General features: G+C 66.1%; 53 protein-coding genes and 1 tRNA gene. 11 read left to right on the plus strand and 43 right to left on the minus strand.

What is annotated here, in order from left to right; translation table 11 throughout:
- Nucleotides 1-353: 353 nt before the first annotated feature.
- The 3 genes from glgB to H9638_RS12790 are packed head-to-tail and all read right to left on the minus strand — an operon-like array spanning nt 354 to nt 7,959.
- On the minus strand, nt 354-4,142 hold the full coding sequence (gene glgB, locus H9638_RS12780) for a 1,4-alpha-glucan branching protein GlgB (RefSeq protein WP_191747931.1): 3,789 nt from the start codon (nt 4,140-4,142) through the stop codon (nt 354-356).
- A complete protein-coding gene (gene treS, locus H9638_RS12785; protein WP_191747933.1) occupies nt 4,139-5,908 on the minus strand; it encodes a maltose alpha-D-glucosyltransferase in 1,770 nt (589 codons plus the stop codon). The genes glgB and treS overlap by 4 nt, the downstream gene beginning before the upstream one ends.
- A complete protein-coding gene (locus H9638_RS12790) occupies nt 5,908-7,959 on the minus strand; it encodes an alpha-1,4-glucan--maltose-1-phosphate maltosyltransferase (RefSeq protein ID WP_191747935.1) in 2,052 nt (683 codons plus the stop codon). Before H9638_RS12790 ends, treS begins: the two co-directional genes overlap by 1 nt.
- Nucleotides 7,960-8,159: 200 nt before the next feature.
- Here H9638_RS12790 and glgP point away from each other — a divergent pair, with 200 nt between their 5' ends.
- On the plus strand, nt 8,160-10,784 hold the full coding sequence (gene glgP / locus H9638_RS12795; RefSeq protein ID WP_191747937.1) for an alpha-glucan family phosphorylase: 2,625 nt from the start codon (nt 8,160-8,162) through the stop codon (nt 10,782-10,784).
- A gap of 48 nt (nt 10,785-10,832) precedes the next feature.
- Here glgP and glgX read toward each other — a convergent pair whose 3' ends face one another.
- The 6 genes from glgX to H9638_RS12825 form a co-directional block, all read right to left on the minus strand.
- The gene (gene glgX / locus H9638_RS12800; protein WP_191747939.1) at nt 10,833-12,941 is read right to left on the minus strand and encodes a glycogen debranching protein GlgX; all 2,109 of its coding nucleotides are present in this window, start codon (nt 12,939-12,941) and stop codon (nt 10,833-10,835) included.
- 25 nt (nt 12,942-12,966) lie between these two features.
- A complete protein-coding gene (gene rlmB, locus H9638_RS12805) occupies nt 12,967-13,953 on the minus strand; it encodes a 23S rRNA (guanosine(2251)-2'-O)-methyltransferase RlmB (protein WP_191747941.1) in 987 nt (328 codons plus the stop codon).
- 99 nt (nt 13,954-14,052) lie between these two features.
- Nucleotides 14,053-15,495 (minus strand): cysteine--tRNA ligase, encoded by a 1,443-nt coding sequence (gene cysS / locus H9638_RS12810; RefSeq protein WP_191747943.1) that lies wholly within the window; start codon nt 15,493-15,495, stop codon nt 14,053-14,055.
- Nucleotides 15,496-15,538: 43 nt separating this feature from the next.
- Entirely contained in the window at nt 15,539-16,036 is a 498-nt protein-coding gene (gene ispF, locus H9638_RS12815) for a 2-C-methyl-D-erythritol 2,4-cyclodiphosphate synthase (protein WP_191747945.1), read from the minus strand.
- Nucleotides 16,037-16,040: 4 nt separating this feature from the next.
- Nucleotides 16,041-16,805, minus strand: a complete 765-nt coding sequence (gene ispD / locus H9638_RS12820; RefSeq protein WP_191747947.1) for a 2-C-methyl-D-erythritol 4-phosphate cytidylyltransferase — start codon at nt 16,803-16,805, stop codon at nt 16,041-16,043.
- A 98-nt stretch (nt 16,806-16,903) separates the two neighbouring features.
- Nucleotides 16,904-17,386, minus strand: a complete 483-nt coding sequence (locus H9638_RS12825) for a CarD family transcriptional regulator (protein ID WP_066300159.1) — start codon at nt 17,384-17,386, stop codon at nt 16,904-16,906.
- Between the two features lie 241 nt (nt 17,387-17,627).
- Here H9638_RS12825 and H9638_RS12830 point away from each other — a divergent pair, with 241 nt between their 5' ends.
- Complete coding sequence (locus H9638_RS12830; protein WP_191747949.1) at nt 17,628-18,209, plus strand: hypothetical protein; 582 nt, start codon at nt 17,628-17,630, stop codon at nt 18,207-18,209.
- Nucleotides 18,210-18,368: 159 nt separating this feature from the next.
- Here the strand turns inward: H9638_RS12830 and H9638_RS12835 are convergent, their stop codons facing one another.
- Nucleotides 18,369-19,049 carry a response regulator transcription factor gene (locus tag H9638_RS12835; RefSeq protein WP_066300155.1) on the minus strand — a complete coding sequence of 227 codons (681 nt, stop codon included), beginning with the start codon at nt 19,047-19,049 and terminating at the stop codon, nt 18,369-18,371.
- Between the two features lie 4 nt (nt 19,050-19,053).
- Nucleotides 19,054-20,247: a sensor histidine kinase gene (locus H9638_RS12840; protein ID WP_318241875.1), complete on the minus strand. Its 1,194-nt coding sequence runs from the start codon at nt 20,245-20,247 to the stop codon at nt 19,054-19,056.
- Nucleotides 20,248-20,422: 175 nt separating this feature from the next.
- On the opposite strand from H9638_RS12840, the gene phoU reads away from it, so the two are divergent.
- Nucleotides 20,423-21,085: a phosphate signaling complex protein PhoU gene (phoU, locus tag H9638_RS12845; RefSeq protein ID WP_191747952.1), complete on the plus strand. Its 663-nt coding sequence runs from the start codon at nt 20,423-20,425 to the stop codon at nt 21,083-21,085.
- A gap of 84 nt (nt 21,086-21,169) precedes the next feature.
- Here phoU and H9638_RS12850 read toward each other — a convergent pair whose 3' ends face one another.
- Nucleotides 21,170-21,925, minus strand: coding sequence for a phosphoglyceromutase (locus tag H9638_RS12850; protein ID WP_191747954.1), 756 nt, complete (start codon nt 21,923-21,925; stop codon nt 21,170-21,172).
- A 172-nt stretch (nt 21,926-22,097) separates the two neighbouring features.
- Here H9638_RS12850 and H9638_RS12855 point away from each other — a divergent pair, with 172 nt between their 5' ends.
- The gene (locus H9638_RS12855; RefSeq protein WP_225217402.1) at nt 22,098-22,862 is read left to right on the plus strand and encodes a class I SAM-dependent methyltransferase; all 765 of its coding nucleotides are present in this window, start codon (nt 22,098-22,100) and stop codon (nt 22,860-22,862) included.
- 34 nt (nt 22,863-22,896) lie between these two features.
- On the opposite strand, the gene H9638_RS12860 is transcribed toward H9638_RS12855, so the two are convergent.
- Together H9638_RS12860 and H9638_RS12865 are read right to left on the minus strand one after the other, a co-directional pair.
- Complete coding sequence (locus tag H9638_RS12860) at nt 22,897-23,220, minus strand: DUF2516 family protein (protein ID WP_191747958.1); 324 nt, start codon at nt 23,218-23,220, stop codon at nt 22,897-22,899.
- Between the two features lie 9 nt (nt 23,221-23,229).
- Entirely contained in the window at nt 23,230-24,384 is a 1,155-nt protein-coding gene (locus tag H9638_RS12865; RefSeq protein WP_191747960.1) for a trans-sulfuration enzyme family protein, read from the minus strand.
- A gap of 143 nt (nt 24,385-24,527) precedes the next feature.
- Here H9638_RS12865 and tmk point away from each other — a divergent pair, with 143 nt between their 5' ends.
- The 4 genes from tmk to H9638_RS12885 all read left to right on the plus strand — a co-directional run bounded on the left by tmk (nt 24,528) and on the right by H9638_RS12885 (nt 28,181).
- Nucleotides 24,528-25,163: a dTMP kinase gene (gene tmk / locus H9638_RS12870; RefSeq protein WP_191748290.1), complete on the plus strand. Its 636-nt coding sequence runs from the start codon at nt 24,528-24,530 to the stop codon at nt 25,161-25,163.
- The gene (locus H9638_RS12875; RefSeq protein ID WP_191747962.1) at nt 25,160-26,302 is read left to right on the plus strand and encodes a DNA polymerase III subunit delta'; all 1,143 of its coding nucleotides are present in this window, start codon (nt 25,160-25,162) and stop codon (nt 26,300-26,302) included. The genes tmk and H9638_RS12875 overlap by 4 nt, the downstream gene beginning before the upstream one ends.
- Nucleotides 26,303-26,352: 50 nt before the next feature.
- The gene (locus H9638_RS12880; RefSeq protein ID WP_191747964.1) at nt 26,353-27,924 is read left to right on the plus strand and encodes an alpha/beta hydrolase; all 1,572 of its coding nucleotides are present in this window, start codon (nt 26,353-26,355) and stop codon (nt 27,922-27,924) included.
- 184 nt (nt 27,925-28,108) lie between these two features.
- Nucleotides 28,109-28,181 (plus strand) — tRNA-Thr (locus H9638_RS12885).
- A 312-nt stretch (nt 28,182-28,493) separates the two neighbouring features.
- Here the strand turns inward: H9638_RS12885 and H9638_RS12890 are convergent.
- Complete coding sequence (locus H9638_RS12890; protein WP_191747966.1) at nt 28,494-29,363, minus strand: alpha/beta fold hydrolase; 870 nt, start codon at nt 29,361-29,363, stop codon at nt 28,494-28,496.
- 211 nt (nt 29,364-29,574) lie between these two features.
- On the opposite strand from H9638_RS12890, the gene H9638_RS12895 reads away from it, so the two are divergent.
- Both H9638_RS12895 and H9638_RS12900 read left to right on the plus strand, forming a co-directional pair.
- A complete protein-coding gene (locus H9638_RS12895; RefSeq protein ID WP_191747968.1) occupies nt 29,575-31,032 on the plus strand; it encodes an aldehyde dehydrogenase family protein in 1,458 nt (485 codons plus the stop codon).
- A gap of 223 nt (nt 31,033-31,255) precedes the next feature.
- Nucleotides 31,256-31,603 carry a hypothetical protein gene (locus H9638_RS12900; protein WP_191747970.1) on the plus strand — a complete coding sequence of 116 codons (348 nt, stop codon included), beginning with the start codon at nt 31,256-31,258 and terminating at the stop codon, nt 31,601-31,603.
- A gap of 186 nt (nt 31,604-31,789) precedes the next feature.
- Here H9638_RS12900 and csrA read toward each other — a convergent pair whose 3' ends face one another.
- From csrA to H9638_RS13025, 25 genes are all read right to left on the minus strand, one after another.
- A complete protein-coding gene (csrA, locus tag H9638_RS12905) occupies nt 31,790-32,035 on the minus strand; it encodes a carbon storage regulator CsrA (RefSeq protein ID WP_191747972.1) in 246 nt (81 codons plus the stop codon).
- A gap of 64 nt (nt 32,036-32,099) precedes the next feature.
- A complete protein-coding gene (locus H9638_RS12910) occupies nt 32,100-33,077 on the minus strand; it encodes a hypothetical protein (RefSeq protein ID WP_191747974.1) in 978 nt (325 codons plus the stop codon).
- Nucleotides 33,052-35,106 (minus strand): flagellar biosynthesis protein FlhA, encoded by a 2,055-nt coding sequence (locus H9638_RS12915; protein ID WP_191747976.1) that lies wholly within the window; start codon nt 35,104-35,106, stop codon nt 33,052-33,054. Before H9638_RS12915 ends, H9638_RS12910 begins: the two co-directional genes overlap by 26 nt.
- Complete coding sequence (locus H9638_RS12920; protein ID WP_191747978.1) at nt 35,103-36,236, minus strand: EscU/YscU/HrcU family type III secretion system export apparatus switch protein; 1,134 nt, start codon at nt 36,234-36,236, stop codon at nt 35,103-35,105. Before H9638_RS12920 ends, H9638_RS12915 begins: the two co-directional genes overlap by 4 nt.
- A complete protein-coding gene (locus tag H9638_RS12925; protein WP_191747980.1) occupies nt 36,237-36,995 on the minus strand; it encodes a flagellar biosynthetic protein FliR in 759 nt (252 codons plus the stop codon).
- A 1-nt stretch (nt 36,996) separates the two neighbouring features.
- Nucleotides 36,997-37,272 carry a flagellar biosynthesis protein FliQ gene (gene fliQ, locus H9638_RS12930; protein ID WP_066300113.1) on the minus strand — a complete coding sequence of 92 codons (276 nt, stop codon included), beginning with the start codon at nt 37,270-37,272 and terminating at the stop codon, nt 36,997-36,999.
- Nucleotides 37,272-38,096 carry a flagellar type III secretion system pore protein FliP gene (gene fliP / locus H9638_RS12935; RefSeq protein WP_191748291.1) on the minus strand — a complete coding sequence of 275 codons (825 nt, stop codon included), beginning with the start codon at nt 38,094-38,096 and terminating at the stop codon, nt 37,272-37,274. Before fliP ends, fliQ begins: the two co-directional genes overlap by 1 nt.
- Before the next feature lie 62 nt (nt 38,097-38,158).
- Nucleotides 38,159-38,629: a FliO/MopB family protein gene (locus tag H9638_RS12940; RefSeq protein WP_191747982.1), complete on the minus strand. Its 471-nt coding sequence runs from the start codon at nt 38,627-38,629 to the stop codon at nt 38,159-38,161.
- On the minus strand, nt 38,630-39,328 hold the full coding sequence (fliN, locus tag H9638_RS12945; RefSeq protein WP_191747984.1) for a flagellar motor switch protein FliN: 699 nt from the start codon (nt 39,326-39,328) through the stop codon (nt 38,630-38,632).
- The gene (locus H9638_RS12950; RefSeq protein ID WP_318241876.1) at nt 39,325-40,233 is read right to left on the minus strand and encodes a flagellar motor switch protein FliM; all 909 of its coding nucleotides are present in this window, start codon (nt 40,231-40,233) and stop codon (nt 39,325-39,327) included. The genes fliN and H9638_RS12950 overlap by 4 nt, the downstream gene beginning before the upstream one ends.
- Nucleotides 40,234-40,265: 32 nt before the next feature.
- Nucleotides 40,266-41,138 (minus strand): OmpA/MotB family protein, encoded by an 873-nt coding sequence (locus H9638_RS12955; RefSeq protein WP_191747986.1) that lies wholly within the window; start codon nt 41,136-41,138, stop codon nt 40,266-40,268.
- Nucleotides 41,135-41,920, minus strand: a complete 786-nt coding sequence (locus H9638_RS12960) for a motility protein A (protein WP_191747988.1) — start codon at nt 41,918-41,920, stop codon at nt 41,135-41,137. Before H9638_RS12960 ends, H9638_RS12955 begins: the two co-directional genes overlap by 4 nt.
- Nucleotides 41,920-42,237, minus strand: a complete 318-nt coding sequence (locus H9638_RS12965; protein ID WP_191747990.1) for a flagellar FlbD family protein — start codon at nt 42,235-42,237, stop codon at nt 41,920-41,922. The genes H9638_RS12960 and H9638_RS12965 overlap by 1 nt, the downstream gene beginning before the upstream one ends.
- Before the next feature lie 197 nt (nt 42,238-42,434).
- Nucleotides 42,435-43,631 (minus strand): flagellar hook protein FlgE, encoded by a 1,197-nt coding sequence (locus H9638_RS12970; RefSeq protein WP_191747992.1) that lies wholly within the window; start codon nt 43,629-43,631, stop codon nt 42,435-42,437.
- A gap of 98 nt (nt 43,632-43,729) precedes the next feature.
- On the minus strand, nt 43,730-44,233 hold the full coding sequence (locus H9638_RS12975; RefSeq protein ID WP_191747994.1) for a flagellar hook capping FlgD N-terminal domain-containing protein: 504 nt from the start codon (nt 44,231-44,233) through the stop codon (nt 43,730-43,732).
- Nucleotides 44,234-44,248: 15 nt separating this feature from the next.
- Nucleotides 44,249-45,685 carry a flagellar hook-length control protein FliK gene (locus tag H9638_RS12980; RefSeq protein WP_191747996.1) on the minus strand — a complete coding sequence of 479 codons (1,437 nt, stop codon included), beginning with the start codon at nt 45,683-45,685 and terminating at the stop codon, nt 44,249-44,251.
- Nucleotides 45,682-46,350, minus strand: a complete 669-nt coding sequence (locus H9638_RS12985) for a C40 family peptidase (RefSeq protein WP_191747998.1) — start codon at nt 46,348-46,350, stop codon at nt 45,682-45,684. Before H9638_RS12985 ends, H9638_RS12980 begins: the two co-directional genes overlap by 4 nt.
- Nucleotides 46,347-46,787, minus strand: a complete 441-nt coding sequence (locus tag H9638_RS12990; protein WP_191748001.1) for a flagellar FliJ family protein — start codon at nt 46,785-46,787, stop codon at nt 46,347-46,349. Before H9638_RS12990 ends, H9638_RS12985 begins: the two co-directional genes overlap by 4 nt.
- The gene (locus tag H9638_RS12995) at nt 46,784-48,214 is read right to left on the minus strand and encodes a FliI/YscN family ATPase (protein ID WP_191748003.1); all 1,431 of its coding nucleotides are present in this window, start codon (nt 48,212-48,214) and stop codon (nt 46,784-46,786) included. Before H9638_RS12995 ends, H9638_RS12990 begins: the two co-directional genes overlap by 4 nt.
- Nucleotides 48,211-48,828: a FliH/SctL family protein gene (locus H9638_RS13000; RefSeq protein WP_191748005.1), complete on the minus strand. Its 618-nt coding sequence runs from the start codon at nt 48,826-48,828 to the stop codon at nt 48,211-48,213. Before H9638_RS13000 ends, H9638_RS12995 begins: the two co-directional genes overlap by 4 nt.
- The gene (fliG, locus tag H9638_RS13005) at nt 48,818-49,948 is read right to left on the minus strand and encodes a flagellar motor switch protein FliG (RefSeq protein WP_404799667.1); all 1,131 of its coding nucleotides are present in this window, start codon (nt 49,946-49,948) and stop codon (nt 48,818-48,820) included. Before fliG ends, H9638_RS13000 begins: the two co-directional genes overlap by 11 nt.
- Nucleotides 49,945-51,552, minus strand: a complete 1,608-nt coding sequence (fliF, locus tag H9638_RS13010; protein WP_225217404.1) for a flagellar basal-body MS-ring/collar protein FliF — start codon at nt 51,550-51,552, stop codon at nt 49,945-49,947. The genes fliG and fliF overlap by 4 nt, the downstream gene beginning before the upstream one ends.
- Nucleotides 51,552-51,860 (minus strand): flagellar hook-basal body complex protein FliE, encoded by a 309-nt coding sequence (fliE, locus tag H9638_RS13015; protein WP_191748007.1) that lies wholly within the window; start codon nt 51,858-51,860, stop codon nt 51,552-51,554. Before fliE ends, fliF begins: the two co-directional genes overlap by 1 nt.
- Nucleotides 51,860-52,252 carry a flagellar basal body rod protein FlgC gene (locus tag H9638_RS13020; RefSeq protein ID WP_191748009.1) on the minus strand — a complete coding sequence of 131 codons (393 nt, stop codon included), beginning with the start codon at nt 52,250-52,252 and terminating at the stop codon, nt 51,860-51,862. Before H9638_RS13020 ends, fliE begins: the two co-directional genes overlap by 1 nt.
- Nucleotides 52,252-52,596, minus strand: a complete 345-nt coding sequence (locus H9638_RS13025) for a flagellar basal body rod protein FlgB (protein WP_191748011.1) — start codon at nt 52,594-52,596, stop codon at nt 52,252-52,254. Before H9638_RS13025 ends, H9638_RS13020 begins: the two co-directional genes overlap by 1 nt.
- A gap of 270 nt (nt 52,597-52,866) precedes the next feature.
- Between H9638_RS13025 and H9638_RS13030 the strand changes: the two genes are divergently transcribed.
- Complete coding sequence (locus tag H9638_RS13030) at nt 52,867-55,257, plus strand: ATP-binding cassette domain-containing protein (RefSeq protein ID WP_191748013.1); 2,391 nt, start codon at nt 52,867-52,869, stop codon at nt 55,255-55,257.
- Nucleotides 55,258-55,336: 79 nt separating this feature from the next.
- Here H9638_RS13030 and H9638_RS13035 read toward each other — a convergent pair whose 3' ends face one another.
- From H9638_RS13035 to fliD, 3 genes are read right to left on the minus strand one after another with little or no spacing between them, the layout of a single operon-like run.
- Nucleotides 55,337-55,672: a hypothetical protein gene (locus H9638_RS13035; protein ID WP_191748015.1), complete on the minus strand. Its 336-nt coding sequence runs from the start codon at nt 55,670-55,672 to the stop codon at nt 55,337-55,339.
- A 4-nt stretch (nt 55,673-55,676) separates the two neighbouring features.
- Nucleotides 55,677-56,111, minus strand: a complete 435-nt coding sequence (gene fliS, locus H9638_RS13040) for a flagellar export chaperone FliS (protein WP_318241877.1) — start codon at nt 56,109-56,111, stop codon at nt 55,677-55,679.
- Between the two features lie 2 nt (nt 56,112-56,113).
- A complete protein-coding gene (fliD, locus tag H9638_RS13045; protein ID WP_191748017.1) occupies nt 56,114-57,454 on the minus strand; it encodes a flagellar filament capping protein FliD in 1,341 nt (446 codons plus the stop codon).
- Nucleotides 57,455-57,463: the final 9 nt, after the last annotated feature.

Below are 57,463 nucleotides of genomic sequence, written 5' to 3' on the forward strand. Positions count from 1 at the left end.
GGCGGGACAGCCAATTCAACCAATCAAAATAATTGGTATCAATAAACTTGGCACACTATTGAGTTCTCAAACAACAGGTACTTCCGGCACCGGGAGGGCTGATATTCCGTGGAATCTTTGCTCTCCGTCGCTCCGGAGCAACTTTTCTATCTTAGTACCGCTGGCCCGTCGGTGTCAAACCGGCGTTTCTGGCCTGCGGCGCGCTTCTCGATCTCTCGTTCTGCGCGGATATCAACTATAGCACTGTTTTGGCGGGGTCAAAACCGGCCGTCGGAACCACCCGTCAGAACCCGCCGGGACAGCCCTAGCCGGTCCGCAGGAAAGGCCTTCCCTGCGGACCGGTTTCCCGGCCCCTACTGCTTGGGCGTCAGGTACAGCACACCGAGCGGCGGCAACCGGAGCTCAGCGGAGGCCGGCTGGCCTTCGAACGCACCTTCGGCCGCCGTCACCGCTCCCAGATTGCCGACACCGGATCCGCCGAACTCCGCGGCATCCGTATTCAGCCGCTCCTCCCATTCCCCGGCCCACGGCAGGCCAACCCGGAACTGCTCGTGGGGAGCGCCGGCGAAGTTGGCGATGCACACCAGCGGATTTCCCTGATGGTCCCACCGGATAAAGGACAGGACGTTGCGGGCGCCGTCGTTCTCATTGATCCACTGGAACCCGGCCGGCTCGTTGTCCCGGTCATAGAGTGCGGGGGTCTGCCGGTAGATACCGTTCAGTTCCCGCACCAGCAGCTGCACGCCTCGGTGCTGGGGAGTCTCGGTGAGATACCAGTCCAGCCCGTACTGTTCGGACCACTCGGCTTCCTGGCCAAACTCTGTTCCCATAAACAGGAGCTGCTTGCCGGGATGCGCCCATTGGAAGGCCAGGTAGGCACGCACATTTGCCAGCTGCTGCCACCGGTCCCCCGGCATTTTGCGCAGCAGTGATCCTTTTCCATGCACTACTTCGTCATGGCTGATGGGCAGCAGGAAGTTCTCGGTAAAGGCGTACACCAGCGAGAAGGTGAGCTTGGAGTGGTGGTACATCCGGTTGATCGGGTCCTCGGACATGTACTCGAGGGTGTCGTTCATCCAGCCCATGTTCCATTTCAGGCCGAAACCGAGCCCGCCGGTGCTGGTTGGTGAGGTAACACCGGGGAAGGCCGTGGATTCCTCGGCGATCATGACGATGCCGGGCACCCGGCGGTACGCCGTGGCGTTGACCTCCTGCAGGAACGAAATCGCTTCGAGGTTCTCCCTTCCGCCGAAGGCGTTGGGCCGCCATTGATCGGCCGGCCGGGAGTAGTCCAGGTACAGCATGGAGGCGACGGCATCCACGCGCAGGCCGTCAATGTGGAATTCCTCCAGCCAGTAGATGGCGTTGGCCACCAGGAAGTTGCGCACTTCCCTGCGCCCGTAGTCGAAGATCAGCGTTCCCCAGTCGGGCTGCTCGCCGCGCATCGGGTCCGGGTGCTCGTACAGCGGCTGCCCGTCGAAGTTCGCGAGCGCCCAGGAGTCCTTCGGAAAGTGGCCCGGGACCCAGTCGAGGATGACACCGATCCCGGCCTGGTGCAGGGTGTCGACCAGATAGCGGAAGTCATCCGGGTGCCCGAACCGGGCGGTCGGAGCGAAGTAGCTGGTGATCTGGTAGCCCCAGGACCCGCCGAAGGGATGCTCGGCCACCGGCATGAACTCCACGTGGGTGAATCCCTGCCAGGTGACATACTCCGCCAGCTGCTTCGCCAGCTCCCGGTAGTCCAGGCCCAGCCGCCATGAGCCGAGGTGCACCTCATAGACGCTCATCGGTGAGTTGTGCGGGTCCCGCTGCGCGCGTGCCTGCATCCAGTCCTGGTCCTCGAAGCGGTACGTGGACTCAACAACCCGGGAACCGGTTAGCGGCGGTGCTTCCGTCCCCTTGGCCAGCGGATCGGCCTTTTCCCGCCACACCCCGTCCTGGCCGAGGATCTCGAACTTGTAGCGCGCACCCGGCTCCACATCGGGGATGAAGATCTCCCACACCCCGGAGCTGCCCAGCGACCGCATCGCATGGATCCGCCCGTCCCATCCGTTGAAATCGCCTTCGACACGGACGGCCTGCGCGTTCGGTGCCCACACGGCGAAACTGACACCGTCCACCTCGCCGAGGACGGACTTGTAGTGGTGCGGATTGGCGCCGAGCACGGTCCACAGCTTCTCGTGCCTTCCCTCGCCGATCAGATGCAGGTCAATTTCGCCCAGGCTCGGCAGGAACCGGTACGGATCATCCACTGTGGTTGGGGGAAGCCCCTCGTACTCCACCTCGAGCCGGTAGTCCGGGACCTGGCCCGGCGCGGGGGCCTGCGTAGTACCTGCCCAGATGCCGTTGTACTCGTGGTGCAGGGGCACCCGGCCCTCCGGCGTCACGGCGGTCACTTCGCGGGCCAGCGGACGCAGGGCGCGGATGGTCACCGTGCCGTGGTCGTCCAGGTGCGCACCCAGGACGGCGTGCGGCTGGTAGTAGGTCCCGTGTGAAACGGCAGCCAGAACATGCTCCGGAACGGGCAGCGGATCCTTGGCGCCAGCTGAAGCTGCCGGCCCGGCGGCGGCGTCACTGCGCGCAGGCGTCCCCTGCGCTGCGCCCGCGGACAGCGTGGAACCCGCGGCGTCGTCGGGCTTTGCGGGCTTGGGCTTTGGCTTGGAAAATTCGTTCACGGGGCTCTCTTCCTGAGAATTCATCGGATCCTGCTGCAACCGGAGTTCTGTGAGCACCTCGCGGGCCGCTGCGGCCGGCACCTCAATCCAGGCGGGGCGGTTGCGGATCTCGTACACGACTTCGTACAGGGCCTTGTCCAGCCACAGGGCGCGGAACAGCGGATCCGCGCGGTTGATCTGCGTTCCGGTTTCTTTCTCGTACCCGCGGAGAAACGCATCGGCGGCAGCCTGCGCCCAGTGTTCGGCCTGGGCGCGGCGCCCGTCAAGGTCGGGTGCCTGCTCGGGACCGGCACCAGCTGTTCCGATGACCGCCACGGCCGCGGCATAGTCTATGGAGCGAAGCATGCCGACGACGTCGCGCAGCGCGACATCGGGAACGCTGCGTTCCGCGGCTGGGCGCAGCGGCTCACCTTCGAAGTCCAGCACGGTCCAGCCGCGGCCCTCCGAATGCAGGACCTGGCCCAGATGGTAGTCGGCGTGAATGCGCTGCAGGTTCGGCAGCACCTGCAAATCCGCGACGGTGTCCAGAAGCTGCTCAAGGGTGTCGTCGAAGGGGCCAACATAGCTGCGCGCTTCCTCCCACTCCCACCGGATGCGGCGGACGAGCGAGGCGATGAACTCCTCACGTTCCGCCGGCGGTGGCTGCCTGGCGCCAAAAGCCGCTTCAAGCTGGGAATGGATCCGGCCGGTGACGGCTCCCAGTTCTTCGGCTTCGGCGGTGAAGTCCCGGCCGGCGACGGCGGCAGAGGAGGCGGTCCGCCAGGCATCCTCGCTGTTTGGGACAAATTCGCGCAGGACGCTGACGTCTCCGCTGACCCATGCGTCTGTCCCGGCGTCGTACACATCTGCCCAGCTCCCGGTGAGCCAGCCCAGTGTCGCTGGCACATCCTGGGAACCGCCTGCGGTCAGTTTGGCACTGACCAGGACATCCGGACTTTCACCGGCGGCCAGGACCCGGTAGAACTTCACGATTACGGGTACCTCGCCCGTCATGGCGATCACCGAGGTGTTGGACTGTTCGCCCCTTAGGACCTGGATAGGCAGCGGCTCGGTGAAGGCATCCCAGTCCGCGAAGCCGCCCAGGGCGTAACCATGGGTCCGGCCGTCAATCGAGTTGGCCTGCGAGCGCATCGTCTCCAGCCAGGCGGTAACGAAAACCGGATCCGCGGTCCCGTCGTAGAGCCACACCTGGCCTTCGCCCGGGAGTTCCGCAGAACCCATCAGGGCCGTTTCCAGGTCCGGATCCGGAACGGCACGGGTCGTGACAGGAACACTGATCACGTCCACCCGGCGGCCGGATTCGACGGCGACGAAGTGCACCTGGAGCTCGACGGCGCCCTCGGGATCCTCCAGCTGGATACCGCCTACCCGTTTCAGGACCACATCCCGTCCCTTGGCCGGGAACCATCGCTGCCGGGGCAGCCAGGCAGTCAGAAGTTCGGGCAGGGACGGAATGGTTTCGCTCATCTCGACGTGGCCTCCGGGGCGAGTATCAACGGGATTGCTTCGGTCTGCGGTGAACTGGTGTTGGACTTCGGCGAGCGCAGCCGCAGCCAGAAGAAGTCGTGGCTGCCCAAGGTCAGCGTGAGCGATCCATCTTCCCCGAACGCCGGGAAGGGGGTTCCACCGAACGCGTCCCGCAGCCCGCGGTTCGCGAATTCCGGCACGCTTACCGTCGCCGCCACCGGATGCTGGGAGAGGTTGAAGATGCAGAACATGGTCTCCCCCACCTCGCCCTCCGGGTTGTCCTCGGGCAGTTCGCGCAGGAACGCCAGGACGGCTTCGCTGTCGGTTGGAACGTTGCGGTAGGACCCCATGCCGAAGGAAGGATGGGTCTTCCGGACCATGATCATCTGCCGCATCCAGTGCAGCAGCGAACTGGAACTGGCCAGCTGCGCTTCCACGTTCACGTGGTTGTAGTGGTAAACCAGCGACTGCACCACCGGCAGGTACACCTTGCCGGGATCGGCGGTGGAGAAACCGGCGTTGCGGTCCGGGTTCCACTGCATGGGTGTTCGTGAAGCGTCACGGTCTTCCAGCCAGATGTTGTCGCCCATGCCGATTTCGTCCCCGTAGTAGAGGAACGGGCTTCCCGGCAGGGACAGCAGCAGCGCGTGGATCAGTTCGATCTCCGAGCGCGAGTTGTCCAGCAGGGGCGCGAGCCGGCGCCGGATGCCGATGTTGGCCTGCATCCGGGAATCCGGGGCGTACCAGCCCAGCATGGCCTGGCGCTCCTCGTTGGTGACCATCTCCAGGGTCAATTCGTCGTGGTTCCGCAGGAAAGTTCCCCACTGCCCGCCCTGCGGGATCTCCGGGGTCTCCTCCATGGTCTGCACGATCGGTGCTGCCTTCTGGTCACGCAGCGCGTAGAACAGCCGGGGCATGATCGGGAAGTGGAAGCACATGTGGCACTCGGGCCCGGTTTCATCCCCGAAGTACTCCACCACCTCGTGCGGCATCTGGTTCGCCTCGGCCACGATCACCCGGCCGGGATAGTTCTCGTCCACCATGGTGCGCAGGTCCTTCAGGAACCGGTGCGTGGCGGGAAGGTTCTCGCAGTTGGTGCCGTCTTCCTCGAAGAGATAGGGAATGGCATCCGCGCGGAACCCGTCGATCCCCTGGTCCAGCCAGAAGCGGACGACGTCGAACACTGCCTCGACAACTTTGGGATTCTCAAAGTTCAAGTCCGGCTGGTGGCTGAAGAAGCGGTGCCAGAAGAACTGGCGCCGGACCGGGTCAAAGGCCCAGTTGGACTCTTCGGTATCCACGAAGATGATCCGGGCGTCTTGATACTTCTGATCGGTGTCGGACCAGACGTAGAAATCCCCGTACGGACCATCCGGGTCATTCCGTGACTCCTCGAACCACGGATGCTTGTCCGAGGTGTGGTTCAGCGGCAGGTCGATAATGACCCGCAGTCCGCGTGCATGGGCCTCCGAGACCAGCCGTTTGAAGTCGCTGATGGTGCCGAATTCGTTCAGCACGTCGTAGTAGTCGGAGATGTCATATCCGCCGTCGCGCAGCGGGGACTTGAAGAACGGAGGCAGCCAGAGGCAGTCGATGCCGAGCCATTGGAGGTAGTCGAGCTGGTCGATCAGGCCGGTGAAATCCCCGCTTCCGTCTCCGTTGGAGTCCCGGAATCCGCGTACCAGGACCTCGTAGAAGACAGCTTTGCGGTACCAGTTCGGATCGTTGGTGAGGCCGGGTGCATGCAGCTGGAACGGATTTACCATTAGCGCCCCCTCCGTACCGAGAGGATATGCGCCGGTTCATAGTGGGCATCCAGGCGGACGTAGTTGTACTGGCCCCACCGCCAGCTGGCACCGCTGATCAGATCGTCAACCCAGAACGTTCCGTCCTCGTTGAAGTCCTGCGGGTCCAGTTCCAGTGCCTCAAGGTCCAGGGTCACTGTGGATTCCCGCGCGCTGTGGGGATCGGTATTCACGACGATGATGAGTGTGTCCTTACTGCTTGGATCGGATAGCCGGACCTGTTTGTGCTTGGAGTAAACCACCGTCGCCTCGTCGGTGCTCGAGTGGACCGTCAGGTTCTGGAGATCTCCCAGGGCCGGGTGCGACCGGCGGATCTGGTTGAGCCTGGTGACGTACGGGGCCAGGCTCCTGTCCGCTGCTTCGGCGGCGGCGAAGTCCCGCTGTTTGTACTCGAACTTCTCGTTGTCCAGGTACTCCTCAGCGCCGGGCCGGGCGACATGTTCGTAGAGCTCGAACCCGGCGTACATGCCCCACAGCGGGCTGGCGGTCGAGGCCAGCACGGCCCGGATCTTGAAGGCGGGCGGGCCGCCGTACTGCAAAAATTCGGTCAGGATATCCGGGGTGTTCACAAAGAAGTTCGGCCGGAAGAAGGCGGCCGTTTCCTGCGAGACCTCCGTGAAGTACTCCTCGAGCTCAGCGCGGGTGTTCCGCCACGTGAAGTAGGTGTAGGACTGCTGGAACCCCGCCATGCCAAGTGCGTGCATCATCGGTGGACGGGTAAACGCCTCAGCCAGGAAAACGACGTCGGGATGCTGGCGGTTCACCGTGGTGATCAGCCACTCCCAGAAGCGCAGCGGCTTGGTATGCGGATTGTCGACCCGGAAAATCTTCACCCCGTGGCTGATCCACATCAGCACGATCCGCAGGATTTCCGCGGAGAGGCCCTCGTAGTCGTTATCGAAGTTCAGCGGATAAATATCCTGGTATTTCTTCGGCGGATTCTCTGCGTAGGCAATCGTCCCGTCGACACGGGTGGTAAACCACTCGGGATGCTCAGTGACCCAGGGATGATCCGGCGACGCCTGCAGCGCCAGGTCGATCGCGACGTCGAGCCCCAGCCCGGCCGCCGTGTGGACAAAGTGGTCGAAGTCCTCGAAGGTGCCCAAATCCGGGTGCAGGGCGTCGTGCCCTCCCTCCGCCGCCCCGATGGCCCAGGGTGAGCCGGGGTCCTGCGGGCCGGCAACCAGGGTGTTGTTCGGGCCTTTGCGGTGCGTGGTGCCGATCGGGTGGACCGGAGGCAGGTAGATGACGTCGAAGCCCATGGCAGCGACCCGGTCCAGGCTGCGGGCGGCGGTACGGAAGGTCCCGGAGGTCCAGGATGCCGTTGCCGGGTCGAAGACCGCACCTTCTGACCGGGGGAAGAACTCGTACCACGCGCCGCGTCCGGCCCGGTCCCGTTCCACCTTGACCGGGAACCGCGGTGAGGAGGTCACGAGGTCCCGGATCGGTTCGCGGTCCAGCACTCCGATCAGTTCAGCCTTGCCGGCAGCGGCCAGCCGCGCGTGGGGATCAACGGCGGTGTCGCCCAGCACCCGGGCCGTGCCGCGGAGGACATCCGCGTCCGCCTCGCTCCGGCCCTCCGCCGCGGCGGTGAACAGGGCAGCGCCTTCGGCGAGCATCAGCTCGACGTCGACTCCCGCAGCGATCTTCACCTCGGCGTTGTGGTGCCAGGTTCCATAGAGGTCCGCCCACCCCTCGACCGCGAACGTATAGTCCCCTGTGGCTTCCGGGCGGAGCAGCCCCTTCCACCGGTCCAGGCCCTGTCCCACCGGCTGCATGCGGTGGCGCTGGACCTCCTGCCCGGACGGGTCATAGAGCACTGCCGTGACCCCGACCAGGTCATGGCCCTCCCGGAAGACCGTGGCCCCGATCACGAGGTCCTCTCCCGGGACGGCTTTGGCTGCAAATCGGCCGCACTCGATCACCGGGGACACGTTAACGATCGGAATCCGGCCAAACCGGAGTTCCGTGACGGGCTGGACATCAGATGACAACGCGCTGGAAGTGGTCACAGACTAGACGTTAGCGACAATCAGGGCAGATTGCTAAGGGCACGTACCTTTTGCTGCATCGTCACTGGTCAGAGCGCCGCGGCAAATGTTCCCGCAGGTGAGCGGCGGGTCCACGGATCCAGGTAAATTCCGTGTTGCGTTTATCCGCATTCTTTGTGATTTGCGGCACTCCCGGCGCCATCTGCGCTAGCCTAACGGGGGTGAAGGCAATCCGAAGGTTTACCGTCCGTACTGTCCTCCCCGAGACGATAGCGCCGCTGGCCAGACTGGCCAGCAACCTGCGCTGGAGCTGGCACGAGCCCACCCGGAAACTCTTCCAGGACCTGGATCCGGAGACCTGGGATGCCAGCGGGCACGATCCCGTCCGGACCCTCGGCTCGGTCAGCCGGCAGACGCTGGAACGCATCTCCGCAGACACCGCCCTGGTCGACCGCATCCGCGAACTCGATGAGAATCTGGAGCACTACCTCACTGCACCACACTGGTACCAGTCACTTGGTGAGGACGCGCCCCGGCTCATCGCCTATTTCTCGCCGGAATACGGCATCAGCGCCGTCCTTCCCCAGTATTCCGGCGGGTTGGGCATTCTTGCCGGAGACCATCTCAAGTCTGCCTCCGACCTGGGTGTCCCGCTGGTGGGGGTTGGCCTGTTCTATCAGGCGGGCTACTTCAAGCAGTCCCTCTCCCGGGACGGCTGGCAGCAGGAAACCTATCCGCTCCTGGACCCCAACGGGCTGCCGCTGACACTGCTGCGTGAAGAGGACGGAACCCCCGCGCGCATCAGCCTGCCCCTGCCCAATGGCAGGCACCTGATGGCACAGATCTGGCGTGCCGACGTCGGCCGCGTGCCGCTGCTGCTGCTGGATGCCGACGTCCGGGGCAATGACGACGCCGCCCGCGGTATCACCGACAGGCTTTACGGCGGCGGGGGCGACCACCGCCTGCAGCAGGAACTGCTGCTGGGAATGGGCGGGGTCAAGGCACTGCGCGTCTTTGAGCGGCTGACCGGGGCACCGGCACCCGAGGTTTTCCACACCAATGAGGGCCATGCGGGCTTCCTCGGCGTGGAGCGTATCCGGGAACTGATGGACACCGGGATGAACTGGGACGAAGCCCTCACCGCTGCCCGGGCATCAACCATTTTTACTACCCACACCCCGGTCCCGGCGGGAATCGACCGCTTCGATGTCTCTGTGGTGCGCCATTTCCTCGGCGCCGGGCTGGCGCAGTCGGTGCCCACCAACAAGGTGATTGCCCTCGGAGCGGAGGATTACGAGGGCGGGGACCCCAACATGTTCAACATGGCCGTGATGGGGCTGCGCCTGGCCCAGCGCGCGAACGGCGTCGCCAAACTCCACGGGCAGGTGTCCCGGGAAATGTTCTCCGGCCTCTGGCCCGGCTTCGATGTCTCCGAGGTGCCGATCACCTCGGTCACCAACGGCGTGCACGTGCCCACCTGGGTCGATCCGGAGGTCACAGCCCTGGCGCGGCAGCAGCTGGGCGTCGCGGCGGTCCACGACCGGGACTGGGCACGCGCCTATGAAGTCAGCGACGAAGCGCTCTGGGACCTGCGGCGCAGGATGCGCAGCAACCTGATCGACGACGTCCGGCGGCGGGTGCGCTCCGCGTGGCGCAAGCGCGGGGCCTCCGATGCCCAGCTCGGATGGACCGACGATGTGCTGGACCCGGACATTCTGACCATCGGTTTTGCCCGCCGGGTCCCGACCTATAAGCGGCTGACCCTCATGCTGCGGGATCCGGCCCGGCTCAAGGCGCTCCTGCTGCACCCGACCCATCCGGTCCAGGTGATCGTGGCGGGCAAATCGCATCCTGCAGATGAGATGGGCAAGCGCATGATCCAGGACCTGGTGCAGTTCACGGACGATCCGGAGGTCCGGCACCGGATTGTCTTCCTGCCCAACTACGACATTGCTATGGCCCGCACCCTGTTCCCCGGCTGCGACGTCTGGCTGAACAACCCCATCCGGCCCCTGGAGGCGTCCGGCACCTCGGGCATGAAATCCGCGATCAACGGCGGACTGAACGTCTCGATTATGGACGGCTGGTGGGACGAGATGTACGACGGCGCCAACGGCTGGGCGATCCCCTCGGCGAATCCCCGGGAAGGCACGCAGACCAGGGAGGTGCACACTGCTGACCAGCGGGACGACATCGAGGCCGCTGCCCTGTATGACCTGCTGGAGAACACCGTCACCCCGCTCTTTTACGGCGCGGAGCTGCCCGGCGCTGCGGGAGCGGCGGGACCTTCCGAAGCTCCGGCGGACTCGCTGCCGCGCCAGTGGCTGGAAATGGTCAAGCACACACTGGCCGAACTGGGCCCGGAGGTTTCCGCCTCGCGGATGCTGCGCGACTACGTCAACCTGCTCTACCGTCCGGCTTCCCAGTCCGGCCGTGCCGCCGCTGCCAATCAGTACCAGGCAGCCAAGGAACTTGCCGCATGGATCCAGAAGGTGCGCGACGGCTGGTCCGGTGTCTCGGTCGAACATGTGGATTCACTCGGGATCAGCGATGCGCCGCAGATCGGCGACAGCCTCAACATCCAGGCCTATGTGAACCTGGGGTCGCTGAAGCCGGCGGACGTGGCGGTGGAAGTCGCCTACGGGAAGGTCTCCGAAACGGACCGGCTCAGCGACTACCAGTTCCAGGATCTGTCCGTCAGTGAGGACCTCGGCTCGGGCAGGTATTTGTATTCGGGCAGTATCCGCATTGAGCAGGCGGGACCGTTCGGCTATACGGTGCGGGTCCTGCCGGAGCACCCCGGCCTGGCCTCGAAAGCTGAACTGGGGCTGGTGGTGAACGCCTGACCGGCTTTCCGGCGCTACACTGCACCGGCTGGATGGCCGGTCGATTGACTAGGCGCGGTAAACGCTGATCGAGTCCGCCGCGACACGGTCCGTCTCGCCCCGGGCCAGCCGCGCACCGGTGCGGCGGCCGTCCGGGTCGGCTGTGGTCGCCAGCAGCTCGTACAGCCGGCCTTCTGCGGTGTCGACACCGGTTGCGTGCAGCGTGTCCCGGTCTGGCAGGACCACCTCCGCCGGCTCGTTCTGGCCGTTGATAACCACCAGACCGGCGCGTTCGCTTTTTGCCGAGCCGAGCAGCAGCTGAAGCACCCGGCAGCCGGGATCGTGCCAGTCAGCTGCTGTCATGGGCTCCCCCGTGGCGCTGAACCACAGCAGGAACGCATCGCGGGAGTCGGCGGGGAAGGCATAGGGCTGCATCGCCAGGAACTCGCGGCGGATGCGCAGCAGCCTCCGCGTGGTTTCCAGCATGCGCCGCGCGCCGTCGTCGAAGTCCCAGGACAGCCAGCTGATCCGGTTGTCCTGGCAGTAGGAGTTGTTGTTTCCATGCTGGCTTCGGCCGATTTCGTCGCCCGCGGTGATCATGGGAACCCCGACTGAGAACAGCAGGGTGGCCATCAGGTTCCGTGCCGTCTGCGCCCTGCGCGCCTGGATGGCGGGGTCATCGGAGGGCCCTTCGATGCCGTGGTTCCAGCTGCGGTTGTGGTTGGAGCCATCCCGGTTGTCCTCGCCGTTGGCTTCGTTGTGCTTGTGGTTGTAGGCGGTGAGGTCCGCCATGGTGAACCCGTCGTGGGCCGTCACCAGGTTCAGGGATGACAGGGGGGTGCGGTCGGAGCGGGCGAAGAGCTCCGCGGAACCGGCCAGCGCACCGCCCAGCCGTGCCAGGGAACCGGCCGGCTCCCCGGCGGCCAGGGCAGCCTGGTCCACCAGCCAGAAGTCCCGGACCGTGTCGCGGAAATGGTCATTCCAGTCTGCCCAGCCCGGTGGAAAGTTCCCCGTCTGCCAGCCGTCGGGCCCCAGGTCCCACGGTTCGGCGATCAGTTTGATGCCCTGCATCACGGGATCGGCGGCCAGTGCGACCAGCAGCGGGTGCCGGCGGTCGAAACGGTTCTCGGCGTCGCGGGCCAGCGTCGGAGCCAGGTCGAACCGGAAGCCGTCCACGTGGAACTCACTGACCCAGTACCGCAGGGAGTCCAGCGCCAGCTGGATCACCCGGGGTTCGCTGAAGTCCAGGGTGTTTCCGCACCCGGTGGTATCCAGGTAACGGCCGTCAGGGCTGTGCCGGTAGTACACCTCGTCCCCGAGCCCGCGCCAGCAGAGGGCCGGTTCGTCCTGCGCGCCTTCCGCCGTGTGGTTGTACACGACGTCGAGGATCACTTCGAGGCCTGCCTGGTGCAGGGCCTTGACCATGGCCTTGACTTCGTCCTGCACTGTTTGGGGGCCGGCCGCCTGCGCTGCGGCGGTGGCGTACCCGGCATGCGGGCTGAAGAACCCGAGAGTGTTGTAGCCCCAGTAGTTACTCAGCCCGAGGTCCTGCAGATGCGGTTCATCGATGTGGAAGTGCACAGGAAGCAGCTCCACCGCGGTGATGCCGAGCTCCAGAAGGTAACGGATGACTGCCGGGTGTCCCATCCCGGCATAGGTTCCGCGCAGCGCCTCCGGGAGATCGGGGTGGAGCATGGTCATTCCGCGGACGTGCGTTTCATAAACGACCGTGTCCCGCCAAGGGATATGCGGGTGCTGGTCGCTGCCCCAATCGAATACCTGCTCAGTGGCGACGGAGAAGTAGAGCGGCTGCCCGGTGTGGCCGTAGGTGGTGCCGATGCCCCTGCCGTAGGGGTCCAGCAGCAGTTGGAACGCGCCCGGATCCGCGGGCAGCGGCGCTCCGTGCGGCCAGAATCCATAGCGGACCCCGGGCAGAAAACCGTCCACCCTGCCGTGGTGGATCCCCGCAGAGCGGCGTTCCAGGAGGGCAGCGGTCCACCGGTCCGGCGCCGTCTCAAACCAGACGTCCACCGCGTCCAGGCCGGGAGCGTACACCGACACGTTGACGGCCCCCGGCACCTCCGGGACGCCGGCAACGCTGCTGTGCACACCCAGCGGAAAGGCCCGGGAGACTCGCTCGGACGGGGTCAGCCTGCCCGACGTGACGACGTGTGCCATGCTGCCTCCCGGGGTTCCGTTCGGCTTAGGCGGAACGCTGGCGTGATACTTCGTAGAGTGTAATCCCCACTGCCATGGAGGCGTTCAGTGATTCCATGGCGGAGTCGATGGGGATGGAGACGATCTGGTCGCAGTTTTCCCGGACGAGCCGGGAAAGCCCCTTGCCTTCAGAACCGACAACGATGCAGACAGGTTCCTTGGCCAGGGCGAGGTTCGGGAGGGAAACGTCCCCGTCACCATCGAGGCCCAGGACGAAGATGCCCATTTTCTTGAAGGTCTTCAGCGTGTTGTTCAGGTTGCTGGCGCGTGCCACCGGCACGCGGACAGCTGCTCCGGCGCTGGTTTTCCAAGCCGAGGCGGTCACGCCGACGGAGCGCCGCTCCGGAACGATGACGCCGTGGGCGCTGAAGGCCGAGGCGGAACGGATGATGGCACCGAGGTTACGCGGATCGGTGATGCCGTCCAGCGCCACGAACAGGGGGGCGTTTTTGATGTGCCCCTTCTTCCAGGCTGCGAGGGTTTCCTCGGCCAGGTCCATCGGATCGGCGTATTCGTACGGCGGGATCTGCAGGACCAGCCCCTGGTGCACGGCCTCGTTGGTCATGCGGTCCAGCTCGGGCTTGTGGGTTTCCATGACGGGCAGCCCGCGCTCGGTGGCCATTTTCAGGGACTCCCGGACCCGGTCGTCCATGTCGATCCGCACGGCCACGTGCAGGGCCTTGGCCGGAATGCCGGCGCGCAGCGCCTCAACGACGGAGTTACGTCCGGTGACTACCTCCTCGGCAACCTTGCCCCGGGCCGGTGCGTTGCGGCCGCCGGCGCGCTGACCGCCGTGCTTGGCGGCAGAGCGCTCGGAAAGCTGCTTGTTCTTGTAGGCCTTGTGGTAGGGGCGGTCCTCGGCCTTCGGCGTCGGGCCCTTGCCTTCAAGAGCCTTGCGTCCGAGGCCTCCGGTGCCCTGGCTGGGGCCCTTTTTGGCTTTGCGCATTGCGCCGGGTCGTCCGTTATTGGCCATGGGTTACACCTTAAGTAGAAGAAAGCACTACTTCTAGTTTACGCGGACTGCTCCCCGGCCGCGTTCCATGCCCAACGTACGCAGCCGGGAACCGGCAGCCTAGCCCGCGTCGAGGGACCAGAGCGCGCCGTCGGGTGTGTCCTCAACCACCACTCCGGCCGCCGCCAGCGCGTCCCTGATGGCATCGGCACGTGCCCAGTCCTTGGCGCTGCGGGCTTCGCTGCGTTCCCGCAGCCGGTCCTGGATCAGGCTGTCCAGTGCCTGGTGCTCAGGCCCGGCCGCCGTGGATCCGGTCTGCACTGCGTCCAGGCCGAGGACAGCCGTCATGGCGCGGACCTGGGTCAGGGCGGTCCGGACGGTTTCGAGGTCCGACGCCGCCAGGGCTGTGTTGCCGGTACGCACAGTTTCGTGCAGCACGGCCAGGGCCTGCGGAACGTTCAGGTCGTCGTCCATGGCTGCGCCGAAGGCTTCCGGAAGGTCTGCCGGCGTGCCGTGCACGCCGTCGCCCAGTTTGGCTGCGGCCTTGGCGATGAACCCGTCGATCCGCTCCACCGCGGCAGCAGCTTCCTGCAGCGAGGTGGGCCGGTAATCCAGCACGGACCGGTAGTGGGCCTGGCCCAGGTAGTACCGGACGACCCGCGGGGATGCCTCGGCGAGCATCTGCTCCGGGCTGATCGTGTTGCCGATCGACTTGGACATCTTCTCGCCTTCGAAGGTGACCATGCCGTTGTGCATCCAAAAGTTCGCGAAACCGTCTCCGGCTGCCTGCGATTGTGCCATTTCGTTTTCGTGGTGCGGGAACCGCAGGTCCAGTCCGCCGCCGTGGATGTCGAAACGCGGGCCGAGGTATTTCGTCACCATCGCGGAGCATTCCAGGTGCCAGCCCGGCCGGCCGCGGCCCCAGGGGCTGTCCCAGGCGGCTGTCTCGGGGTCGGTGTCCTTGTGGCCCTTCCACAGCGCGAAGTCCCGCGGATCCCGTTTGCCCCGGGGATCGGCGTCGGGCGCTGCCTGCATGTCGTCGATGTTCTGCCGGGTCAGCGAGCCGTAGGAAGGCCAGGAACGCACGTCGAAGTAGACGTCCCCGGAGTCATCCAGGGCGGGGTACGCGTGGCCGGCGTCGATGAGGCGCTGGATGAGCGTGTGCATCTCCGGGATGTGTCCGGTGGCGCGGGGTTCATAGGTGGGCCGCTGCACGCCCAGGGTGTCGTAGGCGCGGGAGAATTCCTGCTCGTAACGGTAGGCCAGGGCCCACCACGGTTCGTCCGGAACTACCCCGGGAGCCGGCTCGGCACCAGCGGATGCCGCAGCCTTGGCCAGGATTTTGTCATCGATGTCGGTGACGTTGCGGACAGTCGTGACCCGGAAGCCGCGGGCCTGGAGCCAGCGGGTGAGCTGATCGAAGGCAATCGCGGAGCGGATGTGCCCCACATGCGGGAGGCCCTGCACGGTGGCACCGCAGTAGTACAGGCTGACCTGCCCCGGAACCAGCGGTTCAAAGTTCCGGACCTGCGCGGTTGCTGTGTCATAGAATCTCAGGCTCACTGCTCTAGGCTACCGCCTGCCGCTCACTGCACCGGCAGCTTCGTTACGCCTGGTCCGCGGCGACGACGGCCGTCGCCACTGCGGCGAGGCCTTCCCCGCGTCCGGTGAAGCCAAGCCCATCGGTGGTGGTGGCAGAAACGCTCACCGGCGCTCCCGCGGCCGCGCTGAGTACGGCTTCAGCTTCGGCGCGACGCGGGCTGAATTTGGGCCGGTTCCCGATCAGCTGCACTGAAATGTTCCCGATCCGGAACCCTGCCGCGCGCACCAGCCGCGCCGCTTCGGCGAGGAGAACAGTGCCGGCCGCTCCGGCGTACTCAGGCCGGCTGGTGCCGAAGTGGGTGCCAAGGTCTCCAATGCCGGCAGCGGAAAACAGGGCGTCCGCGGCGGCGTGGGCCACCACATCGCCGTCTGAATGCCCGGCCAGGCCGCGCTCATTCTCCCAGTGCAGGCCCGCCACCCACAGGGGCCGGGGCGAATCACCGGGGGCGAAGGCGTGGACGTCTGTCCCGATGCCGGTGCGGGGAAGGGAAACGGATCCCATGGGGTTAGTCCTCCTGCATGCTGGTGCCTTTGGACAGCACAGCTTCAGCGAGCAGCAGGTCCAGCGGCGTGGTGATTTTCAGGGACATATCGGAGCCTTCGACCACGTGCACGGTGGCTCCAAGGCTCTCGGCCAGCATCGCGTCGTCCGTGATCGCCGCCGCCTGCTGCTCATCAAAGTCCGCCGCGGCAGCATGCGCCCGGCGCAGCAACCCGGCGTCGAACCCCTGCGGTGTCTGCACGGCCCGCAGGGAGGAACGGTCCGGGGTTCCGGTGACGCGGAAGGGCGCCAACGCTGCCTCGCCGCCGTCGGTGGGCGCCACCGACTTGACCGTGTCCACCACGGGAACCGCCGGGATCACGGCCTCCGCACCCGCTGCCAAAGCGGAGGCGACCCGGTGAAAAACCTGCGCCGGGGCCAGAGCCCGGGCCGCGTCATGCACCAGAACGGCGTGGAGGTCCTCTGGAAGGACGTTCAGTGCCGCACGGACGGAGTCGGAACGGGTGGCACCGCCGTCAACGACGGTGATGGGACAGCCCAGACGCATGGCGGTGCACAGGGCCCGAAGGGCAGCGTCGCCAGCAGGCACCGCGACGCTGATGTGGGATGCGACGCCGGAGGCGTCCACGCCGCGGAGGGCGTGCGCCAGGAGCATCTCGCCGGCCAGGGGAACCTGCGCCTTCGGCATGCCGTAGCCGAGGCGCTGGCCGGAACCGCCGGCAACCAGGATGATGCCCACGCGGTGGGGGCCGGGAATGGATTCAGACACAGCCCAAGCCTAGTGGCCTCACGTCCCACGAGGCGCCGCAAGGGCCGTTAAACCACGATTGCCGCCCCCGATGGGAGCGGCAATCGTCTACCGGGTGCTTAGCTGGCCAGAACTTCGTCCAGTACAGCAGCGGCCTGGTCTTCGTCTGTCTTTTCGGCCAGGGCCAGCTCCGAAATGAGAATCTGGCGGGCCTTCGCAAGCATGCGCTTCTCGCCTGCGGAAAGGCCGCGGTCGTGGTCGCGGCGCCACAGGTCGCGGACAACCTCGGCTACCTTGACGACGTCGCCCGAGGCGAGCTTTTCCAGATTTGCCTTGTATCGGCGGGACCAGTTTGTGGGCTCTTCAGTCAGTTCGGCGCGGAGGACATCGAAAACATGCTCGAGGCCTTCCTTGCCCACGACATCGCGCACCCCAACGAGGTCAACGTTTTCAGCCGGTACTTCAATGGTCAGATCACCCTGTGCCACCTTGAGCTTGAGATACATCTTCTCTTCGCCCTTGATGGTCCGCATCTTGATCTCTTCGATCTTCGCGGCACCGTGGTGAGGATAAACAACTGTTTCGCCAACCTCAAAAACCATGTGGACTTTCCCCTTTCCCGGACTTCAGTTTAGCATGCAAGCGACACGCCGAGAAGAGTTTGCGCAGGTCAGCGGCACAGGTCCCAAAACTGAGTAGTATTCGGCCTTGCACACGTGCCGTCCTGAGTAGTTTCCGCGGGCACCCAATGTCTCTAAATCCATGTTTTACGGGGAATGCCGATAGGCTATGGAGCAAACGTTCCCCCGGTCCCCCGACCGCCACACTTCAGGAGTTTGTGCTGTGAGATTCACACCCAAGAACCGGACGCGGACCGCTGCCGCCGCCGGTGTTATCGCGCTGTCGCTGCTGGGCGCCACCGGCTGCAGTGCCGTGAACGATCAGGCAACCACCCTGGAGTACTCCCCGTCCGACGGCATCGTCCAGGACCTCGGCGACCTGCAGCTGCGGAACATCGTGCTGGTCAGCGACGGCGACGGCGACCCCGGACGCCTGCTGGGCACCGTGGCCAACACTTCCTCCGAACCCATCAACCTTGAACTGTCGATTGGCGGATCGGATCTCTCCTGGAACATCCCGGCCGGCGGCAAGGTCATCTACGACGATGCCCCGCAGTCCGAGGTGCTCGTCGCGTCCGTCAACGTAATTCCCGGCACCGGTATCCGCGCTGAAGCCACGGCCGCTTCCGAGACCGCAACCCTGAACATTCCGGTCGTCGACGGCCAGGTCTCCTATTACCAGGACTACCTGCCCACGGCGGAGGCAACTCCCACCAGCGAAGCAACCGAGGAGGCGGCCGGCGAAGCCACCGCACCCGCTGCTGGTGAGGCCACCGGAGCTCCCACCGGCACTGCCGCTCCGTAACGGAGCCACGAAACAAAAACAGAGAATGGAGCCCCTCCGGTTTACCCGGAGGGGCTCCATTCTCTGTTAAAGGACACCCTGTTCAACGATGCCCTGCGGCGGCCGGCCCATGGAGTCCCGCCTGCTGGCAGCCTTCGTCCTTAGGCCGCGCCGCCGGCCTCAGGCCTCGAACTTGTAGCCGAGCCCGCGGACGGTCACCAGGTGCCGGGGTGCTGAGGGATCGGGCTCAAGCTTCGCCCGCAGGCGTTTGACGTGCACGTCCAGGGTCTTCGTGTCCCCCACGTAGTCCGCGCCCCAGACCCGCTCGATCAGCTGGCCGCGGGTCATCACCCGGCCGGAGTTCCGCAGCAGCATTTCCAGCAGTTCGAACTCCTTCAGCGGCATGGATACGGCCTGGCCGTCCACACTCACCACATGCCGTTCAACGTCCATGCGGACCGGCCCGGCCTGCACCGTCGCCGCGTTGAAGTCTCCGGCGTCGCTCCGGCGTCGCAGGACAGCCCGGACCCGGGCCAGAAGCTCGCGGGACGAGTACGGTTTCGTCACGTAGTCGTCGGCCCCCAGTTCCAGGCCGACCACCTTGTCTATCTCGGCGTCGCGGGCGGTCAGCATGATGATCGGCACGTCCGAGCGCTGGCGCAGCTGCCGGCAGACTTCCGTCCCGGACAGGCCCGGGAGCATCAGGTCCAGCAGCACCAGGTCGGCACCGGAGCGGTCAAACTCCACAACGGCGTCTATGCCGTTGTCCACGACGGCGACGTCGAACCCCTCGCGTTCGAGCAGGTAGGACAGCGGGTCGCTAAAGGACTCTTCGTCCTCGACAATCAGGATCCTGCTCAAGCACTTACTCCTTGTTGGCCGGCGCCGGTGCGCCGGTGGTTTGTGACGGCATTTCCGCCTGTTCATCTGTTTCGGCGGTGTCCATCTCCGGAAGCCGCACGGTAAAGGTTGATCCCTGGCCGGGCTGGGACCACAGGCTGATTTCTCCGCCGTGGTTGGAGACAACGTGCTTCACGATGCTCAGTCCCAGGCCGTTGCCGCCGGTATTGCGCGAACGGGCCGAGTCGAGCCGGTAGAAGCGCTCGAACACCCGTTCCTGGTCCTCGGCCGGAATGCCGGGCCCCCGGTCGGTGACCGTTATCTGGGCAAGGCCGTCGCGGGACCGGATCCCGACCCCCACTTGGCTGCCCTCGGGGGAATAGCGGATCGCGTTGTCGATCAGGTTGCGGAAGGCCGTGGTCAGCATGGGGCCGTCTGCGTAGACGGGGTTCTCCGCCGTACCGCCCACCACCAGGGTGATGTTCCGGTTTTCTGCCGGGAGACGGTTGGCCTCCACGGCATGGGCGACGAGTTCATTGATGTCCACCGGCTCGGCATGATCAACCATGTCCGCGCCCTGCAGCCGGGACAGTTCGATAATGTCCTGCACCAGCGCGGCAAGCCGGACGGCTTCCTTGTTCATCCGCTTGGCGAAGCGCCGCACGGCTTCCTCGTCCGCTGCGGCGCCGTCGATCGCCTCTGCCAGCAGTGAGATGGCACCAACCGGCGTCTTCAGTTCATGCGAAACGTTGGCAACAAAGTCGTTGCGCATCTCCTCGGTACGGGTGGCTTCCGTGCGGTCGTCGGCCAGGATCAGGATGTACTCCTCCGCAATCGGCGCCACCCGCAGCTGGAGTATCAGGCTGCTCTGACCCAGCACGCCCCGGTGCAGTTCAACGAACTTATCCTCGATCACTCCGTCCCGGCGGACCCGGGCGGTCAGCGCGAGCACCTCTTCCTGCATGAGGGTGTGCCCGCGGACCAGCCCGAAGGCATAGGCTCCGGGGCTGGCCCGGACCACGCCGTCTATCCCGTCCACCACGATGTACGCCCGGCCGAGGACGCCAAGGATCTCGGCTGCCCCTTCGGAAAGCGCGGGCTCGTCCACCTCCGCCAAGTCACGGCGGTGCCGCTGGCTGGACATATAGGCGACAACGCCGAAGACGCCAACGGCCAGGCCAAGGACGCCTGACAGCAGGCCCAGAAGTACAGGATTCACAGTCCCTAGCTTAGGCGGACGGAATGGCGCCGGACTGCCCTCCGGTGGCATTCACCCAAGCGTTAAACTAACGTTCACTTCAAGGGGGCCGTTCGTTCACCGGTTACTGGCACCATTGACGGAGCCGTACCGGCTGGCGGCCGGCTGTATAAATGTTCATCGAAAGGACGCATCAGTGCGCAAGGTTTTCCAAGCCGAGCTTCACCAGATCGGAGAGGAGCTGACCCAGATTTCCCAGCTCGTCACCGAGGCAATGAAGAAGGCCACTCTGGCGTTCGAGACCGCAGATACCGAGCTCGCCCAGGACGTGATCGCCGCCGACGCACGCATTGACTTCCTGCAGAACGATCTCGACGAGCGGGCCATCGATATTCTGGCACTGCAGGGACCTGTGGCCAGCGACCTGCGGATGATCGTCGGTTCCCTGCGGATGAGCGCCTCGCTCGAACGCATGGGCGACTTGGCCCGCCACATCGCCCAGCTGGCCCGCCTGCGCTACCCGGCCAACGTGGTTCCCGATTCCATGGTCGAGACTTTCAAGGAGATGGCCCGCCTGGACATTGCGATCTCGGAACTCCTGACCGAGCTCCTGGAGACCCGCAACCTGGAACTCAGCAAGGACATCTACGCGCACAACACGCGGATCAACGAGCTCCACGTAAGCGTGTTTAAGGCCGTGGCCTCCCCGGAGTGGAACAACTCCGCCGTCACCACCGTGGACCTGACGCTGGCCAGCCGCTACTTCGAGCGGTTCGCCGACCACGGTGTATCGGTCACCCGCAAGGTCAACTACCTCGTGACCGGCGAGTGGCAGCCGATCTCTGAGAGCCCGCTCTAATCTGCTAACTCCGGCCGGCCCAGCTGGCAGATAGACAGAAGGCGCTCCTCCCGCGATGGGAGGAGCGCCTTCTGCATGGAAAAGTTATTTCTTCTGCTTGCCCTGGTTCGCCACGGCCTGGATGGACGCCGCTGCGGCCTCCGGATCCAGATAGGTGCCACCAGCCTTGACCGGCACCAGGTTCTCGTCGAGTTCGTACACCAGCGGGATACCGGTGGGAATGTTCACGGCGGCGATGTCGGCGTCGGAAATCCCGTCAAGGTGCTTAACCAAAGCACGGAGCGAATTACCGTGCGCGGCGATCATCACCGTCTTCCCGGCCTTGATGTCCTGCGTGATCTCCGTTTCCCAGTAGGGCAGGAAGCGTTCCAGGACATCCTTGAGGCACTCGGTCCGCGGCAGCTCATCCGCGCTGAGGTCCGCGTAGCGCGGATCGTGCGCCTGGGAGAAGTCGCTGTCATCCGGCAGGGGCGGCGGCGGGGTGTCGTAGGAACGGCGCCAGAGCATGAACTGGTCCTCGCCGTACTCGGCCAGGGTCTGTGCCTTGTCCTTGCCCTGGAGAGCACCGTAGTGCCGTTCGTTCAGGCGCCAGCTGCGCTTGACATCGATCCAAATGCGGTCCGCCGCGCCCAGGGCGATGTTGGCCGTGTTGATGGCCCGCTGCAGCCTGGAGGTATAGAGGACGTCCGGCAGAATGCCGTTCTCCACCAGCAGCTCCCCGCCGCGGAGCGCTTCCGCCCGGCCCAGGTCCGTGAGGTCTACATCCACCCAGCCGGTGAAGAGGTTCTTTTCATTCCATTCACTCTGCCCGTGGCGCAGAAGGATCACTTTGTAGGTCATAAATTCATCGTATCGGAGAGGACTGGCGGCGGGCAGGGCGGCGGCGTAACCAAGGCCGGGCAAAGGGCGGGGCTGCCGCCCGGCAGCACGGCACCCGCTCCCCCGGTCAGGACCACACCCTCCCGGCCAGTAATATTGTTTGGTGCAAATTCCCCTCAAACCCGTTGGAAATATGACCCGGGGCACTACAAACCCCAATCGCTTACGCCGGGTGGACCGCTGGCTGGCCGGGCCCGAAGCGTGGCGGCTGCGCCGGGCGGCTGACCCGCTCGTCATCGACCTCGGCTATGGGGCTGCACCGACGACGGCGGTAGAACTGCACCACCGGATGGGCAGTGTGCGGCGGGACGTTAACGTGGTCGGGATTGAAATCGACCCCCACCGGGTCCTGGCGGCCAAGCCGCTCGAGCGCTCTGGGCTGAGCTTCCGCCAGGGCGGATTCGAACTGCCTGTCGACGGACGGCGTCCGGTGATGGTGCGGGCCTTCAACGTGCTGCGCCAGTACAGCGAAGCCGAGTACGGCGCCCACTGGGACATGGTCCGCAGCCGTCTCGCAGACGGTGGGATTTTTGTTGACGGCACGTGTGACGAGATTGGCCGGCGTTCCACGTGGGTGGTTCTGGATCCGGCGGGCCCGGTCTCCCTGAGCATCTCGCTTCGGTTCGGTGCGTTCGAGCGGCCGTCCGACGTTGCCGAGCGCCTGCCAAAGGCCCTGATCCACCGCAATGTTCCCGGGGAACGGGTGCACGCCTTCCTGCAGGCAATGGATACGGCCTGGCTGGGCGCAGCGCCGATGGCTTCCTATGGCAACCGGCAGCGTTGGATCTCCATGTGCCGGATTCTGCGCAGCCAGGGCTGGCCGCTGCTGACCGGCCCGGACCGGTGGCGGCTGGGCGAAATCACGGTCGCCTGGAACGCCGTCGAACCAGGGTCCTAGCGTCAGCGGGTCCCAGCGGCAGGCCGCCGGGCGGCTACCAGGAACCGTAGGTTCCGCCGCGTCCCTTGGACTCGTTCAGGGCCGGCCGGACGTCCGCCAGGTAGACCGACGCCGCAACCACGGCTGCCAGCTCAAAGAGGAGCAGGGCCAGCGGGCCGAACAGCAGCACCGAGAGCAGACCCACCGCGGCGGCACCGCCGGTGAGGCCCATCCAGAACCCCTTGGTCCGCTTGTAGGCGCGCTCGAAATCCGCGGGCTTGCGCCGGGCGCAGTCCGCGAAGGCCCACAGCTCAATTCCCAGGGCCACGAGGCCCAGCACCAGGTAGAGCAGGTTCTGCAGCTGGAAGACTTGTATCACTCGGCCAGCCTACCGTGCCAGCGCCTGCTCAAGGTCGTTCCAGAGGTCTTCAACGTTTTCGATTCCCACGGACAGCCGCAGCAGGTTCTCCGGAACAGATACCGGTTCAGCCGGCTGCCGCCTCCGCCGCTCGATCAGTGATTCGACTCCGCCCAGTGAGGTGGCCGGCAACCAGAGCCCCACCTTTTCGGTTACGGCGTCCGCAGCTGCAGCGCCGCCGGCGACCTCGATGCAGAGGATCGAGCCGAAGCCGTTCATCTGCCCGGCTGCCCTGGCATGCCCGGGATCTCCGGGCAGTCCCGGGTAGCGGACGTTTTCCACGGCTGGATGCTGCTGCAGCCGCCCTGCCAGGTCCATCGCCGTCGCCATGGACCGTTCCACCCGCAGCGCCAGCGTACGCAGGCCGCGCAGGGCCAGCCACACCTCGAACGGACCGCCCACTGCACCGTGCAGCGAACGGTAGGTCAGCAGCTGGGCGCGCAGCTCCGGATCGGAGGTAACCGCTGCGCCGAGGACGACGTCGGAATGGCCGGAAAGGTACTTGGTCACCGAATGGACGACGACGTCGGCACCCAGGTCCAGGGGCCGGGTCACGAGGGGCGTGGAGAAGGTGTTATCTGCGACCACGATGGCTCCGGCAGCGTGGGCCGCCGCGCTCAGCGCCTCAATATCGGCGACTTCCAGCATCGGGTTGGTGGGGCTTTCCAGCCAGAGCATCGCAGCCCCGTCGAGCGCTTCGATAACCTCGGCAGTGTTCGCGATGTCCACTGTGCGGACGCTGATCCGGCCGTTCTGCGCATCTCCGGCGGCCAGCAGGAGCGAACCCTGATAGCTGTGCCGGGGCATCACCAGGGTTCCGCCGGTGGGGATCAGGGACAGCGCGGCGATGACTGCTGCCAGCCCGGAGGAGTAGACCAGCGCCGGCAGCTCAGCGTTCTCGAGAGCTCCCAGGGCCTCCTCGAACGGTTCCCACGTGGGGTTGGAGTACCTGCCGTAGATCCGGTCCCCGTCCCGGGTTTCCCCGGTTCCGTGAAACGTCGAGGTAAGGACGATCGGCGGGTTGACCGCCGAATCCGGGGTGCGTTCCGGGCGCCCGGCGGACACCACAAGGGTTTCAGCGGACAGGTTCGCCGCATGGCGTTTCGGCTCGGTGGCTGTGCTCATGGGATTCAGCCTAGACCCGCCGGACGCGGCGCCACCGAACGTTTCGCTATGCTCCGTCATGTTTCACGCCCGCCGGCCGCCGCCCGGCTGCCGGCGGCCGGCACGGCGTTCCCAGCGTGACTAGGTAGGCTATGCGGGTGAGTATTTCGAAACCTTCCGCCGGCCTCTTTATTGCCTTTGAAGGCGGCGACGGCGCCGGTAAGTCGACGCAGGCTTCGCTGCTCACGGAGGCCCTGGAACGGGACGGACGGCGGGTTGTCCGGACCCGCGAGCCCGGCGGGACTCCTGTGGGCGAGAAGCTGCGGGGACTCGTCCTGGAACATGGCCACGGGGAAATCGATCCCCGCACCGAAGCCCTCATCTTTGCCGCATCCCGCGCGGCCCACGTCCAGCAGGTGATCCGGCCTGCACTGGAACGCGGCGACGTCGTGGTCTGTGACCGCTACATCGATTCCTCCGTTGCCTACCAGGGTGCCGGACGTGCACTGGGTACGGACACCGTCCGAGGGATCAACGAATGGGCCACGGAGGGCCTGGTCCCGGATCTCACGGTGCTGCTGGACGTGGATCCCGGCGCGGGCAGGAGCCGCCGCACCGCTGCCGCTGACGCCGAGGACCGGCTGGAATCCGAACCCGACGAATTCCACGGCAGTATCCGGACCGCATTCCTGACGCTGGCCGGGGAATCCCCTGAACGGTATCTGGTGCTGGACGCAGGTCTCCCGGTGCCCGTTCTGGCGGAGAAAATCCTGGCCCGGATCGGCGGGCTGCTGCCGTGAGCGTCTGGGATGACCTCCAGGGACAGGCCCCGGTAGTCGAGCAGCTGCGCCGCGCGGCTGCCGAAGATCGTCCGACCCATGCCTGGCTGTTCACCGGCCCGCCCGGATCGGGCCGGTCGAATGCCGCCAGGGCCTTTGCCGCCGCCCTGCTGTGCGAAGTTGAGGACCCCTCCGCGCGCGGCTGCGGGCAATGCCGGGCCTGCCGCACCGCCTTGGCCGGTTCCCATGCCGACGTCTCCTCCGTCACCACGGAAAAGGTCACGATCAGCATTGACGAGGCCCGGGAACTGGTGAAAAAGGCGCAGGACAAGCCCTCCACCGGACGCTGGCGGGTGCTGATCGTCGAAGACGCCGACAGGATGCAGGAACGCAGCACCAATGTGCTCCTCAAGGCGATTGAGGAACCGCCGCCGCGGACCATCTGGCTGCTGTGCGCGCCCAGCCCGGGCGATGTGCTGGTGACCATCCGGTCCCGGTGCCGTCCCGTGGGCCTGCGGCTCCCTCCGGCGGCCGACGTCGCTGAACTCCTGGTCCGCCGCGACGGGATCGACCCCACCGTCGCCGAAGAAGTGGCCCGGGCCGCCCAAAGCCACGTTGGTGTGGCCAAGCGCCTGGCCACCGACGAAGGTGCCAGGGCCCGGCGGGAGAAGATCGTGCGCCTTCCCCTGTCCCTGCGCAGCGTATCGGGTGCCATGAAGGTGGCGGCGGATCTGGTGGCCCTGGCCGAGGCGGAGGCTGCCAGTTCCTTCGAACAGCGCAATGCCGAGGAGAAGGCGGCGCTGCTGGCCTCCCTCGGCGCCCCGGAGACGGGAACCCTGCCGCCGGCCATGCGCAGCCAGGTTAAACGGCTTGAAGATGACCAGCTGCGCCGGGCCAAGCGCTCCAAGAATGACTACTTCGACCGGGCGCTGACAGATCTGCTGTCCTTCTACCGCGACGTCCTGGTACTTCAGCTGGGCTCCGGGACGGACCTGGTCAACGAGGCGCTCCGCCCCGAACTTGAGGCGTTCGCTGCCCGCGCCACGGCAGAGGTTACCCTGGCGCGCATGGACGAAATCAATGCCGTCCGCCGCCGCCTGGTCACCACCAATGTGGCCCCGCTGCTGGCTATTGAAGCGATGGCGGTCAGCCTTTTGTGATTCCACCCCGCCACAGCACCAGACCCCCTACGGACTCAGGAGCCGCACCCATGCCCCCAGTACGACGCCGTCCCCGGACTTCCGTCCGCACCCTGCGCCGCGCCGCGGCAGCCGCCGGTGCCGCCGCCGTCGTACTGGCTTCCCTGGTTGCCTGCACACCGGATAATTCCCAGGGCCCGGAAGAGGGCACGCAGTCCGCGGCGCCGGAAGTCATCGGTGACGTTCCGGCGGAGCTTGAGCCGTTCTACACGCAGGAGGTGGTGTGGGAGCCATGCGAGGAGGAATTCCTCTGCGCCAGCGTTGAAGTGCCCATGGACTACGCGGATCCCGGCGGCGCCAGCATAGGGCTCGAAGTGATCCTGGCCGAAGCCGGCGGCACGCCCGAAGGAACCATCCTGCTCAACCCCGGCGGACCCGGCGGCTCGGGATATGACACGGTTCTCGAATCCCTGGAGGGGGTCACCACCGACAGGCTGCGCGGCAGCTTCAACGTGCTGGGCTTCGATCCGCGCGGTGTGGGCCGTTCCAGCCCGGTGGACTGCCTGAGCGATGAAGAGCTCGATGAAGCACGTGCTGAAACCATCGATCCGTCCACCGACGCCGGTTTCGAGGAAGCCCGGGAAAGCGCCCGCGCCTATGCCGAGCAGTGCGCCACGGAAACCGGTGAGCTGCTTGGCTTCGTGGACACCGAGAGTGCGGCGCGGGACATGGACATCCTGCGCGCCGTCGCCAATGATCCGAAACTGAACTATCTGGGCTTCTCCTATGGCACCTTCCTGGGCGCGACTTACGCAGAGCTGTTCCCGGGGAACGTCGGCCGGATGGTGCTGGATGGCGGCATTGATCCCTCCGCCAGCAACGAGGAGATCACCCTGGACCAGGCCCGCGCCTTCGAAACGGCCATCCGGTCCTACGTCGAAGACTGCCAGTCCTCCTCCAACTGCCCGCTGGACGGCAGCGTCGACGACGGCGTGCAGACCATCCGCAGCCTCATCGCCTCCGTCGAAGCGAGCCCCCTGACCGCAGCGGACGGCCGGCTGGTGAACGCCTCCACGTTCGTGAGCGGATTCATCCTCCCCCTGTACAACGACGCTAACTGGCCGGCGCTGACCCAGGCCCTCAGCGCGGCGCTGCGCGGAGACCCCACGATCATGCTGATGCTGGCTGATCTGGGCGCCGAACGGAACGAGGACGGCACGTACGCCTCCAATTCCTCCGAGGTGTTCAGCGCAGTGAACTGCCTTGACTACCCCATGGAAACGGACCGCGCGGCCATGGCCGGTGATGCCGCCGAGCTGGAGGAAGCCTCCCCGACTTTGGGCCGGTTCCTCGCTTACGGCGGGCTGACCTGCGAGGCGTGGCCGCATGCTCCGGTGAACGAACCGCACCCGATCGCTGCAGAGGGGGCTGCGCCCCTGCTGGTCATCGGCACCACCGGCGACCCGGCCACCCCGTACGAGTGGTCACAGGCCCTGGCAGACCAGCTGGACTCGGCAGTGCTCCTCACCTGGGAGGCTGAGGGCCACACCGCGTATGGCCGCGGAAACCAGTGCATCGCGGATGCGGTGGATGACTACTTCATCGACGGGACGGTGCCCCAGGACGGACTGGTCTGTTCCTAGCCTTCTTCGGGTCCCAGCATTCTTCGGGCTCCAGCACTCTTCGGCACCGAAAATCTCCGGTCCCGGGCGGTCCGGTGCCACTGGGAAGCATGCGCCTCCCAGTGGCGCTTTTGACCCGGGTGCTCCCGCCGTATAAAGTTATTCCTTGTGGATTCTGGCCGGTAGCCCGGTGCAGAGGAAGCCCGCCTCCTTAGCTCAGTTGGTAGAGCGTCTCACTCGTAATGAGAAGGTCGCCAGTTCGATTCTGGCAGGAGGCTCCCTATCGAAGCCCCCGGAGCCAATGGTTCCGGGGGCTTCGCTGCAGCAGGAGCCCGGCAATACTTGGGAGCAATCATCACCACCCTCACCACCGCCGTCCGGAGGCGCCCCGAATCCGTTCGGGCAGCCGGGTACTGCCTGCACATCTTTTTCGGGGTAAGCATCCTGCTGTTGGTCGGCGATCCGGTGGCCGGGATCATCGCCGTCATGCCCGTGGTTTTTGGGCTCATCGGCATTTTCCGCCAGCTGCGGAGCGCAGTCCTCACCCGCCGTGCCGCCGCTGGCCGTTCCGGGAAAGCCGGGGCTGCCGGCTACCTTCCGTCCAGCACCTGGCGCAGCACCTCGGCAAACGCGCCCGGGTCTCCCGCACCAGGTCCGGATTCCGGGCCCAGGAACCCGCCGTGTCCGCCGGGAAACGTCACCGGCAGTGTTCCCAGCCGATCAGCTGTCACTGCAGCGGCGCGTGCCGCCATTGTGCCGCCTGAAGCCTCACCCACCCCCACGACGATGCTTGCCGGACCATCACGGAGCCCTTCGAAGTCCGGCTGAAAGGTTGTGCAGGTCAGCAGGTTCCGGCCGAACAGCGGGTCATTACGGGCGCCGTCGTCCGTTTCCGGTAAGCCCGGTTCCTGCCGCCCGGACGCGGCCAGGAATGCGGCATCCGCCGGAAACTCCCCCTGCCACCCGGCGTAGGCCATGAACCGTGCCATGGCGGGTCCCTGGCCGCTCTCTGCGTAGGTCCGCAGGATCTCGTTGATGCCCGCAAGGGCAGCATCCCGGTCCGGAAGGATCTGTGCCAGCGGCGGTTCATGCACCACGAGGACACTGACCAAGTCCCCGGCCAGGCGCGCGAAAGCCAGCGCGTTCACCGCTCCCCCGCTGCTGGCAAACATGTCCACCGGGGTGCCCCCAAGCTCCATGACCAGGGCCTGCAGGTCCCGGGCATGCTGCTCCGGCGAGGACTCGAGACTTTCCGTCTCGCTCCGCCCTGTCCCCCGCGGGTCAAAAGTGACGGTGGTCCGGTCCGGAAACCGGTCGGCCAACGCCGCGAAGCCGCTGGCGTCCATGGGTGAACCAAACAGCAGCAGCGGCGGTGACGGGCTTCTTTTGACCTCCGCGAGATCGTAGAAGATGCGGGCGTCCGGAACCTCCAGGACACGGACGGCAGAGCGCTGGCTCATGGTGCTGCTCTCTTTAGTTCATCGGCAGTATTTTCCGGCTTTACGGGCCGCCGGCCCAGCCCCCCGGCTGGAGCCAGCCAACCGTCAGAGCGCGGTTTTGTCAACGCCTGGGCTGTGTCCCGTCGCCCCGGTCCGGGCCCCTGCGTGTGCCAGGACACAAGCTGTCTGGGATAATCAATGGCCTAAGTAACACCAACAGCTAGGATGACCCATGGCTCTGCTCGATCCGTCCATCTGGACAGGCAAGATTTATGTGAACGGCTGGCGCGACGGCGGTGCAGGCACCTCCGATGCGATGGAACCGGCCACCGGCAACAAGCTGGGCAGCTACGGCACAGCCTCCGTTGAAGATGTCCTGTCCGCAGCGCGCACGGCGGCGGCCGCACAGAAGGAATGGGCGGCCCGCAAGCCCGAAGAACGCGCGGCAGTCCTGCGCCGGGCCGGACTGCTGTGGGAAGAGCACGCCGAGGAAATCGGCACCTGGATCACCCGGGAGGCGGGCAGCATTCCGGCGAAGGCCGCGCTGGAAACGCACAGCGCCGCGAACGAGTGCTACGACGCCTCCGCACTGCCGGCCCTCCCGTCCGGAGAGGTGCTGACCAGCAATTCGAACCGCTGGTCCCTGGCACGGCGGCGGCCCGCCGGCGTTGTCTCCGTCATCGCGCCGTTCAACTTCCCGCTGATCCTTTCCATCCGTGCAGTCGCTCCGGCCCTTGCGCTCGGGAACGCCGTACTGCTGAAGCCGGACCCCCGCACCGCGGTGTGCGGCGGCGTCGCGCTGATGCGCGTGTTCGAGGAGGCCGGCCTTCCCGCCGGCCTGCTGTCCCTGCTCCCCGGCGGCGCTGAGATCGGTGCGGCCGTTGTTGAAGCCCCCGAGGTCAGGGTCATTGCGTTCACCGGTTCCACCGGTGCAGGACGCAAGATCGGCGAGACCGCCGGCCGCCTGCTCAAGCGCGCCCACCTGGAGCTCGGCGGCAACAACGCCATGATCGTGCTTCCCGGGGCGGATCTGACGAAGGCCGCCTCAGCGGCAGCCTTTGGTTCCTTTATGCACCAGGGACAGATCTGCATGACCACCGGCCGCCATATTGTCCACGAGGACATCTACGACGCGTACGTGGCCGCCCTCGCGGAGAAGGCAGAGCACCTTCCCGTGGGAGACCCGGCCGGAGGCCAGGCTGCCCTGGGGCCCATCATCGATGAAAACCAGCTGAAGAAGATCAACGGGATCGTGCAGGACGCCATTGCCGGCGGGGCGCGCCTCGCCGCCGGCGGAACCAACGAAGCACTTTTCTACCGGCCCACTGTGCTCGCCGATGTCACCCCGGACAACCCGGCCTGGACGCAGGAGATCTTCGGTCCTGTGGCCCCGGTTATGAAGTTCTCCAGCATCGATGAAGCCGTGGAGCTGGCCAACGCCAGCGACTACGGGCTGTCCCTGTCCATCCTCGGCGATGTCGGCATGGCGATGGCGATCGCCGACCGCGTCGAATCCGGCAAGGTCCACATCAACGAACAGACGGTGAACGACGAATCCAACGCTCCCTTCGGCGGCGTCAAGGATTCCGGCAACGGCGGGCGCCTCGGGGGTGCCGCGGCGAACATGGAATCCTTCACAGAGATCCAGTGGCTCACCATGCGGCCGGACATCGCGTCCTACCCGTTCTAACACTCCGCAGCACTGAAAAAGCGGCGGCCGCCCTGCTTGGGCCGGCCGCCGCTTTTTCAGTTGGAAAGCAACCTGGTAAAGCTCAAGAATGGCGCGGGGATTCTTGAGCAAACATTGCGTTAACTGAAGGTCGAACTTGAGCGTTTGCCTAGGCAAGGCTCGGTATCGTCCTATCCATCAGGCAAAACGGTCCTCGCGGATCGAGACGACATTGGGGGAAAACGTGAACGGATGGAACGCAGACACCGAGGTTATGGTCAAGCGCTACACGGACACCCAGCGGGATAACCACGTTGCCGCACTGTGCACCGAATGCCGCCGCCGCCTGGTCCCCGAATGGGCCAATGACAAGCGCGCCACCGACCGGACCGGCTACTGGATCATCCGCGGCTACCGCTACCCCGGAGTCCGCTGCTCCACCCACGAGCGCCGGGTCCTGCAGGACTACTACGGCACCCGGGCTGACAAGGGCCAGGTTGAGCGGCACGTCGCCGGCTCCCGCGGCAAGACCGCTGCCCCCGCCCGCCGCACCCTGCGCCTCTTCGGCAGCAAGGTCCGCTCAGGCAGCTAGCCCCAGTCTTTCCCCAAAAGAGAACCGCAGTATCCCCAAGAAAAATACTGCAAAGACGAGCCGCACAGTTGCATGTGTAGTGCCGACCGCCCGTCCGCGGAAGGCGCGTGGCTCGCCACCCCGGCATTCACCCCAATGGATGCCGGGGTTTGGCTTTAACAGGCGAAGATTCAGCGGCGCCGAATACTATTCGGCGTCCGGCCGGCGGGCGCTGAGCAATGCCTTGATGCGCTCTTCTGCGTCGGGGACATCGGCGGTGGCTGCTACGTTGGCCTCTTCCACAGCGCGCACCACCTCGTTGCGCTGGATTCTTACTCCGCGCGGGGCATCAATGCCGATGCGGACACCGTCGCCGCGTGAATCGAGCACGGTAATGACAATGTCATCCCCAATCAGGATCTGTTCTCCTGATTTCCGCGTTAACACGAGCATTTAGTTACTCTATCGCAAGCACCCGCCGTACCGGCTGCCCGGGGCCGGGCGAAACCCGGATTCATCACAGCACGGCGGAGGGCGCTTCAGCACCGTCGAGCCAGCCGACGGGAACACCCAGGTTGTTGACGGTCTGCGGCGTCGCAGTTCCTTCCAATCCTTCGACGGCCACGGCATGGACGACGGCGGCGCTCCGCACAGCTCCAACCCAGGCCGAGGTGTCCTCCGGCTTGCGCCCGGCGTCCACGGCGACCCATAGCTGGTCCGGGGCCAGGGCAGCGAGCAGCGTGGTGTGCCGCGCCAGTTCACTGGTTCCCCGACCGATCCCGTAGGCCAGGAAGACCGGGTGCCCGGCCAGGACCCCGGCTGCCCGGGCGGTCGCCACCGCCCGCCGGTCACCGGCACGGCCCACACCGCCGCCGTCGACCCCGCCGGCAGCCCGCAGCGCCTGCGCGCTGAAGCCGGCGGCGGCAGCCATCGATTCACACACGAGCATGGCGTCCTGCCCCAGCCCGACGACGATCACGAGGTCCCCGGCCCCGGTCAGCGGGACAGGCACCTCCATTCCCGCCCTCGCCTCTGCTCCGTTGTCCGCGGGGGCCGGAGCCAGCTGCGGGAAAGCGAACGGGACAGGTGTGCGCGCGGAGTCCCGCGGCGCCAGCGGTTCCGGGGATCTGGCGGGAGCGCCCGTGTTCTGCGAGAGGTCCTCCATCAGCTCGGCAAACGCGTTGCTGCCCGTGGACACATCGGGCAGTGCCCGGGCGCCGGGCCGCAGGCCGCTCTCGGCCTCTTCAGCCATGGCCAGCAGTGCCCCGATGCCCGCCCGGCTGGGCAGGTCCGCCTCCACGGGAGCCGCCCGGCGGCCGCGCGCAGGCATTTCCACCGTGACCTCATAGTGGTGCCGGGCCAGGAAGCCGCCAATGCCGCCCACGGTGACTTTTTCGGCGGCAATGATGCGGGCCCTGGGTCCGTGTTCCGCGAGGACTTTCGCCTTCAGCGCGTCAAGGGACGGACCCTCAAGCTGAAATCGTCTCAGTTCCACGGATTACTCCTACAGTTTCAATGGACACGTTCGCTGCCGTGGCTTCCTGGTAGGAGAGCACGGGCAGCCCGTTGGCCTGGGCCGACACGAGTCGTCGGATTGCGGGCCGGAGCGCCGGAGCGCACACCAGGACAGCGGTGTGACCTGAGTTCTCCACAGTGGCAACAGTAGTCTTAAGTGACGCGATAATTTTCTCAATCCTGGTGGGGTCCAGCAGGATCTGGGTCCCTTGGTCCGAGGGCCGGAGGGATTCCAGCATGGACTGCTCCAACGCAGGATCGATCATGATGACGCGCAGCACGCTGCCGGTGACATACTGGGCGGCCAGTGCCGGGCCCAGGGCCTGGCGCGCGGCCTCGATCAGCCCTTCCGGATCGGCGGATACCTTGGCCTTGAGCAGCAGGGATTCGTAGATGCGCGGCAGGTCATTGATCGGAATCTGCTCCGCCAGGAGGCCCTGCAGCACGCGCTGCACCTCGGCGAGTGAGAGTACGCCCGGGACCAGTTCATCCACCGCGGACGGGTTGACCTGCTTAACGCCTTCGGTCAGGACCCGGACATCCTCCCTGGTGAGCAGCCGGGCGGCGTTGGCCGTGATAATCGCCGAAAGATGCGTGACCAGCACCGAAACCCGGTCGATCACGGTGGCGCCGGCCATTTCTGCCGCGTGCCGCATTTCAGCGGGCACCCATTTGCCGGCCAGTCCGAAGACGGGTTCCACGGTCGCCGTCCCGGGCAGCCCGTCCAGGAAGTCTCCGAGCGCCAGGACCTTGCCCGCGGGGGCTTCCCCCCGGCCGGCTTCCACGCCGGCAATGCGGATCACATAGGTGGACGGCGGCAGGTCCACACTGTCGCGGGTACGCACCGGCGGAACAACAACTCCGAGCTCCAGCGCGATCTTCCGGCGCAGCGCCCGGACCCTGGCCAGGAGATCGTCCGAGCCGCCGGTGACGATGTCCACCAGGTCGGGTGAGAGCATCACTTCCAGGGCGTGGACCCGCATCTGCTCGATCAAGTCCTCGGTGGTGTCCGAGGCCGGGGCACCGGTGAGCTGTGCGACGGCGTCCGATTCCGCGGCCTGGGCCTCTGCCGTTTCCCGGGCCTTGACCCGCTGGCTGGCGAAGATCAGCAGGGCACCGATCACGATGAACGGGATCTTGGGCATGCCTGGGATCAGGGCCATGACGATGGCCGCGGCACCGGCGATCATCAGGGCGCTCCGCGACTGCCCCAGTTCCGCCGAGGCGGTGGAAGCCATGTCTGATTCGGCATTCGAGCGGGTGACGATCATGCCGGTGGAGACGGCCATCAGCAGCGCGGGGATCTGCGTGACCAGTCCGTCGCCGATGGTGAGCAGGGTGTACGTGTCGATGGCTTCGCCGACGGCCATGCCGCGCTGCAGCATGCCAATCGCGATGCCGCCCACGACATTGATGATGATGATGATCAGGCCGGCGATCGCATCGCCCTTCACGAACTTGGACGCACCGTCCATGGCGCCGTAGAAGTCGGCTTCGGCGGAGACCTCCGCGCGCCGCTCGCGGGCCTGGATATCCGTGATCAAGCCGGCGTTGAGGTCGGCGTCGATCGCCATCTGCTTGCCCGGCATGGCGTCCAGGGTGAACCGCGCGCCGACTTCGGCCACGCGTTCGGCACCCTTGGTGACCACCACGAACTGGATCACGACCAGGATCAGGAAGATCACCGCTCCGATGATCAGGGAGCCGCCAACGGCGACGTGCCCGAAGGCCTCGATCACCTGGCCGGCGTAGCCCTCACCGAGCACCAGCCGGGTGGAGGCGACATTCAGGCCGAGCCGGAACAGGGTGGCCACCAGCAGCATCGAGGGGAAGACGGAGAAGTCCAGCGGCTTCTTCACGAACATGGTGGTCAGCAGGATCACCAGGGCCAGCAGGATGTTGATGATGATCAGGATGTCCAGCAGCGGCGCGGGCACGGGGACCACCAGCAGCAGGATGATACCGATCACACCCACGGGAATGGCGAGCTTCAGGAGGTTGCGGTTCACGGCGCGGCCTTACGGTGTTGTGGGACGGTTGCGGGGATGGTGGCGCCGGGTTCCGGAGCCATGGTGTGGACCCCGGCGGCGGCGCCGCGGTTCTTCAGGGCCATAACGAACGCCAGGACCCGGGCCACGGCGTTATACAGTTCGATCGGAATTTCCTGCCCCAGTTCGCAGGCCCCGTGCAGGGCCCGTGCGAGGGGGATGTCCCGGACCATGGGCACGCCCTTGGCCTCGGCTTCTTCGCGGATACGGGCGGCAATCACGCCGGCGCCCTTGGCCACGACCCGGGGAGCGGACTTTCCCGGCTCATACTTCAGGGCCACTGCCACGTGCGTAGGGTTCAGCAGCACGACGTCGGAATCCCCCACCGCGGCCATCATGCGGTTCCGGCTCATTGCCAGCTGGCGGGAGCGGCGCTGGGACTTGATCAGCGGGTCGCCGTCGGTGTTCTTGTTTTCGTCCTTGACCTCTTTTTTGGTCATGCGCGTTTTCTTCCGGTTCCGGCGCATCACCACCATGATGTCCGCCGCGGCCAGGGCCAGCCCGGCGGCGACGGCGAACTGCAGCAGGGTGGCAACCCCGCCGCCCGCCTCAGCCAGCAGTGCGGTGATGGACATGCCGCCGGCGGTCATCAGGACGGGCATCAGATTCTGGATCACGGTGTAGAGAACCAGTCCAACCACGGCGGTCTTCAGCAGGGCTTTGACACCGTTCCAGATGGCCTGCATGCCGAAGACCCGCTTCATGCCCTTCACCGGGTCGAACTGTTCGTACTTGCCCTTGAACTTCTTGAAGTGGATCCCGCCCTGCAGGGCGGCGGTGGCCAGCACCGCAGCAACCACCACGGAGAGCATCGGGCCCAGCACATAGGTCAGGGAGCCCAGCCCTTCCTGCAGCATCCGCAGCGCGGCCAGCGGGCTGGGGTCCGCGGCGATGGCGTCCACGCCCATGAGAGTTTCGGCGCCCTTGTCCGCACCGCGGCTGATGGTCAGGGGCATCATCGCTGCGGCAGCGCCCACCCCCACCCAGGCGGTGAGGTCATCGGAACGGGATAGCTGGCCTTTCTCCCGGACCTCCTTCATCCGTTTGGGGGTGGCGGCTTCCGACCGCTCTCCGGAGTCCTCGTCCGCCATCTAGCCCACCCCCGCCAGCGTGCGCACAATCTGCTGGACCAGCGCCGAGACGACACGGGGCAGGGCAACAAACACCACCGACACCAGCGTCAGCGTCAGCAGGATCTTCAACGGGAAACCGAGGGCAAAGGCATTCAGGGCCGGAGCCACCCGGGTGAGGAGGCCCAGGCCGGCGTCGGCCAGGAAAAGCACCACCAGCAGCGGGCCGGCGATCTGCACGGCCGCAACAAACATCTGGCTGACCGAGGAAATCATCGCCTGCGCCGGATCGGAAAGATCTATCCCGCCGGCCAGCGGCAGGGCGGTGAAGCTGCGCGCCAGTCCCCCGATGATGAGCTGATAGCCGTCGGAGGCAAACAGCAGGGCCACCGCGGTGATCTGGAACATCCGGGTGAACTGGGCGCCGTTGACCATGGACTGCGGGTCGAATCCCTGGGCCAGGGAAAAACCGCCGAACAGGTCGATCAGCTGCCCCGCGGACTGCACCGCGGAGAACACGATCAGCACCAGGAACCCTAGGACGGCTCCGACCACGAATTCCAGCACCAGGCTGGTGATGTAGGCGGCGGTGCCCAGGTTCGTGTACCCCTCGGACACCTGGGGCGCCACGGCCAGGGCCAGGCCGATCGCCAGCATCGCCTTTACCCGCGCGGGAAAGGCGTTGTAGGAAAAGGGCGGGGCAATGATCAGGAAGGCAACCATCCGAACGCCCGCGAGCATCACCGCTTCCAGCCATGCCTGGTCAATGGTGATCGACATTTCATCCCCCGCCGAGCAGGGATGGAATCTTCTCGAACAGCTGCTGAGTAAAGGTCACCATTTCGGTGATCATCCAGTGCCCGCACACCAGCAGGGCGATGCACACTGCCAGCGCCTTCGGGACAAAGGACAGGGTGACTTCCTGGATCTGGGTAATCGACTGCACCAGGGAGACGGAGAACCCGACCACCAGCGCAGTCAGCAGCACCGGTGCGGCAAGTTTGGCCGCAACCCACAGTCCCTGGAGCCCGATGTCCAGGACGGCATTGGTATCCATCAGCCGCCGCCCTGATAGCTGTTGACCAGCGAGGTGATGATCAGGCCCCAACCGTCCACCAGCACAAACAACAGGATCTTGAAGGGCAGTGAAATCATGACCGGCGGGAGCATCATCATGCCCATCGACATCAGCGCCGCGGCGACAACCAGATCGATGACCAGGAACGGAATGAAGATGACAAAGCCGATGATGAACGCTGCCCGCAGCTCGGAAATCATAAAGGCCGGGATCAGGGTCAGCAGCGGAACGGTCTCTGGACTTTCCGGGTTCGGCTGGCCCGCTGCCCGGGTCATCAGCGCAATGTCCTCTTCACGGGTATGCGCCAGCATGAACTGCTGCAGCGGTCCGGCGCCGGTGCCGAGGGCGTCGTTGAACGTGAACTCCCCGTTCAGGTATGGCTGTACGGCGAGGGTGTTTATCTCCGTCAGGACCGGAGCCATGATGAACAGCGAGAGGAACAGGGCCAGCCCGGCCAGGACCTGGTTCGGTGGAATGGACGGAAGGGAGAGGGCGTTGCGGGTCATCGCCAGCACCACGAAGATCTTGGTGAAGGACGTCATCATCAGCAGCAGCGCCGGCGCCACTGAGAGGAGCGTGATGCCGATGAGGGTGACGACGGCGGTGGACGGGGTTCCGTCCAGGCCGTTGATGTCCACGGAAAAACCCCCGGTGTCCTCCGGGGCAGCCGGATCACCCGGAGCCGTGGGAGCCGTTGGGGGTGCCGGGTCAAACGTGGTGGCGTGCCCGGCGGCTGCGCCGGCAAGCAGCAGCAGGACGGTGGCGGCGAGCACCAGGACGGCGCCGAGGATCAACCTGCGCATCTGCCCGCCGGTGGCGGACCCCTGAGGTGCCTGCCGTGGGCCAGCGGCTGCGTTCACAGCGCTCATTCCTGGCGTCCGCGGCGGAGGAAGGCAGCGCTCTGGCGCCAGGTGTCGGGTGAGAGGATCGACCCGTTAAGCATGGATGCGCCCTGGGCGGGAGCGGTGCGGCGGGTGTCCCGCCGGCGCGGCAGGCCGCTGCCGGAGGACTGTCCGGACTCCTGCGCAGCATTCGAGGCGTCCTCGAGGGACGCTGCAAAGGCAGTGTCCGGAGCCTCTTCCTCCACGGCTTCGGAAGTGTGCAGCACGTTGACGTTTGATTCGGTGACGCCAAGCAGGAAACGCTGGCCGCCGGTCTCGAGGACAACCACGGACGCCTTGGGGCTGATGACCTGGCGGCTGAGGACGCGGATCGGAGCTTCCGTTCCGCTGGAGGCACGGCCGCGGATGAGCCGCCGCTGGAGCCACCACAGGAGCCCCAGAACCACACCGAGCGATACCAGGACCCGCAGCGCCAAGACTGCGGAATCGTCCATTTAGCCCAGTCCCTCAGCTACGTCCAGGATCTTGGTGATTCGCACCGCATAGTCCTGGTCCACGACGACGATCTCGCCGTTGGCGATCAGGCGGCCGTTCAGCAGGATGTCCGCGGGAGCGCCGGCTGAGCGGTCCAGTTCCACCACGCGGCCCGGTTCCAGGTTCAGGACATCGCGTACCGCCATGCGGGTACGTCCGATCTCCACGGTCAGGGCCATTTCCACGTTGTTGATGCGCCCGAGCTTGCCCACCACGGACTGCTCGCTGCCGGCGCCGGCGGAGCTGCCTGAACGCAGGCGGACCGCGAACCAGCCGGCAGTGCCCTCCGGACCGCGCAGCTCGAAAACAGAAGAGTCCATGTGCCCGAACAGGGCCGAGGCGTCTTCCGTACGCGCATCACCGAGCACCCCGGCACCCAGGGTGGAGCTGGCGGCTTCCAGCGCCGGGCGCAGGACATCAGCGGCGGAGATAGCCGGCGATTCGGTGCCGGCAACGTCGGAGACGGTGGCGGCGGAGAGCAGCACCACCGCGAGGTCAGCGGAGACGGATCCGACGAAGGAAGCCGTGACGGCCTGCCCCATCTGGTCCAGCGGCAGGCCCAGGACGGAATGCGGGGCCGGCTGCAGGGGGGTGGGCGTAGGCAGCAGCCGGACGAGGGCAGCGGCGGCTTCGGTGTACTGGGCCAGGGTGGTGCTCATGGATTGTTCTCCTCGGTGCTTACGATGACTCCGGCCAGGCGGGAACCGCTGGCCCCCACCGCGGCTTGTGCCAGCGTCTGGCCATCGACCGTGACGTTCAGCGGCCGGTGCTGCGGGTGTTCAAGATTCAGGACGTCGCCCACGGCAAGGTTCAGGACCATGCCGGGCAACACGCGGATCGGTTCCAGCTGCAGCGAAACATCCACCGGCAGGTTGGCCAGCTGTTCGGTGATCAGCTCTGCCGGAGAGGCGTCGGAGGTGTTGGGCCGGACCGGACCCAGCTGGGGCAGGATGGCCTCAGCGGGGAGGGCCACCGTGGCCGGGGCTGACGCGTCGCCAACCACCATTTCGAAGCGGGCCACGATCATGGGCACCGTCGATCCGGCGGCCTGCGCAAACTGCGAGTTGTACTGGATGGATGAGGGCGAAAGCGGTGCTGCCAGCAGGCTGCCGAGGGCGTAGTGCAGGTCTTCGAGCGCTTCATCCATGATCCGGCTCAGGAGGGCCTGCTCAATATGCGTGAGCTTTCGTTCCGGGGTAGGTTCGTTGCCCGTCCCGCCGAGCATGTGCCGTACCCAGGACAGGGCCGCAGCCATCGGGAACTGGATGACGGCCTTGGCGGAAATGTTGGGCATGGAGAACAGCACCATGCCCGTGTGTTCGGGCAGCGCTGCCACGTACTCGTCGTAGGTCATGGTTTGGACCTGCTCGGAGGTGACCTGGGAGAGGACCCGGACCTTGGCGGTCAGCTGGGTACCCCACTGGCGGCCGAAGGTTTCAAAGGCCATTTCCAGGACCCGGGCATGCTCGCGGGCGAGCGTCGTCGGACGGCGGAAGTCATAAACTTCGACCAGCCGCGAGGCTTTTGGGGGCGCGCCAAGAGGCGAATGTTGCTGGACCGTCACAGGGGGAACTATCGGACGTGGCGGGCCTGCGGTTAGTGGTTGGAGGCGGGTAAAACTTCCTCGGTTTTACCGGCTTCGCCGGATGGCTCCGGGAAGACGATTTGCCCGTCGACGATCGCCGGCATCAGCTGCCGGACAGCTTCGGACTGTCCCGAAAGCACCACAATGTCCACCCGGCGGTTCTGGGCCCGCTGCTCGGCCGTGGCGCCGGCTGTCAGCGGCCTGGATTCGCCGTAACCCACGGCCTTGATCCGGTTGTAGGCGATGCCTCCGGGATCCATCAGGTAGCGCAGCACATTGACGGAGCGCGAGGAGGAGAGTTCCCAGTCGAGGGCGGAATCAGTGAACTGGCGCACCTGTGCGGTGTGGCCTTCCACCGAGACGTCATAGGCCGTGGGCTTCAGGATCGGTCCGATCACATTCAGCACGCCGCGGGCCTGCGTGGTCAGGTCCGCAAGGTCCGGTTCGAAGAACATTTCCGAACTGACCAGACGGATGGTGAGTCCGCGTTCGTCAATTTCAAAGCGGACGTCGTCCTGCAGGCCCTTGGTTTCCAGGCCTTCCTGCAGCTGGTCCCGCAGGACCGTCAGATCCTTGACCTCCAGAGCTGCCTGCGTCGCAAGGTCGGCGTCAGGATCCACGACTTCTTCGTCGTCGACCATGGACGGTGGAACAACCACACCCTTGGCGGTGTCCACCGTGTTGCTTTCCTCCGTGCCGAAGCCGGTGGCCAGGGAGGCCTTGAGCTGCTCGAACTTGGCCTGGTCCACGGTGGACATGGCAAAGAGCACAATAAACATGCACATCAGCACGGTGACCATGTCCATGTAGGAGGCCATCCAGCGTTCGTCCGGGTGCTCGTCCGGCTCCTCCTTGCGCCGGCTGCGGCGCCTGGGGGCACTCATGCCGCTTCGCTGGTCTCGCGGGCCGGGCCGGTGAGTTCATGGGCGGGAACCATGGCGCGCAGCCGCTCGCCCAGCAGCCGCGGCTGGCTGCCGGCCTGGAGAGCCAGCACACCTTCCATCAACAGCGTCATCTGTTCCAGCTCCAGTTCACTGAGGCGTTTGAGCCGCGCGCTGATCGGCAGCCAGATGAAGTTCGCCGAGAGCAGTCCCCACAGGGTGGCGACAAACGCCGTCGCGATCATTGGACCAAGGGTGGCCGGCGTGGAGAGGTTCTCCAGCACGTGGGTCAGTGAAACCACGGTGCCGATAATGCCGATGGTCGGAGCATAACCGCCCAGGCTGTTGAAGAATTTGACCGCGACTTTGTCGCTGGAGGCCTTGGTGTTGATCTCGTCTTCGAGCAGGGTCCGCAGCTCTTCCCCGTCAGTGCCGTCGGCAATGTTCTGGAGCGCAACCTTCAGGAAGGGATCGTTCACTTCCGCGGCGTCGGCTTCCAGGGAGAGCAGGCCTTCGGAGCGCGCCTTCTCGGCGAGTGAAACCACGTTGTCGATGGTTTCCTGCGGGCGGGGCTTTTTGCCCATGAAGGCCCGGGGCAGCGCCTTGAAGGAGAAGATGAAGTCCTTCAGCGTGCCTCCGGCCAGTCCCACCGCGATGGTCGCACCGAAGACCAGGATCATGGGTGCGGGCAGCAGGATGGAGGTGACGTGCGCGCCTTCGAGGGTGATCATGGCGAAGAGCGACCCGAAGGCGAGCAATAAGCCGATTATTGTGGCCGGATCCATTATTTGTTCCTCGGACGAAGGGGCACGGTCTTGGTACTGCTTTCACTGAATGCCGCCGTCCCCCCGGCGTCGGCATCCGGGACCAGCCCGAGCCCGGTTCCCGGGCGAAGCGGGACCTGAGGCAGGTCCCGTGCCATGGAAATCACGCGGGCGCGGAACTGGGCGATCTGGGCTATCACTTCATCCATGGATTCCGTGACGATGTATTTTGCGCCGTCCACCATGACCAGCGTGGTGTCCGGATTGACGTGGATGCGTTCAATCAGGTCAGGGTTGATCGCAAACTGAGCATCGTTCAGTCGCGTAAGAACAATCATTGGCCCGTCCCGGTCGCAGCGTCCGGCTTGCATAAGCCGTCACCCTTACTTTCGGCAGACGCCCGGTATCGGTAAGGAAGGAGAGTGCCCCGCTGCCCCGTCCGTGGCTGGCCGGCGGGAGACGGCGCCCTCCGCCGCCGTCGTTAAACGCCAGGGGCCACGCACTGACGTGCGCGGCCCCTGCCAGTTGATCCGGTCTAGCGCTTGAGGTTGGTCAGTTCCTGCAGCACTTCGTCCGAGGTGGTGATGATTCGGGCGTTGGCCTGGAACCCGCGCTGCGCCACGATCAGGTTGGTGAACTCCTGGGAGAGGTCCACGTTGGACATTTCCAGGGAACCGGCGACGGCGTTGCCCATGCCGGGATCGCCCGGGCCGCCCAGGACCGGGTTGCCGGAGTTGACGGTGGCGGTGAAGCCGGAGTTGCCGGCCTTTTCCAGGCCCGCCGGGTTGGTGAAGGTGGCGACGGCGATGCGGGCCAGCGCCTGCTTGGCCCCGTTGGTGAAGGAGCCGATTAGGGTGCCGTCCTTGGAGATGGAGAAGGACTCCAGGGTTCCGGCGGCGCGGCCGTTCTGCCCGGTGACCGAGGCGGTGCTGACGCCGGCGTAGCTGGTCAGGCCGGTCAGGTCCACGGCGACGCCGTTGACGGTCAGGGACGCCGGGTTGCCGGCGTTCTGGGCGCCGTTGGTGAAGCCCAGCGAAGCGGTGGTGGCGCCCGGAGCCGAAACGTCCCAGCCGGCGGTCGTGCGGGTGAAGGTCAGGGAGACTACCGTGGCCACACCGTTGGCGTCGTAGACGTCCATGTCACGGACAATGGTGCCGGCCGCTACCGGCGGAACGGCAGCTGCATCAGCGGGCTTGGTTTCAGAGGGCAGGTTCCCGCCCATGGTGGCGGTGGTCGTGGCGATGGCGGGGGCAATGGCGCCGTCCGGGAGGACGACGTTTCCAACGGCTCCGCCGGTGTTGATCACACCCTTGACGCCGGTCCAGCCCTGGACGATTTTGCCGTCCGTCGTGACCAGGCGGCCCTCGGCGTCGAGGTCGAACGATCCGGCCCGGGTGTAGGTGGTCTCGGTGCCCTGGCGGGTGACGAAGTAGCCGTCTCCGGAGATCATCAGGTCCGTGGCGCGGCCGGTGGCCTGGGCCGAACCCTGGGTGAAGTTGGTGGTGATGCCGGAGACCAGGACGCCGAGGCCGACCTGTGCCGGGTTCCCGCCGCCGTTGTTGGCGCCGGGAGCCGTGGCACCCTGTGTCAGCTGCGAGAGGGTGTCCTGGAACTGGACGGCATTAGCCTTGTAACCAACGGTGTTCACATTGGCGATGTTGTTGCCGGTCACGTCGAGCATGGTCTGGTGCGCGCGGAGGCCGGAAATTCCGGAGTACAGGGAGCGGAGCATGGGATACGCCTTTCAGCTGAAGGTTGTGGAGACGTTTGCGAAGTACGGAAGCAGATGAAGCGAAGGGAAGAAAAGGAAGCGCAGCGGGAGCGCCCTGGTTACGCCGTTGTGCCCGGGGTACCGGTTTCGGTGCCGGAACCGCTGCCGGAGCCGGAACCGGAACCGGAACCGTCACCGGAATCCGGCGTTGTCTTCGGTGCCACCACACCGGAGATCGCATCGAGCAGGACGTCCACGCCGTCCACGCTGACCGTGGGCACCCCGTACTTATAGGAGACAGCGGTGGCGGTTCCGCTGACCGATTCCCCGGCCTCGTTGGTGTACGTCACCGTCTGGCCGATCAATCCGGCCGCCGCCATGCGCATCTGCAGGGAGAAGTTCTCCTCGCTCATGGTCGCCATGTTGGTGAGCTGTTCCATGGTGGCCAGATTGGTGGTTTGGCTGATCATTTCATTGGTGTCCATGGGCGAACTCGGGTCCTGGTTGCGCAGCTGGGTGACCAGGAGCGTGAGGAACAATTCACTGTCCATGACCTGCTTTGGCACGCGGGCGGGCTGCTCTGCTGCAGCGCCGCTGGGTGCTGTTACTGCTTCTACCGGCATGGGTGGATCTCCTTCTCAGGCCAGGATGTCGAGGGTCGTTACCGAGCCGTGGGCCACGGGACGGAAAGCTTGCTGCACGGGCACCGGCCCGGCGTCGGGGCCGGGCCCGGGTGCACCGCCGGGAGACCGGCTGCCGGGCAGCTCCTGGCCCGTTCCGCCGCGGCTGTCCGGCCCGGTGCCGGGCTGGTCCTGCGCAGACAGGGAGAGCGAGGTGCTCAGGCCGGAACCCGAAAGGTCCCGGCGCAGATCGGTAAGGATGCTCCGCAGCGCTTCGCGTCCGGCGTCGTTGGGCGCGAACAGCTCCACCCGGATCCCGTCCGCGCTGACATGGGCCCGGACCGTCACGGGGCCCAGGTTCTCCGGGGTGACGCTGAGCGTCATCACGTGGTCCCCCGCAGCTGCGGAGCTGAGGCTGAACAGGGGCTGCGCCACCTGGCTGAGCAGCGGAGCCGGCTGGGCCGCGGGCGCAGGCGCCGGAGCAGTTGCCGCGGCCGCCTGGACCGGGGAGCTCTGGACCTGCACCGCCGGAACTGCTGCTGCGGGCGTTTGCGCAGCCGGGGAACCCGCCGCAGGAACGGGCTCGGGGTCCGCTGCCGGCGCCGCGGAAACCGCCGCACTGCTGGCGCCCTGCACTGCGTTGGCGGCGGAAGTGGCGTTGGAGGCTTGAGCGGCATCAGTTGCCTGCACTGCGTTGGCCCCCTGCACCGGGCCGGATACCGGACCGGGTTTGGCTGCCGGCGCTGCTTCGCCGGGAACGGCGGCAGCCGGCACCGGGGTGGCTGCAACCGCGTCCGTGCCATCTGCAGCGGTGACTCCGGCAGCTGTGGCTCCGGCAGCAATGACTCCGGCAGCCGTTCCGCCTCCGTGTCCGACCGGGCGCTGATCTCCCGGCAGCGAAGCCGGGCTTTCCGGATCCGCCGCCCCGCCCTGCGCTCCAGCCGCAGCTGCACCGTTGGTTCCTTGCGTTGCCCTGGTGGATCCTGGCGCCGCACCGTGCAGCGCCCCCGACGGCGAAACCGGCAAGGGTGCGCTCCCGGAAAGGGGCACGGCAGGTGTACCGGCTGCCTGTTCCGGCGCCTCCGCTGCGCCGGGCAGCTGCCCTGCGGCTGCTTCTCCCAGGGTTCCGCCGGCGGCGGTTGGGTAAAGCCCTGCCGGATCTCCGCCGGGGGATCCGGCAGCGAATGCCTGCCCGTCCCCGGAACCGGGAACCGGGAAGCCGAAGCCGGGTACAGCCGGAAGTGCCTCTGCCGGGGTTTCCGTTGCTTCGGGGGCTGCCGCCGGGGCGCCGGCGGGCGTTTCCGCTGCGGCGCCCGCACCGGGTCCCTCGCCGGCCACGGCTGCCTGGAGCGCGGACCCGAAGCCCGTGCCGCCGTCGTCGGTGGTGCCGGAACCCGGCCGGCCACCGGCTTGAGCAGCGGGGCGCGCGGTCAGGAAGGCTGCTGGGATGCTCATGCCGTCCCTCCCAGCAGGGAAGCCTGCATGGCCCGCGCGGAGGCAACCAGGTCCGTGAGACCGGTACCGGTGAGGGCCGAGGCCGGCTGCGGGGACGCGGCGGTCTCCGCCGGCAGGATGCGGCGGATGGTGGTGATGTTGGCGTCCGTTTCCCAGGCGTCGCGGATCTGGATCGTCTGGCCGGGCTGGGGAGCATCCACGGCCTTGCCGTTGCCGAGGTAGATGGCGACGTGCCCGCCGTCGTGGCTGAAGAGGAGGTCACCGGGCTGGGCTTCGGCCAGCGAATTCACCTTGGTGCCGCTGTTCATCTGGTCCCAGGTGACGCGGGGCAGGCTGTAGCCAAGGTCTTTGAAGACGTTCTGCACGAAGGAGGAACAATCCAGCCCCACGGCTGGGTCGTTGCCGCCCCAGATGTAGGGCAGCCCAACGTACTTGTCCACGGACGCCAGGAGCGCTTCGTTTGTTGCCCCGCCGGTGCCGCCGGACTCCGTCCCGGTCACCGCGGAAAGTGCTGCGGCGAAGCCGCTGCTTCCGGCCGTGGCTGTGCCTGTGCTGGACGTACCGGTGCCGGGGGCGGCAGCCACTGTCGATGACGGCGTTCCGGACAGCGCGTCGATGGTGGAGCGGATCTCCTGGATCCGGCCGATCGCGTCAGTCATGCTCATCTGTTGGCTTCTTTCTGCCGGCGGTGCCAGGCAGTGCCGGCAAGTTCGTCCAGGACGGCCTGTTCGGTGCGGAGATCCTCCACCGCAAGGGCATCCGAATGCTTGGTCTCGAGTTTCTCCAAACCGACCGAACGTGCCCGGGCGGCGTGGAACTCCGCCTGGGCAGTGTGCACGGCCGTGTTGTCCAGAGCCTCGGCTGCCAGCAGGTCAGCCAGCATGCTCCGTGAGGAGGCGCGGACCGCGGCGATGGCGTGCAGAGTGGCCGCGTCGGCCGCCTCCAGCGGCGTTGCGGCGAGTGCGTCATAAGCTTCGCTGCGTGCGTCGCTGCTCTGGCGGAGCTTCGCATTTGCCGCTGCGAGAGAGCCGGCGGCGCTGTCCTGCTGGAGCCGGCGCAGCCTTAGCAGGCCGGCGAGTGGAAAGTCCCGTCCCATTCTCATACCCCCAGATTCTGTGTAAGCCGGTGCAGCTGGTCCCAGGCGGACGCGGCCGGTGTCTGTTCATCCATGCGCTGCTGCAGGAACGCGTTGATGGCGTCTTCGTGGTCCACGGCAGCGTCCACCAGCGGATTGGATCCGCGCTGGTAGGCCCCGACGTCGATGAGGTCCTGGGCGGACCGGCGGGCGGCCAGCACCCGGCGCAGCCCGGACGAGGCCCGGCTCCGGTCCTTGGGATTGACGCGGGACGCGACGCGCGAGATCGAGCCCAGGGCATCGACGGAGGGGAAGTGGCCGGCGACGGCAAGCTTGCGGTCCAGGACCACGTGGCCGTCCAGGATGGAACGGGCGGAGTCCGCAATCGGCTCATTGTGGTCGTCGCCGTCCACCAGCACGGTGTACATGCCGGTCACGGAACCGGTCTTGTCCGTACCCGCGCGCTCCAGCAGCTGGGCGAGCAGGGAGAAGGTCGACGGCGGGTAGCCGCGGGTTGCCGGCGGCTCACCGACGGAGAGCCCGATTTCGCGCTGAGCCATGGCAACCCGGGTCAGCGAGTCCATCATGAGCATCACGTCGGACCCCTGGTCGCGGAAGGACTCGGCGATGCGGGTGGCCACGAAAGCGGCCCGCAGGCGCATCAGCGCCGGTTCGTCGGAGGTGGAGACGACGACGATGGAGCGGGCCAGGCCTTCCGCACCCAGATCGTCTTCCAGGAACTCCCGGACTTCACGGCCGCGCTCCCCCACCAGGGCGATCACCGAGACCTCGGCGTCGGTTCCGCGGGCGATCATGGACAGCAGGGAGGACTTGCCCACGCCGGATCCGGCGAAGAGTCCCATGCGCTGGCCCTTGCCAACGGTGGTGAGTGTGTCCAGGACCCGGACCCCCAGCTGGAGGGGTTCGGTGATCCGGGAACGCTGCATCGCCGAAGGAGTGTCGTGGTCCAGGGGAACGTACTGCTCTACCTGCAGCGGGCCTTTGCCGTCGATCGGCCGGCCGAGTCCGTCGATGACCCGTCCGAAAAGTCCGTTCCCGGTCGGAACGCGCATCGGCATGCCTTTGGACCGCGCGGGGCTGCCCGCGGTGAGTCCGGCGAGGCGGCCGAAGGGCATGCAGCGGATGCCGTCCCGGGTCGCGGCGACAACTTCGGCGTCGACTGCGCTTTCCGGGGCACCCAGGCTGACCAGGTCGCCCACGGCGCAGTCCAGCCCGGTAACCTCCACGCTGAGTCCGACGACGGTGGAGACTTTGCCGACCCGCTGCGGACGGGCCGCGGCCAGGGCCTGGCTGAAAGCTTCCGGGTTGGGCCGCCAGCTGGCTGGCTGCTTGGCACGGTGCTGCTCGCGGCGCCGCTCGCGGCGGGTCGCCGGCGCTTCACCGGCTGCGGTGTCCTGCCCCTGAACTGCGGCGGGCGATGCCGTGAGCGTCATGCCGGTTCCCCCAGCAGGGCAGCCTTGGCACGGGCCAGGGCAGAAGCAAGGGTGGCATCCAGGAAGCCGTCTGGGAATTCGGTAACCGCGTCTCCGCGCTGCAAGCCGGAATCCGGGGTGAAGATAACCGCAGCATTGTTCAGCGTGTCATTGTCCAGGACCGCCAGATCGGCCGGGTGCATCCGCACGGTGTGCACCAGCCGTGTATCAACTCCGGCGAGGGCCCGGTCCAGCGCGGCGCGGGCTGAGGACTCGCCATTGGCCAGTTCGCGGCCCAGCAGTGCTTCGGCCAGTTCCAGCGCAGCGGCGGCCAGGGAATCCTGGATTTCGAAGACGTTCGGGACCGTGAGCTGGGCCAGGCTCTGTTCCGCGGCGTTGAGCAGCTGCAGCGCGTGGTCGGCGCGGGCGCGGAGGGCAGCTGTTTCGGCGTCGAACCTGGTTTTCAGTTCCGTCCGCAGGCGCGCTGTCTCGGCAGCGGCTGCATGCATCCCCGCCGCGTAGCCCGCGGCATGGCCCTGCGCCCTCCCCAGCTCGGCGGCATGTTCAACCCCATGGCCGCCGAGGGAGGGGTAGGCCATCCGCGAGAACGTGCGTTCCGGGGACTCAGTAGACATACTCTTCCTCGTCCGCGTGGTGGATGGTGATCGCGCCCTGGGCCTCCAGATCGCGGATCGCCCGGACGATCGTGGCGCGGGCCTCCTCCACCTGGGACAGGCGGGCCGGACCCGACACTGCGATTTCGTCGTCGAGAATCTCCCGGTTGCGTTCGGAAACGTTGCTGCGGATGGTCTCCAGCACCGTCTCGTTGGCGCCCTTCATGGCCAGCGCCAGCACCCCGGCGTCGATGCCGCGCAGCACCAGCTGCACGTCGCGGCGTTCGAGCTTGGTGAGGTCGGCGAAGGTGAGCATGCGCGAACGCACTTCCTCGGCCAGCTCCGGGTCGCGGGCGTCCAGGGCGTCCAGCAGGGCGCGCTCGGTGGCGGCGTCGGCCCGGTTGATAATGTCAACCAGCGGCTGGATACCGCCGATCTGGTCGGCTGCCTCGCGGGCAGCGCCGACGGCCGTGGCACGGGCCTTGAGCGTTTCGGCAACGATCCGGATCGCCTCCGGCGTTGCCCGGGACATGTTGGCGATGCACTGCGCGACTTCGGTGCGCAGCTCTTCGGGGAAACCGCCGATCACGGCGGAGGCCCGCTGCGGACGCATGTGCGCCAGGACCAGGGCGATGGTCTGCGGCAGTTCGTTTTCCAGGAGGCTGACAATCTGGGCGGCCTCGGCGCGTTCGAGGAATTCGAAGGATTTGCCCGCCATGGAGGAGGCCAGCCGGTCCATCACGCCGGAGGCACGTTCGGTGCCGAAGGAGGCCTCGAGCAGGCCCATGGCGACGTCGCGGCCACCGTGGGCACGGCGGCGTCCGTCCACCGTCATTTCGTAGAACTCGTTAATGACGTTTTCGACGACGGCTACGTCCACCCGGCGCAGGTTCACGATTTCGGCGGCCAGTTCCTGGGCCTCGGCTTCGGTGAACTGCTGCAGCACGGTGGCCGCCCGGGAGGTCTCGAGCTGCATCAGGACGACGGCGGCCTTCTGCATGCCGCTCATCTTGGGCAGGGCGGGGCTGGGCGCCTGTGCCCGCAGGGCCGGAACAGCTGCGGTCGGGGCTTCCGGCGCAGTCAGCCTGGCGTCGGGTTCCGGAACGGTGGCCAGGGCGGTTCCCGATTGCTGCTCGCTCATACCCGCTGCCCCTCATCCATGAAGTTACGCAGGTAATCCGCGGTGCGGACCGGGTCCTGAAGGGCGAGGTGGTCAAGTTCTTCGAGTTTGCGTTCGGAGTCCGCGGCGTTGGCCACGATGCGGAGCGATGCCGTGTCAACCGCCGGTTCCAGGGCTTTCTTGACCGGTTCCTGCCCAATCATTGCCAGACCGGCCGGCGGGGCCAGCGGATCAAGCTCGGGCAGGATGCCGATGTCCACGGATTGGCGGTTCTGCCGGCGGGACCGCAGGGCGTAGGCGACCAGGGCCAGGATGACGGCCAGGACGATTCCTGCGGCCAGGATGCTGGTGCGCAGCAGTTCAGCGCGCCGTTCGGCTTCCTCGGCGGCTTCGGCTGCCGCAAGGGCCTCCTGCGCAGCCTCGGCTCCGCTGGCGTTGAAGGCAACCATTTCCACGGTCAGTTCATCCCCGCGGGCTTCGTTGATGCCGGCGGCGTTGGCCACCAGGGCGCGGAGGTCCGCTACGTTCATACCCGCTGCGGTGGCGGAGTTCAGGGCAACGGAGATGGTCTGGCGGTTGAGCGCGCCGGCAGGGATGTCGCGGGTCTCGGTGACCTTGTTGACGGCGTTGTTCTTGGTGCTGGATTCGGAGGTGTAGTTGCCGTCGTCGTTTCCGCCGTCGGGCACTGCAATGTTGTCCGGTCCCAGGATGCCGGCGGCGGTGTTGCCGTTGCCGCCGGCGTATTCCTCGGTGGTGGTGGCTTCGTTCAGCGCCGGGTTGCCCTCCGGGTTGGTGAAGGTTTCCTCCACCCGGTTGGCGGATTCGTAACTCATGTCCGCAGCGACGGCCACGGTGGCATTGCCGGGGCCAACCACGCGGTCAAGCATGCCCTGGACGGAGGCGGAGATCCGCTGCTCGTAGTCCGTGGCCTGCTTGTCTGCCGTACCCGTGGCGCCAACGCCGACGGCGGAAAGGACGGTCCCGGACGCGTCGATGACCGCCACGTTGGTGGCCTTCATCCCGTCAATTGCCGCAGAGGTGAGGTGGACGATCGCCTGGACCTGGTCTCCGGTCAGCGTGACTCCGTTCTCCGTCTCGATGAACACGGAGGCCGTGGGGTCCACCTTTTCCGAGACAAAAACTGTCTCTTCGGGGAGGGCAAGCTGCACGGAAGCGGTTTTTACGCCGTTGAGCGCACCGACGGTTTTCGCCAGTTCGCCTTCGAGGGCGCGCTTGTAGGTCACGGACTGCTGGAATTCGGAGGACGTGACGCCCATGTTGTCCAGCAGCGAATAGCCTCCGGTGGAGGAGGCCGGCAGCCCGGCACCGGCAGCCTTCAGCCGCTGGTTATATACGTGCTGTTCCGGCACCATGATGGTGCCGCCGCCCGCAGCGATCTCGTAGGGCACGCCGTCGGCCTGGAGCTGCTCGACGATGGTGTTGGCGTCAGAGGCCTGCAGCCCGGAGAACAGCGGCGTGTAGGAAGGCTTGGTGGCCCAGCTGGCCAGGGCGAAGATTCCCAGGGCCAGGACGGCGATGCCGATCAGTGCCAGCGTCTTCTGCGCCAGGGTGAACTGGCCGATGGTTTTTCCCAGACGGCCGAAAGCCGCGTTCACCTGCGTCATCAGGCCTGCATCCGCATGATTTCGTTGAACGCATCAACGCTCTTGTTGCGCACGGCCGCCACGAGTTCGAGCGTGACGGAGGCGCGGGTGGAGGCAATCGAGGCGGCGTGGATATCGTTCAGGTCACCGGTAACGGCCTGCACCGCAAGCTCCTTGGAAGTGGAGGAAAGCTGCTGGACGTTGTCCACCGCTCCGGCAAGGGAGGTCGCGAAACCGGAACCGTCCGTGGCCGGCGCGGATGCGGCAGTGTTCTCAAGATACGCAGTGGGCAGTGTGCCGGAAACGGCGCCGATGGCGGGAATAGGCATCAGGAGCGTCCAATCTGGAGTGCAGCTTCGTAAGTGGCTTTGGCCCGGTCAACGACGGCGGCGTTGGCCTCGTAGCCACGCTGCGCCATGATCAGCGCGCTCATCTGCTCGGACATATCGATGTCCGGGTAGCGGACGTAGCCTTCGGCATCGGCAAGGGCATGGTTGGGCTCGTAGACCATGCGGCCTTCGGCGCTGCCGTATTCCACCCCGGAAACGTAGACGCCGGTGTTCTCGGCGCCTTCCTGGGCCACCACGTAGCGGGCCTGGAACGCCGACCCATCGGTGCTGGAGGCGTTGTTCATGTTCGCCAGGTTGTCCGAGACCGCGTCGAGCCATTTGCGGTGGACGGTGAGGGCGGAACCTGCGATCCCGATAGCGTCAAAGGTCATTACTGGCTCCTCATTGCGGTGCGGAGGGAGTTGGCCTCTCCCCCGACTGCCTGGGCCGCGAACTGGAAGCGCAGCACGGTGTCGATATTGGAAAGTGTCTCGGTGTCCAGGTTGACGTTGGAACCGTCCAGCCGGGTGGGCTCCAGGGACCGTGCGGTGGATGCTTCGGTAAAGCTGGCGCTGCCCGCCTTGACCGACTTCGCCAGGGCATCCTCGAAGCTGACGCGCTGGGCGTGGTAGCCGGGCGTGTTCACATTGGCGATGTTGTTCGCAATGGCACGCTGGCGCAGGGAGAGGCCATTGAGGGCACTCTGGAGTGCAACCGAAGACACGGAATCGAACACAGGGAAAACCCGCTTCTTATGGGGGGACAGAGCGGCCGATCCGTGGCCTGTTGCAGTGAGCTATCCATGCTCACTGGTGGCTATCGGCGGATTACTCGAATATGTAAGTACTTTGCCCCAGGCTCTAGGTAGTTGCCCGCCAATAAGCGAGTAGAAAAAGGAAGCAGGTTTGAAGAAGCCTGTCCTCCCGCTCCACAGGTAACGTGGCAGGGCGGCTTGGTTTTGCGGGCTGCACCTGAACGGGCACGCGATGAAACTAAGGGAGAAACCATGAGCACGGCCACGGACCGGTCCACACAGTCGCCGGATGTACCTCCTGCGGACCGTCATGATCTCATCAGGGTGCTGGGCGCACGGGAGAACAACCTCAAGGACATCAACGTCGAGATTCCCAAACGCCGCCTGACCGTTTTCACCGGGGTTTCCGGCTCAGGCAAGAGCTCCCTGGTCTTCGCCACCATTGCCGCTGACTCCCAGCGGATGATCAATGAGACCTACAGTGCCTTCCTCCAGGGGTTTATGCCCTCATTGTCCCGCCCCGATGTGGACAAGCTGGAAGGGCTCACCACGGCGATCATCGTGGACCAGGAACGGATGGGCGCCAACCCGCGCTCCACGGTGGGGACCGCGACCGATGCCAACGCCATGCTGCGCATCCTGTTCAGCCGGCTCGGCGACCCGCACATCGGTTCCCCCAACGCGTATTCGTTCAACGTCCCTTCGGTGAAGGCAAGCGGCGCGATCACCGTGGAACGCGGCGGCAAGACCAAGGCAGAGAAGGCCACCTTCAACCGCCTCGGCGGGATGTGTCCACGCTGCGAGGGCATGGGCTCGGTCAGCGACTTTGACCTGACGGCGTTGTACGACGATTCCAAGTCGATCCTGGAGGGTGCGCTGACCATCCCCGGTTACAGCATGGATGGCTGGTACGGGAGGATCTTCAGCAACACCGGCCTGTTCGATGCCTCCAAACCGATCAACCGGTTCACGAAGAAGGAACTGCATGCCCTGTTGTACCAGGAGCCGACCAAGCTCAAGGTCGAGGGCATCAACGTCACGTTCGAAGGCCTGATCCCAAAGATCCAGAAGTCCATGCTGTCCAAGGACCGCGAAGCGATGCAGCCGCACATCCGTGCCTTTGTGGAGCGGGCGATTACGTTCTCCACCTGCCCGGACTGCGGCGGCACCCGCCTGGCCCCGGAAGCACTCTCCTCCAGGATCAAGGGCAAGAACATCGCTGACCTGTGTTCCATGCAGATCAGCGATCTGGCGCAGTGGGTCCGGGAGCTGGAGGAGCCGTCCGTCGCTCCCCTGCTCACCGGGCTGCAGCACCTGCTGGATTCCTTCACGGAGATCGGGCTCGGCTATCTCTCCCTGGAGCGCCCCGCGGGGACGCTCTCCGGCGGCGAGTCGCAGCGGACCAAGATGATCCGGCACCTCGGCTCCTCCCTGACCGATGTCACGTATGTTTTCGATGAACCAACCATCGGGCTGCATCCGCACGACATTGAACGGATGAACCAGCTTCTCCTGCAGCTGCGGGATAAGGGCAACACGGTCCTGGTGGTGGAGCATAAACCGGAAATGATTGCGATTGCGGACCATGTGGTGGATCTGGGCCCCGGCGCCGGCACCGGCGGCGGGGAGATTTGCTTCCAGGGCACGGTGGAAGGCCTTCGAGCCGCCGACACCATCACCGGCCGCCACCTTGATGACCGGGCCCAGCTGAAACCGGGCGTGCGGCAGCCCTCCGGTGCCCTGGAAGTCCGCGGCGCCTCCACCAACAATCTCCAGGACGTCGACGTCGATATTCCGCTGGGCGTGTTCTGTGCGCTGACAGGTGTTGCAGGGTCCGGCAAGAGTTCCCTCATCCGGGGTTCGGTCGCGGGACGCGAGGGCGTCGTCGTGATTGACCAGAGCGGGATCAAAGGTTCCCGCCGCAGCAACCCGGCTACCTACACAGGGCTGCTGGAGCCGATCCGCAAGGCCTTCGCCAAGTCAAACGGCGTGAAACCGGCACTGTTCAGTTCCAACTCGGAAGGCGCCTGCCCGGTCTGCAACGGCGCCGGCGTGATCTATACCGACCTCGGTGTGATGGCCACGGTCGAGTCCACCTGTGAGGAGTGCGGCGGCAAGCGGTTCCAGGCGCAGGTGCTGGAGTACACCCTGGGCGGGCGGAACATCGCCGAGGTCCTGGCCATGTCCGTCACCGAGGCGGAGGAATTCTTCAGCGGGGGTGAAGCCCGGACTCCGGCGGCGCACAAGGTGCTGTCCCGGCTCGCAGACGTGGGGCTGGGATACCTGAGCCTGGGCCAGCCGCTCACTACCCTTTCGGGCGGTGAACGGCAGCGCCTGAAGCTCGCCTCACAGATGGCGGAGAAGGGCGATATCTACGTCCTGGACGAACCCACCACGGGCCTGCACCTGGCCGACGTTGAGCAGCTGCTGGGACTGCTGGACCGGCTGGTCGAATCCGGTAAGTCGGTGATCGTGATTGAACACCACCAGGCGGTCATGGCCCACGCGGACTGGATCATCGACATGGGTCCGGGTGCCGGGCACGACGGCGGCCGGATTGTGTTCGAGGGAACGCCGGCAGATCTGGTGGCATCGCGGGCCACGCTCACCGGGGAACACCTGGCCGCATACGTGGGGGCCTGACCCAGCGGGCCGGGTCCTGCCTGCGGGCGGGACCGGTTTGTTGCCCCCTGGCCTGTGTCCGGAACCTTGTTTTCTGCGGCTAGCCCGCGACGTCGAGGTACACGGCTCCACCGGAGGAAACCGAGGGGACGCTGCGGATCAGTTCAGCCTGCCGGCGGATCATCCGGGATTCGTTGCGCAGCTGCTGGTAGGCACGCTGCTGCGCCATGGCGAGGAGCCGGGCGCGGGTGGCGTACTGGGCAGGCAGCGGACCGAGGTCGTGCGGCGGGTGCCAGGAGCTGGCGACACTGCGGGCCTGTTCCTGGACGGTGGTCCCGTTCATAAAAGCCTCGAGATTGTCCTCAAGCTGTGTGAGGACCTCATCCCAGCGCTCGAGGTCTGTGGGAATCACTTCTCCCGTATCAGAAAGTTCCACAGGTTCAGCCGACACCGAGGGTCCCGCCTGTTCCGGCCGGGGACGGTGCGGGCGCGTGGGTGGGGAGCTGGGCGGCGGCCTCGTGCCAGGCTGCGCGCAGCGGTTCCAGCAGGTTGATGCACTCGCGGGTTATCGCCGGGTTGTGCTGCAGGTTCGCCTCAACCATGGCCTTCATCACGTAGCCGTAAATGGCCTGGAGATTCTCGCCGCCCTCCCACTCGTCGACCTTGAGGGTTCCGCTGAGCTCGGCAACGATCGCCTGGGCATGGATCAGCTGCTCGGAGGCGGCCGGCCAGTTTCCGGCCTGCTGGGCGGCTTCGGCCCGGTTCAGGTCCAGCAGCATCCGGTCGTAAAGCATGGTCAGCAGCCGGACCGGAGAGGCGGACATGACGGCGTCCCGGATGTATTCGGCGCGTTTGGCCTGCAGTCCGTAACTCACGGTCACTTGCTGCCCGAGTTGGAGCTATTGAGCGCAGCCAGCTGGCCGGTCAGCCAGTCCTGCTGGGTCTGCAGCTGGCTGAGTTTCACTTCAAGGTTCCCCCAGATCAGTTTGAGCGTGGATTCACGGCTGGCCAGCCGGCGGTCCCAATCTTCGATCTGGGTGTTCAACGCTTTGAGCACCGACTCCTGGCCGGTGATCCGCTGGGTGATGAGGCCGTCATACTTGTCCGAGGCCACTTTGCCGGCGGCCTCAACGCGGCCTGCGATGACCTGCAAGGCGGCCTGGGTCTTCACCGGGTCGGCTTCCATGGCCGCCGCGAACTTCTCGGCATCGAACTCGACGGTGCCGTCTTTAGTGATGACGACGCCGATCTCCGACGGTGAGCGGCCGTCCAGCGGTGAGGTGGCGGCTTCCATCAGCTGGCGCTTAATGTCCCGGATGCCGGCATCGCCGGTAAACAGTCCACCAGAGGCGCTGCTGCTGCCGGAACTGGTGGAGACCGAAACCGCACTGTTCTTATTGATGAAGGCAAACACATCGGCCAGTCCTGCGACCAGGTCTGCGGCGACCTTGGAAATGGCTTCATCGTCCCGGGCAACGGTCAGGGTAACGGCGGTGTTGGCCGGCGTATTGGCCGCCAGGGTGATATCCACCCCGGGCATCAGGCCCTTGAAAGTATTGGTGGAAGAGGTGATCTCCTGCGCGGCCGGGGTGCCGGCCCAGAGGGTGAGCTTGGCATCCTGACCCGGTTTGAGGACGTCCAATGCCCCGCCATCCAGGCTGGCAGTGAAGGCACCTTCGGTTCCGGTCTTCGTCGCAGTGAACTGCACCCGATACTGCTGGACACCGTCAACGCTGCCAGTGGCGATTTTGACTCCGGTGACGCCGAGGTTGGCCTTGTTCACCTCGCTGATGACTTCATCCATGGATTTGTCCGTGGTGTCGAAGGAGGTGGTGGTTCCATTCGCGGAGATGGCCAACACGCTCGCCGATGGCCAGGCTGCCATGGCTTTGGAGAGTGAGACCTGTGCGGTGGCGGTCTGGGTCACGGAGACATCCAGCGAGCCCGCTGCCGCTCCAGCACCGATTGTGGTGGTGACCTTGTCTGAACTGCTGGTGGCCATATAGAGGTCGGTTCCGGCAGGTTTGGCCGTCTTGGAGGCAGCTTCGGCCAGGGAGGCGATCTTGGCGTTCAGCGACTGCAGCGCCGTGGTGAAGAGCTGGGTGGTCGTGACTTTGTTCTTGAGCAGCAGCTGCGGCCGGGCTTCGATGTCCATAAGCTGCTTGATCATCTCGGTGGTCTTGATACCGCTGATGATCCCGTCGATGCCTAGCGCCATGCCGATGCT

Source organism: Arthrobacter pullicola (genome assembly GCF_014836875.1).
Classification (GTDB): Bacteria; Actinomycetota; Actinomycetes; order Actinomycetales; family Micrococcaceae; genus Arthrobacter_B; species Arthrobacter_B pullicola.

Coding starts and splice junctions, on each gene's coding strand:
- glgB (WP_191747931.1), bottom strand. CDS start 4,142: ATGAGCGAAACCATTCCGTCCCTGCCCGAACTTCTGACTGCCTGGCTG.
- treS (WP_191747933.1), bottom strand. CDS start 5,908: ATGGTAAATCCGTTCCAGCTGCATGCACCCGGCCTCACCAACGATCCG.
- glgX (WP_191747939.1), bottom strand. CDS start 12,941: ATGGCACACGTCGTCACGTCGGGCAGGCTGACCCCGTCCGAGCGAGTC.
- rlmB (WP_191747941.1), bottom strand. CDS start 13,953: ATGGCCAATAACGGACGACCCGGCGCAATGCGCAAAGCCAAAAAGGGC.
- ispF (WP_191747945.1), bottom strand. CDS start 16,036: ATGGGATCCGTTTCCCTTCCCCGCACCGGCATCGGGACAGACGTCCAC.
- H9638_RS12825 (WP_066300159.1), bottom strand. CDS start 17,386: ATGGTTTTTGAGGTTGGCGAAACAGTTGTTTATCCTCACCACGGTGCC.
- H9638_RS12850 (WP_191747954.1), bottom strand. CDS start 21,925: ATGACCTACAAAGTGATCCTTCTGCGCCACGGGCAGAGTGAATGGAAT.
- H9638_RS12855 (WP_225217402.1), top strand. CDS start 22,098: ATGACCCGGGGCACTACAAACCCCAATCGCTTACGCCGGGTGGACCGC.
- H9638_RS12865 (WP_191747960.1), bottom strand. CDS start 24,384: ATGAGCACAGCCACCGAGCCGAAACGCCATGCGGCGAACCTGTCCGCT.
- H9638_RS12880 (WP_191747964.1), top strand. CDS start 26,353: ATGCCCCCAGTACGACGCCGTCCCCGGACTTCCGTCCGCACCCTGCGC.
- H9638_RS12890 (WP_191747966.1), bottom strand. CDS start 29,363: ATGAGCCAGCGCTCTGCCGTCCGTGTCCTGGAGGTTCCGGACGCCCGC.
- H9638_RS12895 (WP_191747968.1), top strand. CDS start 29,575: ATGGCTCTGCTCGATCCGTCCATCTGGACAGGCAAGATTTATGTGAAC.
- csrA (WP_191747972.1), bottom strand. CDS start 32,035: ATGCTCGTGTTAACGCGGAAATCAGGAGAACAGATCCTGATTGGGGAT.
- H9638_RS12920 (WP_191747978.1), bottom strand. CDS start 36,236: ATGGCGGACGAGGACTCCGGAGAGCGGTCGGAAGCCGCCACCCCCAAA.
- H9638_RS12925 (WP_191747980.1), bottom strand. CDS start 36,995: ATGTCGATCACCATTGACCAGGCATGGCTGGAAGCGGTGATGCTCGCG.
- fliQ (WP_066300113.1), bottom strand. CDS start 37,272: ATGGATACCAATGCCGTCCTGGACATCGGGCTCCAGGGACTGTGGGTT.
- fliP (WP_191748291.1), bottom strand. CDS start 38,096: ATGCGCAGGTTGATCCTCGGCGCCGTCCTGGTGCTCGCCGCCACCGTC.
- H9638_RS12940 (WP_191747982.1), bottom strand. CDS start 38,629: ATGGACGATTCCGCAGTCTTGGCGCTGCGGGTCCTGGTATCGCTCGGT.
- fliN (WP_191747984.1), bottom strand. CDS start 39,328: ATGAGCACCACCCTGGCCCAGTACACCGAAGCCGCCGCTGCCCTCGTC.
- H9638_RS12955 (WP_191747986.1), bottom strand. CDS start 41,138: ATGAGTGCCCCCAGGCGCCGCAGCCGGCGCAAGGAGGAGCCGGACGAG.
- H9638_RS12960 (WP_191747988.1), bottom strand. CDS start 41,920: ATGGATCCGGCCACAATAATCGGCTTATTGCTCGCCTTCGGGTCGCTC.
- H9638_RS12965 (WP_191747990.1), bottom strand. CDS start 42,237: ATGATTGTTCTTACGCGACTGAACGATGCTCAGTTTGCGATCAACCCT.
- H9638_RS12970 (WP_191747992.1), bottom strand. CDS start 43,631: ATGCTCCGCTCCCTGTACTCCGGAATTTCCGGCCTCCGCGCGCACCAG.
- H9638_RS12975 (WP_191747994.1), bottom strand. CDS start 44,233: ATGCCGGTAGAAGCAGTAACAGCACCCAGCGGCGCTGCAGCAGAGCAG.
- H9638_RS12980 (WP_191747996.1), bottom strand. CDS start 45,685: ATGAGCATCCCAGCAGCCTTCCTGACCGCGCGCCCCGCTGCTCAAGCC.
- H9638_RS12985 (WP_191747998.1), bottom strand. CDS start 46,350: ATGAGCATGACTGACGCGATCGGCCGGATCCAGGAGATCCGCTCCACC.
- H9638_RS12990 (WP_191748001.1), bottom strand. CDS start 46,787: ATGAGAATGGGACGGGACTTTCCACTCGCCGGCCTGCTAAGGCTGCGC.
- H9638_RS12995 (WP_191748003.1), bottom strand. CDS start 48,214: ATGACGCTCACGGCATCGCCCGCCGCAGTTCAGGGGCAGGACACCGCA.
- H9638_RS13000 (WP_191748005.1), bottom strand. CDS start 48,828: ATGTCTACTGAGTCCCCGGAACGCACGTTCTCGCGGATGGCCTACCCC.
- fliG (WP_404799667.1), bottom strand. CDS start 49,948: ATGAGCGAGCAGCAATCGGGAACCGCCCTGGCCACCGTTCCGGAACCC.
- fliF (WP_225217404.1), bottom strand. CDS start 51,552: ATGACGCAGGTGAACGCGGCTTTCGGCCGTCTGGGAAAAACCATCGGC.
- fliE (WP_191748007.1), bottom strand. CDS start 51,860: ATGCCTATTCCCGCCATCGGCGCCGTTTCCGGCACACTGCCCACTGCG.
- H9638_RS13020 (WP_191748009.1), bottom strand. CDS start 52,252: ATGACCTTTGACGCTATCGGGATCGCAGGTTCCGCCCTCACCGTCCAC.
- H9638_RS13030 (WP_191748013.1), top strand. CDS start 52,867: ATGAGCACGGCCACGGACCGGTCCACACAGTCGCCGGATGTACCTCCT.
- fliD (WP_191748017.1), bottom strand. CDS start 57,454: ATGGCGCTAGGCATCGACGGGATCATCAGCGGTATCAAGACCACCGAG.